The 49,056-nt window shown below is 68.9% G+C and carries 54 protein-coding genes and 4 tRNA genes; 35 read left to right on the top strand and 23 right to left on the bottom strand.

Annotated features, from left to right (window positions below):
* Nucleotides 1–334 precede the first annotated feature (334 nt).
* The 7 genes from GPY60_RS19525 (at nt 335) to GPY60_RS19495 (ending at nt 4,949) form a co-directional block, all read left to right on the top strand.
* A complete protein-coding gene (locus GPY60_RS19525) occupies nt 335–646 on the top strand; it encodes a DUF732 domain-containing protein (protein WP_156689339.1) in 312 nt (103 codons plus the stop codon).
* 97 nt (nt 647–743) lie between these two features.
* Nucleotides 744–968 carry a hypothetical protein gene (locus GPY60_RS19520; RefSeq protein ID WP_156689338.1) on the top strand — a complete coding sequence of 75 codons (225 nt, stop codon included), beginning with the start codon at nt 744–746 and terminating at the stop codon, nt 966–968.
* 249 nt (nt 969–1,217) lie between these two features.
* Nucleotides 1,218–1,451 carry a hypothetical protein gene (locus tag GPY60_RS19515; RefSeq protein ID WP_156689337.1) on the top strand — a complete coding sequence of 78 codons (234 nt, stop codon included), beginning with the start codon at nt 1,218–1,220 and terminating at the stop codon, nt 1,449–1,451.
* A gap of 57 nt (nt 1,452–1,508) precedes the next feature.
* Nucleotides 1,509–1,682, top strand: coding sequence for a hypothetical protein (locus GPY60_RS19510; RefSeq protein ID WP_156689336.1), 174 nt, complete (start codon nt 1,509–1,511; stop codon nt 1,680–1,682).
* Between the two features lie 79 nt (nt 1,683–1,761).
* Nucleotides 1,762–3,297 carry an adenylate/guanylate cyclase domain-containing protein gene (locus GPY60_RS19505; protein ID WP_156689335.1) on the top strand — a complete coding sequence of 512 codons (1,536 nt, stop codon included), beginning with the start codon at nt 1,762–1,764 and terminating at the stop codon, nt 3,295–3,297.
* A 236-nt stretch (nt 3,298–3,533) separates the two neighbouring features.
* Nucleotides 3,534–4,412: a DUF732 domain-containing protein gene (locus GPY60_RS27775; protein WP_197283744.1), complete on the top strand. Its 879-nt coding sequence runs from the start codon at nt 3,534–3,536 to the stop codon at nt 4,410–4,412.
* Between the two features lie 249 nt (nt 4,413–4,661).
* On the top strand, nt 4,662–4,949 hold the full coding sequence (locus tag GPY60_RS19495; RefSeq protein ID WP_156689334.1) for a hypothetical protein: 288 nt from the start codon (nt 4,662–4,664) through the stop codon (nt 4,947–4,949).
* Nucleotides 4,950–5,265: 316 nt separating this feature from the next.
* Here GPY60_RS19495 and GPY60_RS19490 read toward each other — a convergent pair whose 3' ends face one another.
* Nucleotides 5,266–6,450 (bottom strand): AlbA family DNA-binding domain-containing protein, encoded by a 1,185-nt coding sequence (locus tag GPY60_RS19490; protein WP_231639730.1) that lies wholly within the window; start codon nt 6,448–6,450, stop codon nt 5,266–5,268.
* A gap of 263 nt (nt 6,451–6,713) precedes the next feature.
* Nucleotides 6,714–8,627, bottom strand: a complete 1,914-nt coding sequence (locus tag GPY60_RS19485) for a PE family protein (protein WP_156689332.1) — start codon at nt 8,625–8,627, stop codon at nt 6,714–6,716.
* A gap of 690 nt (nt 8,628–9,317) precedes the next feature.
* Between GPY60_RS19485 and GPY60_RS27445 the strand changes: the two genes are divergently transcribed.
* Nucleotides 9,318–9,455, top strand: coding sequence for a PE domain-containing protein (locus GPY60_RS27445; RefSeq protein WP_156689331.1), 138 nt, complete (start codon nt 9,318–9,320; stop codon nt 9,453–9,455).
* Nucleotides 9,456–10,101: 646 nt separating this feature from the next.
* On the opposite strand, the gene GPY60_RS19475 is transcribed toward GPY60_RS27445, so the two are convergent.
* The 3 genes from GPY60_RS19475 to GPY60_RS19465 form a co-directional block, all read right to left on the bottom strand.
* Nucleotides 10,102–10,176, bottom strand: a tRNA-Val gene (locus tag GPY60_RS19475).
* A gap of 14 nt (nt 10,177–10,190) precedes the next feature.
* Nucleotides 10,191–10,264, bottom strand: a tRNA-Cys gene (locus GPY60_RS19470).
* A gap of 29 nt (nt 10,265–10,293) precedes the next feature.
* Nucleotides 10,294–10,366 (bottom strand) — tRNA-Gly (locus GPY60_RS19465).
* Between the two features lie 170 nt (nt 10,367–10,536).
* Between GPY60_RS19465 and GPY60_RS19460 the strand changes: the two genes are divergently transcribed.
* A tRNA-Val gene (locus tag GPY60_RS19460) sits at nt 10,537–10,608 on the top strand.
* Between the two features lie 35 nt (nt 10,609–10,643).
* Here the strand turns inward: GPY60_RS19460 and GPY60_RS19455 are convergent.
* Nucleotides 10,644–11,594, bottom strand: coding sequence for a hypothetical protein (locus tag GPY60_RS19455; protein WP_156689330.1), 951 nt, complete (start codon nt 11,592–11,594; stop codon nt 10,644–10,646).
* A 201-nt stretch (nt 11,595–11,795) separates the two neighbouring features.
* Nucleotides 11,796–12,116, bottom strand: a complete 321-nt coding sequence (locus tag GPY60_RS19450) for a DUF732 domain-containing protein (RefSeq protein WP_231639729.1) — start codon at nt 12,114–12,116, stop codon at nt 11,796–11,798.
* 329 nt (nt 12,117–12,445) lie between these two features.
* Here GPY60_RS19450 and GPY60_RS19445 point away from each other — a divergent pair, with 329 nt between their 5' ends.
* Together GPY60_RS19445 and GPY60_RS19440 are read left to right on the top strand one after the other, a co-directional pair.
* Nucleotides 12,446–12,739: a hypothetical protein gene (locus GPY60_RS19445; protein ID WP_156689329.1), complete on the top strand. Its 294-nt coding sequence runs from the start codon at nt 12,446–12,448 to the stop codon at nt 12,737–12,739.
* 48 nt (nt 12,740–12,787) lie between these two features.
* Nucleotides 12,788–13,615 (top strand): enoyl-CoA hydratase/isomerase family protein, encoded by an 828-nt coding sequence (locus GPY60_RS19440; RefSeq protein ID WP_156689328.1) that lies wholly within the window; start codon nt 12,788–12,790, stop codon nt 13,613–13,615.
* Here GPY60_RS19440 and GPY60_RS19435 read toward each other — a convergent pair.
* Together GPY60_RS19435 and GPY60_RS19430 are read right to left on the bottom strand one after the other, a co-directional pair.
* Nucleotides 13,610–14,395, bottom strand: a complete 786-nt coding sequence (locus tag GPY60_RS19435; RefSeq protein WP_156689327.1) for an MBL fold metallo-hydrolase — start codon at nt 14,393–14,395, stop codon at nt 13,610–13,612. The genes GPY60_RS19440 and GPY60_RS19435 overlap by 6 nt on opposite strands.
* 2 nt (nt 14,396–14,397) lie before the next feature.
* Entirely contained in the window at nt 14,398–15,924 is a 1,527-nt protein-coding gene (locus GPY60_RS19430; protein ID WP_156689326.1) for an AMP-binding protein, read from the bottom strand.
* A gap of 154 nt (nt 15,925–16,078) precedes the next feature.
* On the opposite strand from GPY60_RS19430, the gene GPY60_RS19425 reads away from it, so the two are divergent.
* From GPY60_RS19425 to GPY60_RS19410, 4 genes are all read left to right on the top strand, one after another.
* Nucleotides 16,079–16,669 (top strand): carboxymuconolactone decarboxylase family protein, encoded by a 591-nt coding sequence (locus GPY60_RS19425; RefSeq protein ID WP_156689325.1) that lies wholly within the window; start codon nt 16,079–16,081, stop codon nt 16,667–16,669.
* A gap of 62 nt (nt 16,670–16,731) precedes the next feature.
* The gene (locus GPY60_RS19420) at nt 16,732–17,529 is read left to right on the top strand and encodes an SDR family NAD(P)-dependent oxidoreductase (protein ID WP_197283743.1); all 798 of its coding nucleotides are present in this window, start codon (nt 16,732–16,734) and stop codon (nt 17,527–17,529) included.
* A gap of 18 nt (nt 17,530–17,547) precedes the next feature.
* Nucleotides 17,548–18,480 (top strand): catalase family peroxidase, encoded by a 933-nt coding sequence (locus tag GPY60_RS19415; RefSeq protein WP_370462767.1) that lies wholly within the window; start codon nt 17,548–17,550, stop codon nt 18,478–18,480.
* Nucleotides 18,481–18,541: 61 nt separating this feature from the next.
* Nucleotides 18,542–19,312 (top strand): sulfite exporter TauE/SafE family protein, encoded by a 771-nt coding sequence (locus tag GPY60_RS19410; protein WP_156689322.1) that lies wholly within the window; start codon nt 18,542–18,544, stop codon nt 19,310–19,312.
* A 1-nt stretch (nt 19,313) separates the two neighbouring features.
* Here GPY60_RS19410 and GPY60_RS19405 read toward each other — a convergent pair whose 3' ends face one another.
* Together GPY60_RS19405 and GPY60_RS19400 are read right to left on the bottom strand one after the other, a co-directional pair.
* A complete protein-coding gene (locus GPY60_RS19405) occupies nt 19,314–20,417 on the bottom strand; it encodes a glutamate--cysteine ligase (protein ID WP_156689321.1) in 1,104 nt (367 codons plus the stop codon).
* A 17-nt stretch (nt 20,418–20,434) separates the two neighbouring features.
* Nucleotides 20,435–20,872: an anti-sigma factor antagonist gene (locus GPY60_RS19400; protein ID WP_156689320.1), complete on the bottom strand. Its 438-nt coding sequence runs from the start codon at nt 20,870–20,872 to the stop codon at nt 20,435–20,437.
* A 149-nt stretch (nt 20,873–21,021) separates the two neighbouring features.
* Here GPY60_RS19400 and GPY60_RS19395 point away from each other — a divergent pair, with 149 nt between their 5' ends.
* The gene (locus tag GPY60_RS19395) at nt 21,022–21,651 is read left to right on the top strand and encodes a TetR/AcrR family transcriptional regulator (RefSeq protein ID WP_156689319.1); all 630 of its coding nucleotides are present in this window, start codon (nt 21,022–21,024) and stop codon (nt 21,649–21,651) included.
* A 16-nt stretch (nt 21,652–21,667) separates the two neighbouring features.
* On the opposite strand, the gene GPY60_RS19390 is transcribed toward GPY60_RS19395, so the two are convergent.
* Together GPY60_RS19390 and GPY60_RS19385 are read right to left on the bottom strand one after the other, a co-directional pair.
* The gene (locus tag GPY60_RS19390; RefSeq protein ID WP_156689318.1) at nt 21,668–22,333 is read right to left on the bottom strand and encodes a DedA family protein; all 666 of its coding nucleotides are present in this window, start codon (nt 22,331–22,333) and stop codon (nt 21,668–21,670) included.
* On the bottom strand, nt 22,330–23,169 hold the full coding sequence (locus tag GPY60_RS19385) for an SGNH/GDSL hydrolase family protein (protein WP_156689317.1): 840 nt from the start codon (nt 23,167–23,169) through the stop codon (nt 22,330–22,332). Before GPY60_RS19385 ends, GPY60_RS19390 begins: the two co-directional genes overlap by 4 nt.
* 60 nt (nt 23,170–23,229) lie before the next feature.
* Here GPY60_RS19385 and GPY60_RS19380 point away from each other — a divergent pair, with 60 nt between their 5' ends.
* From GPY60_RS19380 to GPY60_RS19370, 3 genes are all read left to right on the top strand, one after another.
* The gene (locus GPY60_RS19380) at nt 23,230–24,879 is read left to right on the top strand and encodes an acyl-CoA synthetase (RefSeq protein WP_156689316.1); all 1,650 of its coding nucleotides are present in this window, start codon (nt 23,230–23,232) and stop codon (nt 24,877–24,879) included.
* A 123-nt stretch (nt 24,880–25,002) separates the two neighbouring features.
* Nucleotides 25,003–26,061 carry a permease gene (locus GPY60_RS19375; protein WP_156689315.1) on the top strand — a complete coding sequence of 353 codons (1,059 nt, stop codon included), beginning with the start codon at nt 25,003–25,005 and terminating at the stop codon, nt 26,059–26,061.
* 4 nt (nt 26,062–26,065) lie between these two features.
* Complete coding sequence (locus GPY60_RS19370; protein ID WP_156689314.1) at nt 26,066–26,863, top strand: IclR family transcriptional regulator; 798 nt, start codon at nt 26,066–26,068, stop codon at nt 26,861–26,863.
* 6 nt (nt 26,864–26,869) lie between these two features.
* Here the strand turns inward: GPY60_RS19370 and GPY60_RS19365 are convergent, their stop codons facing one another.
* The 6 genes from GPY60_RS19365 to GPY60_RS19340 all read right to left on the bottom strand — a co-directional run bounded on the left by GPY60_RS19365 (nt 26,870) and on the right by GPY60_RS19340 (nt 31,224).
* Complete coding sequence (locus GPY60_RS19365; RefSeq protein ID WP_197283747.1) at nt 26,870–27,622, bottom strand: polysaccharide deacetylase family protein; 753 nt, start codon at nt 27,620–27,622, stop codon at nt 26,870–26,872.
* A gap of 90 nt (nt 27,623–27,712) precedes the next feature.
* Nucleotides 27,713–28,429, bottom strand: coding sequence for a class II aldolase/adducin family protein (locus tag GPY60_RS19360; protein ID WP_156689313.1), 717 nt, complete (start codon nt 28,427–28,429; stop codon nt 27,713–27,715).
* Nucleotides 28,426–29,214: a 3-(cis-5,6-dihydroxycyclohexa-1,3-dien-1-yl)propanoate dehydrogenase gene (gene hcaB / locus GPY60_RS19355; RefSeq protein ID WP_156689312.1), complete on the bottom strand. Its 789-nt coding sequence runs from the start codon at nt 29,212–29,214 to the stop codon at nt 28,426–28,428. The genes GPY60_RS19360 and hcaB overlap by 4 nt, the downstream gene beginning before the upstream one ends.
* Nucleotides 29,211–29,426, bottom strand: a complete 216-nt coding sequence (locus GPY60_RS19350; RefSeq protein WP_156689311.1) for a dihydrodiol dehydrogenase — start codon at nt 29,424–29,426, stop codon at nt 29,211–29,213. The genes hcaB and GPY60_RS19350 overlap by 4 nt, the downstream gene beginning before the upstream one ends.
* Nucleotides 29,423–29,941 carry a 3-phenylpropionate/cinnamic acid dioxygenase subunit beta gene (locus GPY60_RS19345; RefSeq protein ID WP_156689310.1) on the bottom strand — a complete coding sequence of 173 codons (519 nt, stop codon included), beginning with the start codon at nt 29,939–29,941 and terminating at the stop codon, nt 29,423–29,425. Before GPY60_RS19345 ends, GPY60_RS19350 begins: the two co-directional genes overlap by 4 nt.
* A complete protein-coding gene (locus GPY60_RS19340; protein ID WP_156689341.1) occupies nt 29,938–31,224 on the bottom strand; it encodes an aromatic ring-hydroxylating oxygenase subunit alpha in 1,287 nt (428 codons plus the stop codon). The genes GPY60_RS19345 and GPY60_RS19340 overlap by 4 nt, the downstream gene beginning before the upstream one ends.
* Nucleotides 31,225–31,372: 148 nt before the next feature.
* Here GPY60_RS19340 and pcaH point away from each other — a divergent pair, with 148 nt between their 5' ends.
* The 4 genes from pcaH to GPY60_RS19320 are packed head-to-tail and all read left to right on the top strand — an operon-like array spanning nt 31,373 to nt 34,695.
* A complete protein-coding gene (pcaH, locus tag GPY60_RS19335) occupies nt 31,373–32,107 on the top strand; it encodes a protocatechuate 3,4-dioxygenase subunit beta (protein ID WP_156689309.1) in 735 nt (244 codons plus the stop codon).
* The gene (locus GPY60_RS19330; protein WP_444850863.1) at nt 32,104–32,592 is read left to right on the top strand and encodes a protocatechuate 3,4-dioxygenase subunit alpha; all 489 of its coding nucleotides are present in this window, start codon (nt 32,104–32,106) and stop codon (nt 32,590–32,592) included. Before pcaH ends, GPY60_RS19330 begins: the two co-directional genes overlap by 4 nt.
* Entirely contained in the window at nt 32,589–33,857 is a 1,269-nt protein-coding gene (locus tag GPY60_RS19325) for a lyase family protein (protein WP_156689308.1), read from the top strand. Before GPY60_RS19330 ends, GPY60_RS19325 begins: the two co-directional genes overlap by 4 nt.
* 34 nt (nt 33,858–33,891) lie before the next feature.
* A complete protein-coding gene (locus tag GPY60_RS19320) occupies nt 33,892–34,695 on the top strand; it encodes an HPF/RaiA family ribosome-associated protein (RefSeq protein ID WP_156689307.1) in 804 nt (267 codons plus the stop codon).
* 82 nt (nt 34,696–34,777) lie between these two features.
* Here GPY60_RS19320 and GPY60_RS19315 read toward each other — a convergent pair whose 3' ends face one another.
* Entirely contained in the window at nt 34,778–36,616 is a 1,839-nt protein-coding gene (locus GPY60_RS19315) for an AMP-dependent synthetase/ligase (RefSeq protein WP_156689306.1), read from the bottom strand.
* Nucleotides 36,617–36,767: 151 nt separating this feature from the next.
* Between GPY60_RS19315 and GPY60_RS19310 the strand changes: the two genes are divergently transcribed.
* The gene (locus GPY60_RS19310; RefSeq protein ID WP_231639728.1) at nt 36,768–37,796 is read left to right on the top strand and encodes a GNAT family N-acetyltransferase; all 1,029 of its coding nucleotides are present in this window, start codon (nt 36,768–36,770) and stop codon (nt 37,794–37,796) included.
* 108 nt (nt 37,797–37,904) lie between these two features.
* Nucleotides 37,905–38,387: a flavodoxin family protein gene (locus GPY60_RS19305; protein WP_156689304.1), complete on the top strand. Its 483-nt coding sequence runs from the start codon at nt 37,905–37,907 to the stop codon at nt 38,385–38,387.
* A gap of 13 nt (nt 38,388–38,400) precedes the next feature.
* Here the strand turns inward: GPY60_RS19305 and GPY60_RS19300 are convergent, their stop codons facing one another.
* Nucleotides 38,401–38,670, bottom strand: a complete 270-nt coding sequence (locus GPY60_RS19300; RefSeq protein ID WP_156689303.1) for a hypothetical protein — start codon at nt 38,668–38,670, stop codon at nt 38,401–38,403.
* Between the two features lie 169 nt (nt 38,671–38,839).
* Between GPY60_RS19300 and GPY60_RS19295 the strand changes: the two genes are divergently transcribed.
* Both GPY60_RS19295 and GPY60_RS19290 read left to right on the top strand, forming a co-directional pair.
* Nucleotides 38,840–40,051, top strand: coding sequence for an alpha/beta hydrolase family protein (locus GPY60_RS19295; protein ID WP_156689302.1), 1,212 nt, complete (start codon nt 38,840–38,842; stop codon nt 40,049–40,051).
* Nucleotides 40,052–40,058: 7 nt separating this feature from the next.
* The gene (locus tag GPY60_RS19290; protein ID WP_156689301.1) at nt 40,059–41,477 is read left to right on the top strand and encodes a wax ester/triacylglycerol synthase family O-acyltransferase; all 1,419 of its coding nucleotides are present in this window, start codon (nt 40,059–40,061) and stop codon (nt 41,475–41,477) included.
* A gap of 19 nt (nt 41,478–41,496) precedes the next feature.
* Here the strand turns inward: GPY60_RS19290 and GPY60_RS19285 are convergent, their stop codons facing one another.
* Nucleotides 41,497–41,736: a hypothetical protein gene (locus GPY60_RS19285; RefSeq protein ID WP_156689300.1), complete on the bottom strand. Its 240-nt coding sequence runs from the start codon at nt 41,734–41,736 to the stop codon at nt 41,497–41,499.
* A gap of 202 nt (nt 41,737–41,938) precedes the next feature.
* On the opposite strand from GPY60_RS19285, the gene GPY60_RS19280 reads away from it, so the two are divergent.
* From GPY60_RS19280 to GPY60_RS19265, 4 genes are all read left to right on the top strand, one after another.
* Nucleotides 41,939–42,550: an SRPBCC family protein gene (locus GPY60_RS19280; protein WP_156689299.1), complete on the top strand. Its 612-nt coding sequence runs from the start codon at nt 41,939–41,941 to the stop codon at nt 42,548–42,550.
* Nucleotides 42,551–42,590: 40 nt separating this feature from the next.
* A complete protein-coding gene (locus GPY60_RS19275) occupies nt 42,591–43,775 on the top strand; it encodes a site-2 protease family protein (protein WP_156689298.1) in 1,185 nt (394 codons plus the stop codon).
* Nucleotides 43,772–44,566 carry a universal stress protein gene (locus tag GPY60_RS19270; protein ID WP_156689297.1) on the top strand — a complete coding sequence of 265 codons (795 nt, stop codon included), beginning with the start codon at nt 43,772–43,774 and terminating at the stop codon, nt 44,564–44,566. Before GPY60_RS19275 ends, GPY60_RS19270 begins: the two co-directional genes overlap by 4 nt.
* 104 nt (nt 44,567–44,670) lie before the next feature.
* Complete coding sequence (locus GPY60_RS19265; RefSeq protein ID WP_156689296.1) at nt 44,671–45,408, top strand: GAF and ANTAR domain-containing protein; 738 nt, start codon at nt 44,671–44,673, stop codon at nt 45,406–45,408.
* Here the strand turns inward: GPY60_RS19265 and GPY60_RS19260 are convergent.
* Complete coding sequence (locus GPY60_RS19260; protein ID WP_156689295.1) at nt 45,405–46,286, bottom strand: universal stress protein; 882 nt, start codon at nt 46,284–46,286, stop codon at nt 45,405–45,407. The two genes, GPY60_RS19265 and GPY60_RS19260, sit on opposite strands and share 4 nt — an antisense overlap.
* A gap of 178 nt (nt 46,287–46,464) precedes the next feature.
* Here GPY60_RS19260 and GPY60_RS19255 point away from each other — a divergent pair, with 178 nt between their 5' ends.
* From GPY60_RS19255 to GPY60_RS19240, 4 genes are read left to right on the top strand one after another with little or no spacing between them, the layout of a single operon-like run.
* Entirely contained in the window at nt 46,465–47,166 is a 702-nt protein-coding gene (locus GPY60_RS19255) for a helix-turn-helix transcriptional regulator (protein WP_156689294.1), read from the top strand.
* Nucleotides 47,163–47,585 carry a hypothetical protein gene (locus GPY60_RS19250; protein WP_156689293.1) on the top strand — a complete coding sequence of 141 codons (423 nt, stop codon included), beginning with the start codon at nt 47,163–47,165 and terminating at the stop codon, nt 47,583–47,585. Before GPY60_RS19255 ends, GPY60_RS19250 begins: the two co-directional genes overlap by 4 nt.
* A 3-nt stretch (nt 47,586–47,588) precedes the next feature.
* Nucleotides 47,589–47,936 (top strand): cupin domain-containing protein, encoded by a 348-nt coding sequence (locus GPY60_RS19245; RefSeq protein ID WP_156689292.1) that lies wholly within the window; start codon nt 47,589–47,591, stop codon nt 47,934–47,936.
* Nucleotides 47,937–48,878 carry an NAD(P)H-dependent flavin oxidoreductase gene (locus tag GPY60_RS19240; RefSeq protein ID WP_156689291.1) on the top strand — a complete coding sequence of 314 codons (942 nt, stop codon included), beginning with the start codon at nt 47,937–47,939 and terminating at the stop codon, nt 48,876–48,878.
* Nucleotides 48,879–49,056 lie beyond the last annotated feature (178 nt).

Raw genomic sequence — 49,056 nt, 5'->3', positions numbered from 1 at the left:
CGGCGGCACACCCTGCGCTACCAGCTCCCAAAACCGACGGCGCACCGATAACCCCTGAGGCTCACCCGTCATCAACACCCCTAACTACGAAGTGTTGCAATCACCCCTTGAGCCCAAGCGGCGTGTCATCGCAGGGATTTACGTGTCGTGGCGAGAATGAGCGCCCACCTGGATCGAACTCGGCCGAAACGAGAGATGAACGGCTGGTTGAACTTTGGAACCGGCGGTCAATTAGTCCCCACCGGGGGTAATACCCGTGCAAGGGTTCTCGAGGCGGTGCTTCGGGTGTCCCGTCTTGTCCCGAGTGTCATGTGACCCGTGAAAGTGGTGGGGGATGATGATCAAGAAGGTGTCTGGGTGCGTCATCGGCGCCGCGATGGCCCTGATGGTGGTGCCCGCGGCGGTGGCCGGCGCTGACAACAAGGACGCGGAATTCACCAATTACCTGGCGTCGAACGGGATCCATCTTGGTGACGCGTCCCAGACCGGCAACATGGGGCGCACGATGTGCCAAGACCTTTCCGCCGGATACACCCCGAGCGATGAGATCGACCAGCTGAAGATGCGAATGGACCAGGCTCAAGCCAGGCTGTTCGTGCTCGCAGCCACGGCGGAATACTGCCCGGACAAGCACAAGTCCTCATAACACCGTCAGCGCGGCCGCCGGCAATTTGTCGGCGGCGACGACGCTTCTGCGCGCAACATCCCGCGAAAACTCAAAATCGGCTTAGGGGGAGAAAGAAATGCGGAAACAAGCAATCATGGGTGCGGGGCTGGCGTTCGCCGCCCTGGCGTTCAGCGCGGGGGTCGCGCAAGCCGATCCGGACCCGAATGATCCCGGCAATGTGGCCAACTGGCCCTGCGGTGTGACGGTGGGACCGGTGACCACGACGACGGGAACGGTCATCGGAATTCGCGGCGGCAAGCCGTGCCCGCCGCCGGCGCCCGCACCGCCCCAGCAACCCTAGCGTCGCGCGCATGGGTTCGCCCGGGGGGTTCGGGTCGCCCTGAGTGCCCCGGACGTTAAGCGAGACAATTGCTTTCGTTGGCACCGAGGAGTCTTGCTACTGAGTTGAGCCGCGTGTTTTCGGGCGGCCGCCGGAATGCGGCTTTCCCGCGAAAACGCTAGTATTCGGCAACCTGAGTGCGCAGGATGCTCTCATCTCGGTAACGGGCGCAGCAGAGCGCCGTCGTCGGCAAGAGAAGGAATTCCAACGGTGAAGACGAAAGTACTGATTGCGGCGGTCGGCGTCGCGGCGGCAGCCATGTCGACCGAGGTGGCGTGGACCGCGCCGGCGGCGTCCGCGACCACCCCATATTGCGATTCGCTCGCGCCCCGCGACGCTCACGAGTGCAACTGCGGCTTCGACTTCGCCCCGGGAAGTCAGGAGCTGCACGATTGCATCTATGGCGCCCCTGCCGCGGCCAGCCCGAAGCCGGGTGCCAACTAGTCAGTGCCCGGCTGGGGCTGACGTGAACAACTGCCTGGCTGAATTCGTGTCTTTGGTATGAAATTCGCAATAGTCGCCGCGCTGGTGTTCGCACCGCTGGCGCCGTCGCCGGGGGACCAATGCCCGCTGGGTGCACCACCCACCACCGACGGGCAGGGCAAGCAAATGGTGTGCGTCCATCACCACGAGTTGAACCACACGAACATTTGGGAATATCCACCCGAGAACTAGCGAGGTCGTCATTCAGTGCGGGACGAATATTCCGCGCAGAAGGAGGATGAAAACACCGCCGGCCATTTAGTCTCCCGGCATGGAGCGCGTGTGGCAGTGGGCGTGGGATCGGTACCGATCGCGGTATTCGTGGGCGATGTATGTGATCCTGTCCGCCGAATTGATTGCGGTCTATGTCGTCTTGTGTTTTGTGGTCGTCGCCATGGAGGGGTCCGATCGTTACGTGGAGGCGGGCGCGCTGGCTGTCGGAGCGGTGCTCGTGACGACCTACGTGAACGTCCTTCCCGGAGTCGGCAAAAGTCGGCTTCTGGAGCGATGGGCCGCCGGGCAAGAGGTCGATCGGGCAAAGGTGCTCGAAGCCACGTATGCCTATGCCAGGGCACTGGGGATCCGGGCATTGGTGGCCGACGCTGTCTTCATCGCTGTGCTGTTCGGTCTGGTGGCTGCGGTTTGCGGGTCGACGGGCTCACGGTTGGGCCAGTACGCGGTCGTGGGCGCGGCCTTCGGACTTTCGGTGGTTCTGATCGGACAGCACAGCATCGCGGAAGCGGCGCTGCGGCCTGCCCGGGTGGCGCTTACCGGTACGACGGGGTTGGGCGAAAGCCTGCCCCGCTCTCGTCCGACGTTCGCCGCCTGGTCGAACCTGACGGTGCTGGCCGCTGCGTTCGCGTTTGCTGCCGCAGGTGCAATGCTGGCGTTGGCCTTCACGGGCGCCCGCGAGGCTCCCGTGGTCCTCGTGGTGGGGGTGGCGGCTGGGTTGGCGCTGTTCTTCGCGGTTCCCATCACTGTCGGAGCCTCGTTCGCACCTTCCATGCAACCCATTCGGGACCTGGCCGAAGGAACCAAGCGGGTTGCGGCGGGTGACTACAGCCAGGGTCTGCCGGTGGTACAGGACGACGACCTCGGTGCGCTGGCGGCGTCGTTCAACCGCATGCAGGCCGGCTTGGCGGAGCGGCGTCGCCTGCACGCCGCGTTCGGTACCTATGTCGACCCGGCGCTTGCGGCCCGGTTGCTCGCGCAGGGTGACGACGTGTTCAGCGGGGAGCGCCGCGAGGTGACGGTGATGTTCGTCGACGTCCGAGACTTCACTCCGTTCGCGGAGGCGAATTCGGCCGAGGACACCGTTTCGCGTCTGAACGCGCTGTTCGAAATCGTGGTGCCTGCCGTCGTCGACGCCGGTGGCCACGTCAACAAGTTCCTCGGCGACGGCGCGCTGGCCGTGTTTGGCGCCCCCAACGACCTCGCTGACCATGCCGATGCCGCGGTCACCGCCGCGGTGCTGATTCACCGCCTGGTTCCCGAGCGGTTCGGTGGGCAGCTTCGGATCGGCATCGGGCTCAACACCGGCGTCGTGATCGCCGGAACCATCGGCGGCGGCGGCAAACTGGAGTTCACCCTCATCGGTGACGCCGTCAACGTGGCGGCCCGCGTCGAGCAACTCACCAAGACAACAGGGGACACCATCCTTCTCACCCAGCAGTGCGTCGACGCGCTTGCGTCCCCGCCGGCCGGGCTCATCGACCGGGGATCCTATGTCCTGAAAGGGAAGTCGGCCTCCGTGCAGGTTTTCGGCCTCGACCAAGAAGCCGACGAACGAGTCGACATCACCAACTGATGGGGCGTGAATCGCTTCGAAGTGCGAAAACTCTGGTGCGCGATGGAAACTCCAGTCATGTCACCATCTCCAGTTGCAGCCGGCACGCCGCCTAACAGCCGGCATAACGCGATCGGACCGCCCGCGAGGAGTACAGGGGCGGCCCGGCAACCACAACTACACCTATGGACGTCCTGTCGTTACACGTGTTGAATTAGCTACTGAGCAGAAGGCCCCGAAGAAACGGAAATCCTGCCGTGCGCACCGGCATTGCCACCCTTGCAGGCGCTCTCGCCAGCGCCTCGACGGTGCTGACCGCCGCAGTTATTTGCGCCGGCGCGGCAGGCGCCGACCCAGGCCCAACCCAGCACGAACTGCAGGATTTCTTCGTGACGCAACTCGCGGCAGCCCAGATTCCCGCCGTCGACAACGTGCCCGCTCTCGTTGCCCGAGCCCATCAAATCTGTGCCGAACTCGATCACGGCGCCACGGTCTACGACGTGGTCGACGAAGAGATGAACGGTATGTTCGAGCACAATCCGGAATACCGCCAAGCGTCCGGACGGGTTCACAGAACCGCCGTCAGATTCATCGCCGTATCAATACAGGTCTACTGCCCAAGCCATATGACCGATCCGTACGTAACCAACGACTACGGCTTCTCCACGCCTGGTCCTCGGGCAGGGGTACGTCCCCAGACGTTGCCGATGGCTTTCGCTTCCGTCCGCTCCGCGGGAAGCAGGTCCGACGGTGACGCGCGGGGCGCAGTGCCCGCTTGGCTGACCGAAGCGATTCCGTCCGGAGATATCACCCAACCCGACCCGCCGCAGGTTCCACAGCCGCCGGCGGCACAGGTCGAGCCAACACCCCAGCAACTCGCGCCTGTGCCTCGACCCAATCGGCCGCCGCCTCCGCCGCAAAAACCGCCGCCAACACCGCAACAGCCGCCGCCTCCACCGCAGCAGGTGGAGCCTCCTGCTGTCGGTCCTCAGCCGGGGGGCGCTGCTGGCAGTAACGGCGGTGGGAGCACGGGTGGTGGGAGCACCGGCGGTGGTAGCACTGACGGCGGTGGCAACGGCGGCGGTCCGGGGGCGCGGCCGTCGCCGGCGCCGGGCTTTGTCAGCCTCGCACCCTGAGACAAGAACCGAGCGTGGGTGACCGGGGGAGCGCAACGACGCCGGCTAGGCGTGACCCCTTCGTTCAACCCTGCTGGACCCCCCCACCTGGCCTATGACTCCCCTAGGCCCCATCCGCACCTATTACGGCATGGACGGCGCCCCCCACGCAGACTGAACCGCACTCGACCCTGAAAGGCTCCTGATGGCCGCAGTTACGCACCCGACCCGCGGAAATTGAGTTCCGCGGGGCGCAAGCTGTGGGACGCGGTGACCAGCGCTTATGAGCTTGAGCCTCACGAGCTGCTGCTATTGGAGAACGCTGCACGCACAGCTGATTTGATCGCTGCTCTACAGGCCCGCATTAATGCCGATGGGCCGGTTTTCCCTATCGAAATGGGCGGTAAAACGCATCCTGCCGTCGCCGAAATCCGTCAGCAGCGGATCACCCTGGCGCGCCTGTTGGTGGCACTGCGCGTGCCGACTGGCGATGAGGACGACCGCCCAGCAGCAAGCCAGCGCCGTGGCATCCGCGGCGTTTACCAGTTGGGGGCGTGATGCGGCGCAGACCACCTGAAGGGGAATCGCTGCCGCCCGAGCTAGTCGACGCCCGGCGGTGGCCGCAGTGCGAGCGGTGGGACGGAACGACGAGCCCTGCTCGTGCTTGTGCGCGGGCCAGCGCCCGCGGTGGCTGACGGCGGGCAACGAGTGGCCTGGCGGTGACGTGCAGGAGTTCGCGGACTTCCTCGCCATGCAGAGGTGCCGAGGAAGTCGAGGCACTCAATGCCACCGACCAATTCGGCTCGAACCCAAAGCACCGCGTGGCATGCCAGCACGTCCGACCCGGCAATCATTTAGGACTTGACCGACGTGGTCATCGCTCGAATACCCAGGGAAAGTGGCCGGCGCTCCCGATAGACCGAAGCAACGGGCCTACAAGCTCACTCACCACCATCGGTGGGATGGTTTCCAGCTCCTTCAAAGTTGCGGTGGCCGCCTGTCCGTAACGCGATTCGGAGAAGGGTGGCGCGTCGGTGATGTCGAAGTAGTTTCTCAACTCAGCTGATCGAGCGCCGTGGAGGCCGTTTGCGGCAATTGCGAAACGCCACGACCCGCGGAAGCCGTAGGCGGATACTCGTGCGGCAAGCCGCGCCATCAGGTCGGCATGGCCGAGGAAAACCGCCTCCAATATCCGAGCATCTCCCGGATTCGGGTAAGCAACCGCTCGTTCCGATACCAGGGTGATGGTGCCGTCCTCGCGCAGTGTCACTTCTGCAGCATCCTGCGGACCACCAAATCGCTTGTCGTCAAACATATTCACCGTTGCGGCGACACCGCGGTCCCTTCTAGCCGCACCCGTCGGCGCGCCCAGAGACGGCACCGCGGCTTGGTGTGAACCGACCGCCGCGAGTCGTACGAGGTCCCTCACGTCGTCACGCCAACTGCCAGAGTCCGACAATTGCATCAGGAAATTGCCGCGAGCGCCTAGTGGCTTGGCTCGAATCAGTAGCGGTTCTGAGTGGAACTGGTATTGCCGTTTCAATAGGTCGAGCGTCTCCTGAGATTCGGCGACAATGTCTTGGTCGAGCCGCGCTTGCTGCTCATGTAGCCTCAATACTTCTTCGTGAGGAAGCGGGCGGTTCCTCTTGTCGCCGCGGCCGTAATAGCGCCCGTCGGCCATGTGCGGCGCTCGTGGTGATGGCGGGATCTCAACGACCAGATAGCCCAGCCCGGGAGTGCTGGATTCGACGACGTGCGTGTACACGGTGACCGCTTCGTGGACCGAGGAGGCGGCGATCGACTCGATCCGCTCGCCGAGGTTGGCTACATCAATCGGGTGCAGCTTAGGCGGCGAAGTGACCTCGTCGACCCCGATTACGATGACGCCGCCGTCGAGCGCGAACGCCGCGATGTCCTTCGCGATGTCTCTGTTCGCACGTGGTCCTGTGGCCAGTTCGCGCTTGATGTCGAGGTAGTGGGTTTCCTCCAGGAGTCCGTTGGCCGCTGCGTGTGCAATCTGCTCCTCTGTGCGCGGTGGCCAGGGTTCCGAGTTAGTCACCGTCCTGACACTAGACACATGGCGTGCCCGTCTCGACATTGCTCCGAGATCCTGGGTTCGATCCGTGTCCGAAAGCGGGTGTTCTCAAAGACATTTGGCAAGGCACACCGGGCTGCGGCAAACTTTCGAGCGCGGCTCACACGCTTTCAGGCAAGCTTCGATCGGCCCCACTGCCGACCTTGCGACGCGCCCTAACCTGTTAGATCGCCGGCCCGTTGACGGAAACTCGCCCTAGCTTTGGGCGACATAACTGTGCGGCGGCACTAATTCGAAACCTTGTCAAAGGTAACGGTAATTTGCTCCGTGCCACCTTGATTGAAGACAGAAGTAGGTGGACCTGGGTCTGTGACAACCCACGTCCAGGTGAGGTTCTCGACGAGGTTCATGACCGTGCCGTCACTCGACAAGGTCGCTCCCCATGGCAAGGTAAGCACTACATCGGAGATGTAGGGATCTTGGTATTGGGTCTGTATGACTGATTGAAGACCCTGGTTGATGGCTGGGCCCCATGTGCCCGAGTAGTTCAGGGGTTGGGTTGGGGTCAGAGTTCCTGCACCTGCGAAGTCGTACACAGCTCCGGTCTTGGTGATCGAATATTCGGCCCCATTTTGATAGGCAACGCCAGGGGCAGTGCCCACGAAGGAGCCTGTTGCTACTTCGTTGACTTCTTTCCAGGTTCCCACGATTGAGTCGGCGGAGATGCTGCCTCCGGTGTCGGTGCCGCTGCCGGTGCCGCCGGTCGCAGTGTTGACGAGCAACCCGCCATCACCGATTAGTGGATGCCCCAATAAGAGGTCTGCGGGCGCATTACATACACCCACTATGTAATTTGTCAGCGCAGGATCAGTTGCGTATCCGAAGTCCAATAGCTGCGTGGGCCAATTCGATAGATCTCCGACAAAGCCATCTATACCTTGAGTGATCGGATTATTTCCAACTTGGGATTGTATCGTCAGTTTATTGAGGCTTGAGAAATTCACTCCACTGGTCAGATCATCGAGGACCTTAGAGGGATTTAAAGCCGGTGGATAAGAGCCGAGGAAAGAAGGATTGTCGAGTTGAAGAGGAATATTGACGGGGTCACTGGTCCCCACCAAAAGGGAATTTAGCCAACCAGATTGAGTGTAGGTGCCCCCGATACCGTCGCCAGGGTCCAGCAGCAGATCACCCTTAAACGCGCCAAAATATCCGCTGTTTAAAGATAGGTCGCCAGACACGTTCCCGGTTGCCGTGTTCACCTGAATCGTTGCCGAAGCATCGCCGAGACTGAGGTCCTTGCTGAGTTCCGCACCAAACTGCACACTGGCAATCACACTTCCATTATTTACTGCCAGCGCCCCGCCGCTACCTAAAACGTGGCTACTCCCATAGAAACCTGCGGGGCTTGCCCCTGACGATATGTCGAAGCCCGGGATGCTCAAATTTGCGCTGTAACTCTGGTTAGCGGTGTCTGCATTGACCCCTATACCGAAGCCGCCCAAAGTGCGATAGTCCACGGTTGTTACCGACTTCCCGGCAGAATCCGATCCCGAGATCGTGGTGCTAGTTAAAAGAGGCGTGCCGGAAAGTCCGTTAATACTCGATGCCAACTGGCTGCCCAATGATCCTTGAACAACGTTTTGAACTTCATCAGCGAGTGGTGCAAGGTTTAGGACAACCCGGTCAACCGTCACGGTCTGCGTGCCGTCAGTGCCATAACCGTAACTCTTGGTGCTCGAAGTCGTCGTGGTAACTGCATCGATCACGCTCTTGGCGGTCGAAATCACCGTTGGGTTGATCAAAGCGGCATCGATAAGCGAAGAAAACACCCCAGGCGACGGTGAGCTCGCGGCTGGATTGCCCAGTAAAGATTGCGAGGGCGCTTGCACCGTGTTCACCAACATTTGCCCGGCATTGGCGATCTCGGTGCTCACATACTGCGCGGCCCCGCCACCGAGTAGGTTGACGAACGTGTCGTGAAAGGCACTCGCCTGGGCGCTAAGCGCCTGATATCGCTGCGCGTAGCCGGAAAACAGTGACGCAATCGCCTGCGACACCTCGTCTTCAGCCGCAGCCGCTACTGTCGTCGTCGATGGCGCTGCCGCGACATGGGCCGCCCGAATCACCGACCCAATCGCACTCAGATCCTCTGATGCCGATGCGAACACATCCGGCGAAGCGATCACAAAAGACGACATCGCTAGCTCCCATGGTCGGGGAATTGCGGGCCTCACATGAAACGCCAAAACAACTCACGTACTGTACGCGTGTCTGATAGCTCTTGCCTAGTGGTCGGAACGCAATTTCGCAAAATGGCTGGGCTTCCCCTGAGGAGAGCACGGCGGCCCGATCGATTAGTCCAGACGCGCGATCGGGGCGACTCGGTTGCCGACGCACCTGGGGGCGCCGAAGTGCAAATTTGTATAGATTAGGAAGCGTGAGACCGATCGTCACGGCCGCCGCGGCCGGCAAGCAACTGGCCCTCAAACTCGACCAGATTCCGTGGATTCACCGTCGGTTCTACAACGATGACGGCAGCTACAAGAGTGCCGTTGACAAGTGGTGCAGCGAACACCTTGGCGGCGTCCCAATCCTGGGAACATTGCTGCCCCCGAAGCGAACGCAGCCCCTGCCGCTGAAGCGAGGGCACGTCTCTCGGCGTGAACCGGGCCGCCCCCGACGAGAGCAGGGGTGCCCCGACAACCGTTAGCTGGACCTGCAGGTCGAGTTGGTTTCAGTCCTCTTTTGTAAGGGGTCCTGCGCTCTGGACGCCTTCGATGGGGAGCGCCTGGGCGACAGAAAGCCTTTGTTGTTGAAAAATGCGCTTTGCGGGCCCGTAGAGGCGGGTCATACTTTTCGCTGGGGGGTAGACACACGGAGGAACGGCAATGTCTTACCTGCTAGCGGTTCCGCAGTCCCTTTCTTCGGCGGCGTCCGAGCTGTCCGGCATCGGTTCGACGCTTACTGAGGCCAATCGTGCGGGGGCCGCCCGCCGACCGGCAACCTTCCCGACCCACCGCACTTGAAGCCGTCGCCGTCGTAACCATGGGACACTGCTCGGCCGTCTTTACGTAGTCGTACCCGCTTGTGGCAGACGGAACATCTAGCCGTCAGTGGAGGCGACTGTTCCCTGTCTTGCTTTTGGCGCTTACTTTGGCGCGACCCTTGGCTTTCTCGATCTTCCGCAGTTCCTTCTGAAATTCAGTCGACAGTTCCTGCTCACCGGGTTTCTGATACGAACCACTGCAAACCCACGTCCACTCTCGCGCCCTTTATGAGCCGGAAACCGGCCCTTGTGGTTCACTACCAGCCGTCGATTGCAACGTTGGCAAATCTCGATTCGCATAGGTTCCACCTCCAAACGCTGGAGAGATCCAGTTCCGCTGGTGTCCGGATCAGTGCTGCGGCTGCTACGTCATGGTCCCCGGATCGAACCGTAACCCGCACGCTCGCCCGATTGAACGCAGATGGGCGAGTAAACCTGATTGCCGCGGCGCCGGCCCCTTCGGTTTGGATATTTGGCAATGGGGTTGCTGGTGTGTCGCCGGAAATCGGCGCAGGTTCTGCCTGACTACCTCTTATATAGGTCACCAGCAGAAGAGTGTCAGGTCATATATAGGTCATTGGCCCTTATTTGGTGGGCTAAATATACGCTTTCGTCTGCATAAACTCTGGTGCGCGATACTGGGATTGAACCAGTGACCTCTTCCGTGTCAGGGAAGCGCTCTCCCGCTGAGCTAATCGCGCCGGGTCAAAACACATGGAGGTGGAGACGGGAATCGAACCCGTGTGCACGGCTTTGCAGGCCGTTGCCTCACCACTCGGCCACTCCACCGCTGGGGATTGATGCCACTTGCACCTTCGAGCGGATGACGGGATTCGAACCCGCGACCCTCACCTTGGCAAGGTGATGCGCTACCAACTGCGCTACATCCGCGCGCAACGGGCGAGATCGTCGCCCGGTGCGAAGCACGACGATAGTCCACCCGAGCGGGCACATACAAATTTTTCGGCAAGTTCGGGCTCCCGGCGGGAGTGACCCGTCGGGCGACGCAGGTGGCGGGTCAGGCGATGCCGGTATGGTGCTAATGTTCGACGTCGTTCGCCGGTCCCGTGGCTCAGTGGAAGAGCGTCCGCTTCACACGCGGAAGGTCGCTGGTTCGATCCCAGCCGGGACCACTCAGGTCATGTGCAGATGACGAATCTAGCCCCAGTTACGGCGCAGGTTGCGTGAACATGGCGAGGCGTTGCGCGATGGGCCGCATGACCTTCCGCGAATTGAAGTAAGCGACGTGTGAGACCGGAGTGTTCCCGAGAATGGGCGGCCCGACCGACACCGCCTGGTCGCAGTCGACCGCATCGGCGTAATGCGCGTTCAGCGTCCGCAGAGGATAGGCGACGATGTCGTCGGGGTCGTGGAAGTTCACCCACTGCGCCGCCCTGCGCGCAGCGGCGCTGCGCGTGCGACCGGGAAGTTTGATCGGAGCATCGAACTTCGGGTAGCGGACCATCCATAACGCGATGGGGCTGCCCAGGGTGTAGAACCAGGTCAGCGTCTCGCCACGCTGGAGCGGAGTCGACGACTTCTTCGCCTTCTTCCCCTTTTTGGGCGTGTTCTGCAGGTCGTAAAAATAATCCGAAGCGATGACGGTGCCGAGGCTGTGCGCGATGACGCACAACGGTGCGTCCGGGGCCCGTTCGGCCAGGGTGGCCAGCGCCTCATCCAGGCAGGCGTGGATGGCGTCGTAATTGGCGTCGCTGCCCTCGGCGATCTGGTAGGCGATGACGTCGCCCAGAAAGTAGGTGACAGCCCACCGCAGCGTCGGCCAGTGTGCCTTCGGCAGCCCGGGTATCCGGCCCACGAGGCCGGACACGACCACCGGCAGCATGGCGAGATACGAGCCGTTGTTGATGCGATGGACCAGGTGGTCCAGCCGCTGCGCCCAGCCGGCGAAACCCCGACCGAACGACGCGCGCACGATCTTGTCGAGACCTGGCTCCACGACCGGGATCCAGCACGCCGCCTCGATCTCGAGTTGCGCGGCTTCTGCGCCCCGGCAGGCGCGGGCGTATTCGGCCCGGAGCAGCTTGATCGCGTTGTCGGCGTAGTCGGGATCCTTGATCTCGACGCCGTGGACGAACAGAACGGCGATCGTGGGGGTCATGGCTGCCTAAGTCAGTGTCTGGTGCCCGCGTGGGGCTGGTCGTGGGAACCAGTCTTGCAGCTGCCAGTGCAGGGGCTAGCGGCCCGGGGCGGCCCGTCCTGCACAAATGACACGAACCGGCGCAAATCGCTTGATCAGCACAACGTTTCGCTTCGAATCGAGCGGCCGCTCAGACGCTCGAGGTCGCTGGGTCCCAGACGCTCAGCAGTGCGCCGCCCAGCACCGCTGGGTCGGGCAGTAGGTCGCATGCGCGATGGCGACCATGTTGTTGACGTCGCCCAGGGTGACGTTCCTCGGGTCCAGCGTGGCATGGATCTGCTGGGACAGCTGGTCGTAGTTCCAGCCCCACCCCAGGTCGTCGCAAATGAGGCGCCCCATCCCGGTCAGGGCGGCCTCGTGGTCCGGCGGCCAATTGAAGCCGGCCGCACGAAGCTGAGCGAGGTAGGCGTCGTCGGCGGCATCGGCGTCCGCATGAGGGGCGCCGGCCAGCAGGGCGACACCGACCATGAACGGAGCGGTCACGCGGGCAAGCCAGCGAGGTGAAGGCATCTGACGCGCTTCCTTTCTGACGGGTCGACGCCGATTCCGCGCGCGTCGAATAGCTACGCACCCTAGAGAAGACCCGGAAAATCCAGATGATGAACCGGTGAACAGTCAGATGGCGGGCCGCCGCCGCGAGCACGAACGTCGCAGCTCAAAGAAACGAAGTTGCGCGCGCCCGCCGAGGCTGCTGTCATCACAGGCATGTCTCCTGTGCAGTGGGTGTTCGTCGGGGTGGGACTCGCGTTAGAGGGCGTCATCGTCTGGGCCTGGCTGAAAAGCGCGCCGGACCAGGCGCGCCGGCGGTGACCGTGCCAGCCAACCAAGAGGGCATCGGCGTGCTCAAACTCGAGTGCCCGCAGTCCCATCCGGTCGGCAGGATCCTCAAGGAGGCGCCCCACCAGGCCGTCCAATTCGACCCGGGAGCGGCCGTCGGGCCACGCCGGTTCTGGCCGGACGAGGCCGACCAGCCGCGCTTCAGCACGAACTGCCGCTTCTGCGACAAACCCGTCGGCGAGGCTACGGCCACGCTGCAGGACAAGCTCGCCGCGCTCGTCGCCGACGCCTCCCAAACCATCGGCACCGCCTCGCTGGGCTACGCGTAGTCGCGCCTACCGAAAGCGCTACAGTAGCTCCGTTCTGAGAGGAGCCCCGTGGCGACAGCGAGCAGCACCCCGCGCCCTCCCGACGGCGACTGGCTGGGCACCCCTTATCTGAGGTTCGAGCGCCAGGGGCCGTTCGCGGTGTGCACCATCGACCGCCCGGAGGCCCGCAACGCGCTGACCCCCGCGATGTACTTCGGGATCCGCTACGCCGTCGGCCGCGTCAACGCGGATCCGGACCTCGCCGGACTGTTGATCACCGGCACGGGCGACGTCTTCGCACCGGGCGGCGACATGGGCGGCGGGGGAGAGGCCGACAACTGGATCACCTTCGGCTCCGCGCTCGGCATGGACGTCACCCCCTTCGACGCGGTGCGGACCTCGGGCAAGCCGATCGTGTCGGCGGTCAACGGCCTGTGCCAGGGCGGCGGCTTCCAGATCGCGCTGTGCAGCGACGTGTCCGTGGTCAGCGAGCGCGCGACCTTCCGCGTGCCCGAGTTGTTCCGCGGCTACGCCGACACCTACTACAGCCAGATGCTGCTCCGCCACATCGGCCCGGTCCGCACCCGCGACCTCATGTTCACCGGCCGGGTGCTGACGGCGTCCGAGGCGCTCGACTGGGGCCTGGTGACCCGGGTCGTGCCGCACGACGACCTGATCGGCGCGGCGAAAGACGTTCTGGCGCAATGCTGCCGGACCGCCCCGCGGGCGCGCGGCGTGATCAAGTCCGGCATCGACGACTACCTCGGCCTGTACAACCGCATCGGCATGACCGCCAGCCTCACCGACGCCGAGGCGCGGGAGGGCGTCCGGGCCTTCAAGGAGCGCCGCTCGCCGTCCTGGGTGCACCCGGAACTGCGCACCGAGGGCCGGCTATAGGTCCACCCACTCGCCGTGGGCGACCACCCGCAGCACGTCGCGGATGCCGGCCTGGTCGAACGCGTCGACGAACTCGTCGACGCCCTCGCTGAAGTGGGTCCAGCCGTCGACATGCGCGGGAATCACCACCCGGGCGCCCAGCACCTCGGCGGCCGCGGCCGCGCGGGCCGACGTCAAGGTCAGCGGGCGGCCGCGCTCCTTGGCCGGCACGCACGCGGCCCCGGCGAAGAGCACCGCGACGTCGATGGTGCCGACGCGGTCGGCGATGTCCCTGACCGCCGCCATCGAGGCGTTGTCCCCGCTGAGGTAGACGGTCGGCAGGTAGGGGCCCGACAGCACGAACCCGGTGACCTCGCAGTTGACATGGCCGCTCGCGTCCCGCTTGCCGTCGGCCGGGCCGTGCACGGCGGGAACCGCCTGCACGGCAAGGGCTCCCGAGCCACCGGGGAGGTCGCAGGACCCCCACGGCGCGAGGCCGACCGCCGGCGCGCCCAGTCGGCGGGCCGCACCGGGATGAGCGAGCACCAACGGCGAGGCCAGCGCCATCCGCCTGCCCTCGTCGTCCAGGTTGTCGGGGTGCTCGTCGTGACTGATCAGCACCGCGTCCACCGGCCCCAGGGCTTCGGCGGTCACCGCCGGGCCGACGGTCTTCGTCAGGTAGCCGTGCTCGCCGGGCGGATCGAAGGTCGGGTCCATGACGATCCGCCGGCCCGCGATGTCGATGACCGTTGTGGGACCGCCCAGAACACTGACCGCCAGTTCGCGGCGCCGCGCGTCCATGCTCAGATGCCCCTTTCCCGGTCCCGCCAATACGGTTCGCGCAGTTGCGCCTTGAGGATCTTCCCGCTCGCGTTTCGGGGGAGCGACGGCACGAACTCCACCGACCGCGGGCATTTGTATCCGGCCAGGTGTTCGCGGCAGAAGCCGATGACGTCGGCGGCGTCGACATCGGCGGTCGCCACGACGATCGCCTTCACCGACTCGCCCCAGAGGTCGTCGGGCACGCCGATGACGGCGGCGTCGGCGATCGCGGGGTGCTCGATCAGCACGCTCTCCACCTCGGGCCCGTAGACGTTCTCGCCGCCGGTGATGATCATGTCCCGCAGCCGGTCCTCGACGTAGACGTAGCCGTCGGCGTCCAGGCGGCCGATGTCACCGGTGCGCACCCAGTCGTCGGCGGTGATCGTCTCGGCCGTCGCCTCGGGCCGGTTGAGGTAGCCGCTCATGTTCTGGTTGCTGCGCACCCAGATCTCGCCGGGCTGCCCGACCGGCGCCTCGACGCCCGTCTCCGGGTCGACCACACGAATCTCGCAGCCCTGCACCGCTTTTCCGGCCGACAGCTGCAGACCGGGCCGATGGGGGTCGCGGTGATCGGCGTCGCTGAGTGCCGTCACCGCCCCGCACAGCTCCGTCTGGCCGTACACCTGAACGAAATTCGTCTCGGGCCAGGTGTCGAGCGCTTGGTGCAACATCGGCAGCGGCATCGGCGCGGCCCCGTACACGATGTAGCGCAGGCCGGAGATCACGTCGGGCCGCTCGGACTGCATGAACCGCGCGATCACGGGCGGCACGAAGAACGCGTGGGTCGCGCCGGCCCGCACGGCGTCGGTCAGCGTTCCGGCGTCGGCGTCCCGCGTCACGATGGTCGGCACCCCCGCCGCGATGCCGAACAGCGCGTATCCGATTCCGCCGACATGGAACAGCGGCATGCACACCAGGTTCGCGTCGCCCTCCTCGAACGGGAACGCCGGCGCGAGGTTGGCCGCGTGATTGGCCAGCGCGCGCTGGCTCAGCGTGACGCCTTTGGGGCGTCCGGTGGTGCCGGAGCTGTAGATGATCAGTGCCGTCTCGTTCTCGTCGACGTCGATCCCCTGCGCCGGAGAGGCTGCGGCGAGCAAGGATTCGTATTCGTCGTCGATGACGACGACCCTGTCCAGCCCGGGCAGCCCTTCGACCGCCGGGCGCAGCTCGGCGCCGACGAAGAGCAACCGGGGACGGCTGTCGTCGAGGACGTGGGCGAGCTCGTCGCCGGCCAGGCGCCAGTTGACGACGGTGGTCACGGCGCCGATCGACGCGGCGGCGAACAGGATCTCCAGGCAGGCCGGATGGTTCTTGTCCAGGAACGCCACGCATTGCCCGCGCTCCAGCCCGGCGGCGCGCAGCGCCCCGGCCGCGCGCCGGATCCTCGACGCCCAGTCGGCCCACGACCATTCCCGGTCGCCGTAGCGGATCGCGGGCGCGTGCGGCCGATCGCGCGCGTGGCGCTCGACGAGCCCGGCGAGCGTCTCGGTGGTACGGGTGTCCGGCATTGCCCCTCCGCTCGTCAAGCCCGTTATCGCCGACTCCGGTTCAGGCTAGCGGCCGTGCCGGGGGGGCGCGTGCGCCGACCGGTAGGAGCCTGCGCTTACCAATCGTCACAAATATGTCGTGGAGTAAGTCGCCGGTCCACGGCACGATCGGGCTATGTCACCTAGGACGCGGCTGCCGTTGTTGCCCCCGTCAAGCCTGAGCCCGGAGCAAAGGGAACTCTATGACGACATGGTGGAGGTGATCGAGAAGAACTTCGGCGAACTCATCGCGCGCCGTGAAGACGGCGCGTTGATCGGCCCGTTCAACGGCTGGCTGCACTTTCCGGACTTCGGCAGAGCCGCCTGGGCCTTCAACAAATCACTGTGGCAGCACGCCGTGTTGCCCGCCGCGATCCACCAGTTGGTAATACTGGTGACCGCGGCCAGGTTCGGCGCCCGATACGAGATCTACGGTCACGAGTACTTCGCCCGCCGCGCGGGCCTTGCCGACGACAAGATCGCGACGATCGTCGCCGGGGAGCGTCCGAGCGACCTCGACGACGACGAGCGCGTCGCCTATGACATGGCGGCGGCGCTGAACCGCGGCGCACCGCTGCCAGAGACGACCTACCGGGCGGCGCTCGGCGCATTCGGAGCGCCGGGCGTCGGCGAGATCGTCTTCCTGGTCGGATGCTTCTCGATGGTGGCCGTCACACTCAACGCGTTCGACGCCTCGGTGCCCGGGCGTGAGGAACACATCGATTAGTGCACACGCTCGACGCGGCCAGCCGGCCTAGACAGGGCGCGGTGCCCCGCACGTATGTCAGCATGACCGACATGGTTGACACCGACCGCGCCCGTTCCCGCTCCTTCGTCGTCACGGGCGCCGCATCCGGAATCGGGCTGGCCACCGCCGAACGACTGCTGGCCGAGGGTGGCACGGTCGTCGGCGCAGACCTGGCGCCCGCGCCCGATCTCGGCCCGAACTTCCGCTTCGTCGAGGCCGACGTCACCGACGAGGCCGCGATCGGCGCCGTGCTGGCCGCCGTGCCCGACCGTCTCGACGGCGTCTTCCACGCCGCCGGGGTCGCCGGGGGTGGCCCCGTCCACCTGCTCGACCGCCGCGAATGGGAACGGGTAATCGGCATCAACCTCACCGGCACCTTCCTGGTGGCTAAGGCGGCGCTGGCCCGCATGATCGAGCAGCCCCGCGTCGCCGGCGAGCGGGGCTCGATCGTGACCGTCGCCAGCATCGAGGGCCTTGAGGGCACGGCGGGTGGCAGCTCCTACAACGCGGCCAAGGGCGGCGTCGTCCTGCTCACCAAGAACATCGCGCTCGACTACGGCCCCAGCGGCATCCGCGCGAACTCGATCTGTCCGGGGTTCATCGATACGCCCATGGCGCGCAACGTGTTCGACATGCCGGGAATGGAGGAGCCGCTGGCATCGATCACCGCCGAGCACGCGCTGCAGCGGCTCGGGCGGGCCGACGAGGTGGCCGCGATGGCGGCGTTTTTGCTGTCGCCCGACGCCTCGTTCGTCAGCGGCCAGGCCATCGCGGTCGACGGCGGCTACACGGCGGGTCGCGATCACGGTGTCGTCAAACTCTTCGGCTTCCCGCAGTAGCCCTCTAGGATTCGCAAAATGGTCACTCCCGACGACGCGATCGAGGCGATACGGGGCACCGGCGGAGCGCAGCCGGGCAGTCGCGCGCTGCACGCCAAGGGCAACCTGTACCGGGGCCGGTTCACGGCCGGCCCCGTCGCGGCCTCGCTCTCGCGCGCCAAGCACCTGGACGGGTCGGCGGTCCCGGCGCTGTTCCGCTTCTCCAACGGGTCCGGCGACCCTGCCCAGCCCGACGGCGTGCCCGGCGTGCGGGGGCTGGCCGTGAAGCTCACCCTGCCCGACGGGTCCACCACCGACGTGTCGACGCAGACGGCGCGCCTGTTCGTGTCGAGCACTCCCGACGGGTTCATCGACCTGCTCAAGGCGATGCGGCCCGGGCCGGCCAAGCCGCTGCGCATGGGCACGTACCTGCTGACCCATCCGGGGCTGCTCGGCGCGCTGCCGGTCCTGCGCGACGCCAACAGGGTCCCGGCGAGCTACGCCACGGTCGCCTACCACGGGCTGCACGCCTTCCGCTGGGTCGCGGCCGACGGCAGCGCGCGATTCGTTCGGTATCACCTGCGCCCGGTCGCGGGCGAGGAGTTCCTGTCGGGATCGGACGCGAAACGCAAGGATCCCGACTTCCTGCACCACGAGCTCAACCACCGGCTGTCCCGCGGACCGGTGCGGTTCGACTTCGTCGTGCAGATCGCCGGGCCCGACGACTCGATCGTCGACCCGTCGGCCAGTTGGCGCAGCGGCGAGACCGTCAACGTCGGCAACTTCGAGGTCACCGGCCTCGACACGGAGCGCGAGCACGGCGGCGACATCGTCGTGTTCGACCCGATGCGGGTGACCGACGGCATCGAGCCGTCCGACGACCCCGTGCTGCGGTTCCGCACCAAGGCGTACTCGGCGTCGGTCAAGCTGCGCACCGGCGTCGACCGCGGGCCCGAGGCGCCCCCCGCCTGACCGGAGCCGCGGGGCAGCCGAATTCGGCTGCAGGCTAGGGTTTTCCCTAGTGCTTTCCCACATGTTGCTGATCGGCCTGGCCGGATTCGGCGCCGGCGCAATCAACGCCCTCGTGGGATCCGGCACCCTGATCACCTTCCCGACGCTGGTCGCCCTCGGCTACCCGCCCGTCACCGCCACGATGTCCAACGCCGTGGGCCTGGTCGCGGGCAGCGTCTCGGGAACCTGGGGCTACCGCGCGGAACTGTCCGGCCAGTGGGATCGGCTGCGCTGGCAGATCCCGGCCTCGCTGGCGGGCGCGGTGCTGGGCGCCTTCCTGCTGCTGCACCTGCCCGAGAAGGTGTTCGCCGAGATCGTGCCGGTGCTGTTGATCCTCGCGCTGGTGCTGGTCGTCGTCGGGCCGCGAATTCAGGCGTGGACGGCGCGGCGCGCCGAGGCGGCCGGGCGTTCGGCCGAGCACACCTCGCCGGCACGGATGGCGGCGCTGGTGCTGGGCACGTTCGCCGTCGGCGTCTACGGCGGCTACTTCACGGCGGCCCAGGGCATCCTGCTGGTTGGCGTGATGGGGGTGCTGCTGCCCGAGTCGGTGCAGCGCATGAACGCCGCCAAGAACCTGCTCACCCTGGTAGTGAATTGCGTTGCCGCCGTGGCGTATACGCTCGTCGCGTTCGACCGGATCAGCTGGCCGGCCGCCGGGGTGATCGCGGCCGGGTCACTGGTGGGAGGGGTAGTCGGCGCGCGGTATGGCCGGCGGCTGTCGCCGAACGCGCTGCGCGGCACCATCGTGGTGGTCGGCCTGATCGGGCTTTACCGCCTGCTGGCCGTGGCCTGAATCAGCTGAGCGTCGCCGCGGCGAACTCGGCGACGACGGCCAGCACGTCCCGCCGTTCCCGCCAGACTGCCAGCTGCCGCATCGCGCCGTTGCCCCGTTCGCCGACGCGGTCGAGTTCCGCTGTGACGCGGTCGTATTCGCCGAGCGCCTGGAGCGCCGGGCGCACCCGTCGCACCAGCGCCCCGAGTTGCTCGCGCGCCGGGACGGCGCCACGCCCGTGGACGAGGTCCAGGGCGTCGCCGGCGAGCCCGTCGTGGGCCGCCTTCCAGTACGCCGCCCGCAGGGCGCCGGGTGGTAGGCGCCCGAGCTGATCGCCCTCCCCGGGGGCGTCGAGCGCCGTCATGACGGCGGCCCGGACCAGGGTGGCCAGCAGGACGGTCTCGTCGACCGTCAGCGGCACGTCGGCCACGCGCACCTCGACGGTGGGGAAATTCGCCGAGGGCCGCACGTCCCAATAAATCATCTTGCGGTCGAGGATCACGCCGGTGTCGACGAACATCTGCACCGCCCGGTCGTAGTCGTCGGGGGAGGGGAAGAACGGCGGCGCCCCGGCGGCGGGCCAGCGGCGCCACAGCACGCTACGCCAGCTCGCGTAACCGCTCTCGGAGTTGCGGTACAGCGGCGAATTGGCCGACAGCGCAAGTAAAGACGGCAACCACGGGCGCAGCCAGTTGCTGACGTGGATCGCGGCCGCCCGGTCGGGCACCTGCACGTGCACGTGCACGTGGCACCCGCAGATGCCCTGCTCGTGGGCGACCATCCCGTATCGCTCGCCGATGCGCCGGTACCGCGGGGTGTCGGTGACGGGGAATTCGTGCGGGGTGGCGGGGGGCAGCCCCGAGGCGAGCAGCGTGACCCCGGCCGCCACGGCCGCCTCCGCCGCCGCGCGCCGGAGCCGGTTGAGCTCGTCGCGCAGCTGCTCGCCGGTGGACACCACGCTCGACGTGGTCTCCACCTGGCAGCTGCTGAGTTCGAGCTGCAACTCGACGTCGCGGCGCTCGGCCTCGGCGGCCACCGCGGCGTTGCGCGGGGCCGGTTCACCGGTATGCGGGTCGACGAGGAGGAATTCCTCCTCCGCACCGAAGGTGGGAAGGTCGCTCGTGATGGGCCTCGGCGGTCAGATCACCACGGAGACACCGCCCCCAGCGCCGAGTCGACGGTGGGGTAGATCGGCAGCACGCGGTTGAGCCCGCAGGCGTCGACGATGCGGGCCACGATCGCCTCGTGGCTCACCAGGCGCAGGTCGACGCCGCGATCGCGGCAGTGCCGCGCCGCGTCGGCCAGGACCGCGAACGCGCAGCAGCCCATGAAGTCCAGCCCGGTCACGTCGACGATGAAGGGCCCGGGCGGGACGACGACGGCGGCGGCCTCGCCGACCAGCTGGCGCCAGGTGTCCTCGTTGCAGGCGTCGATGTCGCCGCCCGCGGTGATCACCACGGCCGGGCCGGTGCGGCTGGTGGTCGCCCGCAGACCGCTGTGCGGTTCGCCCAGTTGGTACACAAGCCGCGTGCTGAGCATCAGGGGCGTGCTGGGCATGGGTTCGGCGATCACCGTGCTCATGAGGACTCCTACTCCACCGGCGAGAGATACGCCGGGATGGTGCCCGTCCTGTTGTCTGAAGACAGACTCGCGCAGTGCGAATCTCTTTTGTATAACGAGACAGGGTGGTCTGTCTACATGTCCTGACCTAAGAGTAACTTAAGGCTGTTATGACAACGCACGATGTCGCGCCGGCGGCGTCCGCTCGCGAGCGCATCCTGTGCGCCGCATATGAGCTGTTCAGCCACCGCGGGGTCCGCGCGGTGGGTACCGACGAGGTGATCGAGCGGGCCGGCGTGGCGAGGGCGACCTTGTACCGGCACTTCGCGACCAAGAACGACCTGGTGCTGGCCGTGCTGGAACGCCGGGAAGAGGTCTGGACGCACGGCCTGATCGAGGAACAGTCGCGGCGGCGCGGCGACACGCCCGAGGAGCAGTTGCTGGCGATCTTCGACGTCATGCACGACTGGTTCCACACGCGCGACGGCTTCGAGGGCTGCTCGTTCATCAACGTGCTGCTGGAGGTGGGGCCGGATCACCCGGTCGGGCAGGCCTGCGTCGCCCACATCGACAACGTCCGCGACATCGTGCGCCGACGCGCCACCGCGGCGGGACTGACCGACGTGGAGGACTTCGCCTCGTCGTGGCACATCCTGATGAAGGGCGCCATCATCCTGGCCGCCGTGGGCGACCTCGACGCCGCGCTGCGCGCCCGCCGCATGGCCGCCGCCCTCATCGAGGACCATCGGCCGAATTCCGCCTTCTATCCGGATGAGGACGCCGGCGAGGCCGTGGGCTAGTCGCGGCGTAGCCGGGTCAGGCCGCGTCGGCGGCGGTCGTCCCCGTCTTGCGGTAGTGCTCTTCCTCGAGTTCGGCGATCATCCGCGAGGTGCGTTCCCGCAGCGCGTAGGCGGCGATCAGGCCGAACACGATGGCGACCACGAGGGCGACCCAGGAGAACCGCTCCATCCAGCGTTCGGCGGCCATCCCGGCGAAGTAGACCAGCGCGGTGGTGCCGCCCGCCCAGCAGATGGCGCCCGACACGTTGGCCGCCAGGAACCGCGGGTAGTGCATCTTCAGCGCCCCGGCCAGGGGCCCCGCCAGGATCCGCAGCAGCGCGATGAAGCGGCCGAAGAAGACGGCGCGCACGCCCCACTTGTTGAACAGCTTCTCCGCGAGCGCGACGTGCCCGGGCCCGAAGTGCTTGGGGAACCGCCGGCCCAGCCGGTCGAACAGCGGCATCCCGAACCGGCGCCCGATCGCGTAGCCGATCGAGTCGCCGACGACCGCGCCGACCACGACCGCCGCGCCGACGCCGACCGGATTGACCGCCAGATCGTGGTGCGACGACATCAGCGCGGCGCTGACGAGGACGATCTCGCCCGGCAGGGGAACGCCCAGGCTCTCGACCCCGACGACCCCGCAGACCACCAGGTACACCGCGACCGGCGGGATCGTGTGCAGCAACGCCTCCACGTTCATGGGTCAAGGATGCCCGACCGGTGGCCGTTCTGCGCCGCATTGCCCTGGCCCGGCGGGCTGAGGCGTTCCAGCTGCGGGCGCTTGGGCTCGCGCCCGTCGGCCGACGACATGCCGCGCAGCCGTCGCCAGATCCACGGAAAGAAGGCGTCCTGCGTCCAGCGCAGGTGCCCGAACGCGGTGGCGTGCAGCGACAGCCGCGCCGGGTCGACGCTCGGTTCGGCCCAATCATGGTTGCTGCCGGGCAGATTCAGCGCCTCGGCCGCGGCGGCGGCGAACAGCACGTGCCCCCGCGACGAGGCGTGCACGCGGTCGATGTCCCAGGTGTCCAGCTCGCGCATCGACGCGGCGTGATACAGGTCGACGAGCCGGAACCCGTAGCGGTCGGACGCCGAACGGATCGCCCCGTTGATGCGCGCGAGCCGGCCCGACACCAGCCGCCCGAGTGGCAGGAACTGCGCGACGTTGGGGAACGTCGTCGTCACCACCGTCGCCCCCGCCCCGGCGAGCGCGGCGTACAACTCCTCCAGGTCCGTCAAGGCCGGCCCGAACGACCGCCCGGGCTGGATGACGTCGTTCATCCCGACGCACACGGTGATCAGGTCGGGCTCCATGGCCAGCGCGGGCGGCACCTGCTCGGTGAGCACGTCGGCGATGCGCTTGCCGCGGATCGCGAGGTTGGCGTAATGAAGCCCGGGGTGCAGCGCGTCGATCATCGCGGCGAGCCGGTCGGCGAACCCGAGCAGGCCGACGGTGTCGTCGCCGTCCCACAGCCCCTCGGTCTGGCTGTCACCCAGGGCGACGTATCGGCGATATTCGGTGTGAATAACCCCGCGCACGATGCCGAGAGTAGTGGTTACGCGCGTTACCGTGGCGCTGGCTCGACGGGAGGACCGGCAGTGCAATTCAACCTCGCCCAGGTGTTCGCCGCGGTCGCGGCGGCCAATCCGGACCGCGACTGCATCGTGTTCGGGGACCGGCGACTCACGTACGCGCGCACCGACGAACGCGCGCGCAGGTTCGCCCGCGCCCTGCACAAATGGGGGATGGGCGCTCATCGCGAGCGGTCCGGGCTGGCGCCCTACGAGTCCGGTCAGACCCATCTCGGGCTCTACATGGCGAACTGCAACGAGTATCTCGAGGCCATGCTCGGCGCGTACAAGGCGCGGGTGGCGCCGTTCAACGTCAACTACCGCTACGTCGCCGACGAGCTGGTGTACCTGCTGGACAACGCCCGCGCGGAGGCGGTGATGTACCACGCGCGGTTCGCGCCGACGCTCGGCGAGGCGCTGGGGCGGATGCCCGGTCCGATCCGGCTCATCCACGTCGACGACGGCTCCGGTCACGATCCGCTGCCCGGGGCCGTGCGCTACGAGGAGCTGCTGGCGGGGGAATCCGACGAGCCGCTCGACGTGGTTCCCTCGCCCGACGACCTCTACATCCTCTACACCGGCGGCACCACCGGGATGCCCAAGGCGGTGCTGTGGCGCCAGCACGACATCTATCTGAACGCCATGGGCGGCCGCAACTTCGGCACCGGCGAGGAGGCGACGAGCCTCGAGGAGATCGTCGAGCGCTCGCGCCCCGAGGGGCCGGGTTCGATGACGGTGGCCCCGCTGATGCATGGGGCCGCGCAATGGGCCGCGTTCATCAACCTGTGCGGCGGGCGGCCCTTCGTGATGCCGGCGACGACGACGCACTTCGACGCGGCCGAGGCGTGGGCGCTGGCCGCGCGCGAACGGGTGGTGTCGATGTCGATGGTGGGCGACGCCTTCGGGCGGCCGCTGCTCGACGCGCTGGAGGCCGGCGGGCCGTCGTTGCGCGAGCAGCTGTCCGGGTTCCTGATCCTGATCACCGGCGGGGCGGCCCTGAGCGCTCCGCTCAAGAACCGCTTCGTCGAACTCCTGCCGCAGCTGACGATCCTCGACGCGGGGGGCGCGTCGGAATCGGGCTCGCAGATGGGTCAGGTCTCGTCGCGTGCGCAGGACGCCTCGGGCCGGTTCGCCCCGAACCCGGGCGCGGTGGTGGTCAGCGCGGACATGACCCGGATCCTGTCGCCCGGTGACGACGAAATCGGTTGGCTGGCGCAGCAACGCCTGATACCGCTGGGATACCTCGGGGATCCGGAGAAGACGGCGCGCACGTTCCCGGTGATCGAGGGGATCCGGCATTCGGTGCCCGGCGATCGCGCCCGCTGGCATGCCGACGGCCAGATCGAACTGCTGGGTCGCGACTCGGTGACGATCAACTCCGGCGGGGAGAAGATCTTCGCCGAGGAGGTCGAGGCCGCCCTCCTCCGGCATCCGGCCGTGTACGACGCCGTCGTGACGAGCCGACCCAGCACGCGGTGGGGCAACGAGGTGGTGGCCGTCGTCCAGGTGGCGGACGGCGCGCGGCCGGACGCCGACGGCATTCTCGCCGAGGCCGCCCGCCACATCGCCCGCTACAAGCTCCCCAAGGCGATCGTCTTCCGCGATCGGGTGCAGCGTTCGCCGTCCGGCAAGGCCGACTACCGGTGGGCGAAAGAGCAAGCCGGGCAGGCGAACTGAGCGGGGGCATATAGGTGAGTCCACGAAGCGATATCGGATGCGCTATCGCCTTCGCGATCCAGGTCATGCCACCCGCACGGTGCCGCTGTGTTCGCGGCGGGCGGCGCGCGTTAGCGTTTTCCCGTGGCCGCGAGTGTCAGTTCGACCAGCGCATGGGGTCGGCGGGGCGGCGCGATCGGCGTCGGCGTCGCGCTGGCGGTGTTCGTGGCGGGCCTGGCGTGGGCGAAATGGTCGCCGTATGCGGCGAAGGCCTTCGCACTCCGGCGGCACCATCACTGGTCCGCGTCCAACATCTTGACCACCGGCGGCGTCCGCGCCGGGGACCGTCCGACCTGGCACGCGGCGACGACGTTCTTCCACGCGTACCTGTCATCGATCTGGCCCGCGCTCGTCGTCGCGCTGTTGATCAGCGCGTCGGCGCAGGCGTTGGTGCCGCGGACGTGGTTTCCGCGCTTGTTCAACCGGCGGCGGGTGCTGTCGAGCGCATTGGCCGGCGCGGTGGCCAGTACGCCGTCGATGATGTGCACGTGTTGTACGGCGCCGGTGGCTGTCACGCTGCGCCGCAACGGAGTTGACCGCGTCGCCGCCGTCGCGTATTGGCTCGGCAATCCGCTGCTCAACCCCGCGGTCCTGGTATTCCTGGTGTTGGTCGTTCCCTGGCAGTGGACGCTGACCAGGGTCGCGGTGGGCCTCACGGCGGTGATCGGCGCGGCCGCGGCGGTGGGACTGATGACCCGGGAGACGACGGCGTCGGCGCCCGACACCGCGGCGGGGCGTGACTCGCGCCCACCGGCGCGCAGTTTCGCGCAGGCACTGCTGCGGCTGTGCCTGATCCTGTTACCGGAATACGCGGTGCTCGTGCTCGGGCTCGGCGCGTTCCGCGGCTGGCTACTCGCCGCGACCCGGCTGCCCCACCACGGGGTGCTGATCGTCGTGGTGGCGGCGATCGTCGGCACGCTCCTTGTCATCCCGACGGCCGGCGAGATCCCTATCCTGCAAAGCCTCGCGTTGCTGGGCGCGTCGTCGGGGACGCTGGGCGCCCTGCTCGTCACGCTTCCCGCCGTCAGCGTCCCCGGTGCGGTCATGGTCGCGCGCGGCCTCGGGTGGAAGGCCACCGCGACCACCGCCGCCGTGGTGATCGTGGCGGGGTTGCTCGGCGCGACGGTGCTAAGCCTGGTGTGATCACATGCCGAAGAAGCAGGCGCCCGACGACCGCGACACCGAATCGCTTGCGCCGCAATACCCCATCGAGTCGGTCGACAACGCGCTCAAGCTCCTGCTGCTGCTGGGCGAACGGCCGCAGATCCGGTTGAGCGAGGCGACCCGATATCTGGGCGTGGCGTCGTCCACCGCTCACCGGCTGCTGGCCATGCTGACCTACCGCGGCTTCGCCCGGCAGGACCCGGTGTCGAAGGCGTATCTGCCCGGGCCGGCGCTCACCGGCGTGGCATTCGCGATCTTCAGCCGCATCGACATCCAGCGCTCCGCCGCGGCCGTGATGCGCGGCCTCAGCGAGCAACTGCGCGAGACGATTCACGTCGGGATGCTCGACGGCGCGAACGTTCGCTTCGTCGCCGCGGTGGAGGGCCCGGCGGCGGTGCGGGTGGCGTCCCGGTTGGGGCGGACCATGCCGGCCCACTGCACGTCGACGGGCAAGGTCATGCTGGCTCAGCTTCCGGAAGCCGAACTGCGCCAATTGTTTCCGCGCGAGACGCTGGAACGGATCACCACACATTCGATCGGCACCCGCACCGAGTTGGAGGCCGAGCTCGCCCGGATCCGCGAGCGCGGATACGCGGTCAACCGCGAAGAGAGCGAGGAGGGCGTCGCGTCGGTGGCCGTGCCGATACCCACCCGGGCGCCGGGCCTGCGGCTGGCGCTCAACGCCGCCGCGCCGCAGAACAGGATGGGCACGCAGCGTTATCACTCGGTGGCCGCCGCGCTCATCGGTGCGGCGAAAACCATTGGCGGCGAACTCGGTTGACGCGGCTCACCGGCGCGCGAACACGTCGTTGAGCGTCACGGTGCGCAGCCCGCGTTCCCGGATGATCTCTGTCAGCTGGCCGTAGACGCGGGTGACGGTCGGATGGTTGAGGTGGCCGATCACGATGTTCTGCGGGAGGAAGGACTGGTAGGCCAGCGCGACGATCTGGCCCTCGGAAAGCAGCGCGGAGTCGTGCAGGTCGCCCGACCACAGGGTGGGGTTCTGGTAGCCGAGGTCGGCGGCGACCCTGTCCACCACCGGGTTGTGCCGCCCGTATGGCGGCCGGAAGTACGGCGTGGCGTCCACCCCGTAGGTGCTGCGCAGGAACGCGTCGGTGCGGCGCAGTTCGTCGGCGACCTGAGCCGGCGACAGTCTCGTCAGGTCGGGATGCGTCCAGGTGTGGTTGGCCAGCTGAATCTGCCCCGATTCCACCAGGGGCCTGAGCAGGGCGAGGTTGTCCGTCCACGAGTGATAGCTGCCGGTGACGAAGTACGTGAGCCGGGTGCCGGTGTCCCTGGCGAATTGTGTGTAGAGGCGCACCACGTCGGTGTTGGCGCCGTCGTCGACCGTCCAGGCCAGCAGATCACCGTTGCCCGGCAGCCTTTTCACGACGGCCCCGCCGGGCAGCGCGACCCGCGATCCCGGGTTGATCGGGCCGGGCGCGGCGCCCAGCACGTCACCGCGCGCCATGGGTTGTCCCGCGGCGGCACACGCCAGCGCCCCCGCGGCCAGCGCGACCAGGAACCGCCGCCGGTCCAGTTCGCTCACGCGCGACAGGTTAGGTCGGCCGGCGGGAAGTTCCGTGACGTGGCGCGCGCCGGAGATGAAGCTGTGACTGAACGGAAACCGTCAGCCGAGCCGCGCCACCTCGTGGCGCCAGGCCGCCTCGACGTTGAGCCCGGGCCCAAGATCCGGCAGGTCGTCCCAGTCGGCGTCGTCGATCGCGTGCAGCGTGCCGCCGGCCCCGCGCACCCGCAGCGCCATGCGCGCCAGCTCGTTCAGGCTGATCGCCTGCAGCACGGCCCGCTGGACGCTGCCGGCGGCGCTGGTGATCCCGTGGCCGCGGCAGATCACCACCGGGGCGTCGCCCATCGCGGCCACCATGTGCTGCGCCAGCTCCGGGGTGCGGATCAGCACCGAGCGCGGGTAGACCGGCACGCCGCCGCGGGCGAGCCAGGCGCCGGGGATGTCGTAGGCCCCGTAGATCGGGCGGATCGTGATGCCGGCGAGGTCGGCGGCGACGACGGACGGCGGGTGCAGGTGCGCGACGGCGCGGTACCGCTCGTCGGAGAGCATGGTCTCGACGTGGATGGGCAGTTCGGCCGGTAGGCGGTACCCCTCGAGTTCCCCGTCGGCGCCGGGGCTGCCGTCGAACCCGATCAGGCGGATGTCGTCGGGCCGGGTGAACGCCAGCCCCGTGTCGGTGTCGCTGCGGCAGCGGACGAGCAGATGCTCCTCGCCGACGCGCAGGCTCAGGTGACCGAGGATGCCGTCGACCAAGCCGCGGGCCGCCGCCACCCGGCAACCCTGCGCCACCAGAAGCCGTTGCTGTTCAAGGGAAGTCATCGAGGCACACCCAATCCGAATCCGCCGTCGGGACGCACCGTCTCGCCGGTGATCCCGCGCGACCTCTCCGAGGCCAGGAACACGTAGCTCCACGCGTGGTCGCGCCCGTCGAGCGCAACCCCGAGGGGATTGCGCGCCGCCAGCTCGGCCGCCCGATCGGGGCGGTCGTCGAGCCGGACGCCGTCGAGGCCCAGGCTGGCCAGGCCGCGCAGGTCGGTGTTGAGCGTGCCGCCCGGGGCCACCCCGTTGACCCGAATGTTCGGCGCCAGTTCGTGAGCCAGCGACGCGACCAGGCCCCGGACCGCGAACTTCGACGACACGTACAGCACGCCGCCGCGTCCCGGATAGAACGACGACGCGGACTCGGTCAGCACGATCGACGACCCGGCCGTCAGCGCCGGGACCGCGGCCTTCACCGATTGCAGGTGGCTCAGCACGTTGGTGCGGAACATCTCGTCGAACGCCGCGGCCAGCCCGTCGGCGGCGAGATCGGTGATGCCCCGGTAGAAGTCGAACACGCCGACGCAGTTGACCAACGTGTCCAGCCCGCCGTAGGCGTCGACCGCGACGGCGACCGCCCGTTCGTTGGCCTCCCGGCCGGTCGCGTCCCCCTCGACCACCGGCAGCTCGGGCAACTCCTCGCGCAGGGCGTTGCACTTGTCCCGGTCACGTTCCAGCACGGCCACTTTCGCCCCCTCGCCGAGGAAGGCGTCGACGACGGCGCGGCCGATCCCCGAACCGGCGCCCACCACCAGCGCCCGCCTGCCGTCCAGCCACCCGGTCACCCTTCGGTCTCCTCGTCCGGCAGCAGCGGGCCGGAGTTGCCGACCATCGCCGCCAGCGTGCGGGGGTTCTGCCGGGTGAGGGCCTCGACCTCGAGGGGGTCCAGGGTGATCGACCGCCCGGTCCTCGGGGAACGGACCTCGAGCCGCGACCCGTTGCGGGTGTCTACCCGGCGCACCTCGACCTCGGCGAATTCATTGGCCAGCCGTATCACAGGAACACCGCCAGGTTCTGCATGCGCAGCACCGACTCGTCGGCAATGATGCTGCGGCGGGCCAACTTCCAGCGGCCGTCGCACCGGCGCAGCACGTCCTCGCGGCCGCAGGACACCAGGGCGGCCTCGTTGACGTCGCCGCGGCTGCGGAACAGCAGCTCTGCGGACTGGACGGTCAGGTGTGCCTCGTCGCCACCCGCGAACGTGCGCACGTTGGTGACGAAGTGACGCAGTCGCGACGGCGGGTCCTCGGTCCAGGCGTGTTCGGTGGCGAACCGCGCCACCCGCTGGCTCAGCGAGTGCTTGTCCTCGTCGAAGTGGGCCATCCCCGGTGACCCGTGCAGATCCGCCCCGCGCGCGGTGGTGACCCGGACCGGCATGACGTAGCGAACGTCGTCGGTCAGCGTGTCCAGCCACGCCTCGTAGTCCTGCGCGTCGAGCAGCCAGGCCTCGTCGACCAGGAACTGGTGGGCCTCCTGATGGCGAATGTCGTTAAAGGGCAAGGGTTTCGTCATGACAGGTAGTCCGCCCACAACCCGAGCAGCGCGCGCTGGTTGTACTCGTTGTACCCCACCTGCGCGCGCCCCGGCCCGTGGAACGACTCGGGGCCCAGCGCCTCGACCACCGGGCGGTCGTCGGACAGCAGGCCCATGCGGCTGTTCAGCAGCAGCCGCCGCGCCATCGAACCGCCTGCGGTGGTGGTCAGCGACACCCAGTTCTCCACGTCGTCCTGCTCGAACATGCCCGTCGAGCCGAAACACATCAGATACGCCTTGTACGAGTCTCGTTTGTACTGCGCGGGGGCGGCGGAGTCCACCCCGAACCACGAGCACACCTCGGTCTCGTTCTCGCTGATCGGCTGCCAGAGCCGGAGCGAGATGAACGGCAGCACCTGCTCGGAGTCGCCGCCGGGCAGCTTCGGCCAGTTGTGCACGAAGCTGAGGTTCGGGAAACACGTTGCGGCCGAGATCATGAAGCCGTCCTCGCCCACGACCTGCCGTTGCCGCGGCGTCCAGGCGTCCTTGATCCGGCCGATCATCTCGTCGGGGTAGCCCACGTAGCGCATGCGCTCCTCGAAGCCGCCCGGCGGCAGCTTGTAGGTGGTGCCGCCGCCGCGGCCCGCCCAGTAGGTGGCGCCGTCCTTGCGTTTCTGGGCCTTCGGCTCGCGGAACAGGCCGATGTCGACGATGGACGCGTGGGTGTGCGGGGTGTGGTACATGTCGCCGGCGAAGTTTTCGGCGCCGATCTTCCAGTTGGCCTTGATCCGCCAGCGCTGCGGCCCGCGCAGCTCCAGGCCGCCGGCGCTCTGCCTGGTGTAGAAGTCGAGGTAGAACCGGAAGTCGCCGAGGTAGTCCTCGAGCGGTTCGGCGTTCGGGTCCAGGCTGACGAACAGCAGGCCGTTGTAGCCGGCGAAACTGGGCGCCGGCAGCAGGGCGTGGCCGTCGCGGGCCAGCCCGTCGTCGCCGCCGTAGGCCTCCCGGTGAAACGGCAGCCCGGTGAGCCGGCCGTCGTTGCGGTAGGTCCAGCCGTGGTACGGGCAGCGGAAGTTGGACGCGTTGCCCAGCTCGGCGCGGCACAGCTGCATGCCGCGGTGCAGGCACATGTTGAACAGCGCCCGCACGACGCCGTTCGAGTCCCGGGTGATGACGAAGGAGTCGTCGAGCACGCGGCGCACCACGTAGTCGCCGTCGTGCGGGATCTCCGATTCGTGCGCCACGAACATCCACGCCCGCCGGAACAACCGCTCCTTCTCCAGCGCGAACAGTTCCGCGTCGTTGTAGATGTGGGCGGGAACCATCCCGCGGCGCACGTTGGCCAAGACGTCGCGATCCACGGGCCCCACTTATCTGCTGGACAGAAGGTTTCTCCGCTGAACAGAATCCCGCAGGCGCGTCGCCCCGTCAATCGCCGGGACTGCGCGCTCATCGGGGGTAGCGTCACGCCTCATGGACGGCGAGCGCCTCGCTTCCCAGGCGGACATCAGCGCGGAGATGGCCGCGATCGCCGCCGCCCCCGGAGAAGGTGACGCGTCCCGTCCGCGGCTCGACTACCCGCCGTACCGCAGCAGCGCCCTGCGCCATCCCAGGCATCCCCTGCTGCTGGTGGACCCGAGCGAGCTCGAACGCGGCGCGCCCTGTTTCGGTGGGCGGGGCGTCGACCCTGCCGACGCCGACCTGACCGCCGGCCACCCCGGCGAGCCGATCGGGGAACGCATCATCGTCACCGGGCGGGTGCTGGACCGGGCGGGCAGGCCGCTCGCGGGCCAGCTGGTCGAGGTCTGGCAGGCCAACGCCGCGGGCCGCTATCGCCACGAACGCGACCAGCATCCCGCGCCGCTCGACCCCAACTTCACGGGGGCGGGGCGCTGCCTGACGGGCCCGGACGGGTCGTACCGGTTCGTCACCGTCAAGCCGGGCCCCTACCCGTGGCGCAACCACCGCAACGCCTGGCGCCCTGCGCACATCCACTTCTCGGTGTTCGGCACGGCCTTCACGCAGCGCCTGGTCACCCAGATGTACTTCCCGGGCGACCCGCTGTTCGGCCTCGACCCGATCGTGCAGTCCGTCCTCGAGCCCGGCGCGCGCAACCGGCTGATCGCGCGCTACGACCACGACCTCACCGAGCCCGAATATGCCACCGGCTACCGGTGGGACATTGTGCTGCCCGGCGGTCCGCTGTGAGTGAAATCCTCTGCATCCCAGGGCAAACCGTCGGTCCCTTCTTCGCGCTGGGGCTCGCGTGCGACGGTGCGTTGACGCCGCCGGCCGATCCGCGGGCGGTCCGGTTGCACGGCACGGTCTACGACGGCGCCGGACATGGGATTCCCGACGCCCTGGTGGAACTGTGGCAGGGCGACGCGGTCACCGGATGGGGCAGGGCGGCGACCGACGCGTCCGGGCGCTACGCATTCACCACCGCGCCGCCCGGCGGCCCGTTCTTCGCCCTGACCGTCTTCGCGCGCGGCCTGCTGGACCGGCTGTTCACGCGCGCCTACCTGCCCGGCGGCGACCCGGACGCCGACCCGGTGCTGGCCGCCGTCGACCCCGCGCGGCGCTCCGTCCTGCTCTGTGTCGCCGAAAATGACCGCGCGGCATACCGTTTCGACATCCACCTGCAGGGTCCCCGCGAGACCGTGTTCCTGGCGTACACCGACGGCGCGCGATGACAAACCTGTTGTGGCCGGGCGACCACCGAGCGGGTCAGCTCATGACCGACCGGGCGTTGCTGCGGTCGATGGTGGCGGTGGAATCGGCGTGGCTGAACGCCCTGGCCGCCGCGGGCCTGGCGCCGCCCGACTGCGCCGGCGCCGACCTGTCGGGACTGCTGGCCGACGCCGACTCCGAGTCGGTGGCCGCCGGCGACGAGGGCGGCGGCAACCCCGTTCTCGGCCTGGTGGAACTGCTGCGGGGACGGGCCGGACCGGCCGTCGGCCCGTCGATCCACCGCGGCCTCACCAGTCAGGACGTGGTGGACACCGCCCTGATGCTGGGTGTGCGCGCCGTGGCCGAACAGTTGAGAAATATTATTTTCGAACAGCTTTCGGCGCTGATTAGGCACGCCGCCGCGCACCGGTCGACGCCGATGGTGGCCCGCACCCTCACCCAGCACGCCGCCCCCACCACCTTCGGCGCCAAGGCGGCCGGCTGGTTGGACGGGGTTGCCGACGCGGCCGAGCGGCTGGCCGCGCTGCCGACCCCGATCCAGATCGGCGGCGCGGCCGGAACGCTGGCCGGCGCCACCGAGCTGGCGACGCTCGGCGGCAATGGGGAGCGCGCCGATCAGCTGGTGCGCGCGGCCGCGACGGCTCTGGGACTGGACGCCCGGCCGCCGTGGCACACCACGCGGACGCCCGTCACCGCGGCCGCAAACGCCCTGGTCGGGTGCACCGACGCCTGGGGCCGCATCGCCTCGGACGTCGTCACCCTGGTCCGCCCCGAGATCGCCGAGCTGAGCGAACCGGCGGGCGACGACCACCGCGGCCGGTCGTCCTCGATGCCGCACAAACGAAACCCCGTGCTGTCCATCCTGATTCGGCGGGCCGCGATCGCGGCGCCGCCCCTCGCGGCGACGTTGCACACCGCCGCGGCGCTGGCCCACGACGAACGGCCCGACGGCGCCTGGCACGCCGAATGGGACACCCTGCGCACGCTGGCCCGGCGGACCGTCGTCGCGGGCTCGCAGTGCGCCGAACTGCTGGGGGGCCTGGTGGTCCACCCGGGCCGCATGGCCGAAAATCTCGCCACCACGGACGTCCTCGGCGAGCAGCGCGCGATCGCGGGACTGCTGGGCAAGCCGCCGTCGGCCACCTACCTCGGCGCCGTGGACCGGCTGGTGGAGGAGAGCGTCGACCGCGCGCGTGACGTCCTCGGGCGCCTGCGATCGGCGCGCGATGCGACGAACGACCCCGAGACTCGGGACTTCCGCCCCTAGTTCCGCCGGTGCCCGGGTGGTCGCATGTATGACCATGAGACAGCGACCCGAGCTTCCCGCGGTCCTCGATGTCCGGGTGACGACCCATGGGCAGCTGCCGGGTGCCGAGGACTACGCGCGCACCAAGATCGGTGAGCTCGGGCATCTCACCCACCAGCCCGTTCTCGACGCCCACGTGCGCCTGAGCCGGCACGGCGACCCGGCGGTGGCCCGACGCGTGATCGCGCAGGCGAACCTCGACGTCAACGGGCGGCTGGTCCGCGCGCAGGTCGAGGGTTACACGGCACGGGAAGCGATCGACCTGCTCGAGGCGCGGCTACGCCGCCGGCTGGAGCGCACCGCGCAACACTGGGAAGGCAGGCGCGGCGCCGCCCCCCACGTCGGGGAGCACGAATGGGCTCGGCAGTCCGAGCCCAACCACCGCCCGAACTACTTCCCCCGCCCGGAGGACGAACGGCGCATCATGCGGCACAAGTCCTACAGCCTGCCGACCTGCACGGTCGACCAGGCCGCGGCCGAGATGGAACTGCTCGACTACGACTTCCACCTCTTCACCGAGGAGGGCACGCGGCAGGACGGCGTGCTCTATCACGAGGGCCTCACGGAATTCCGCCTGGCACTGGTGGATCCGGAGTTCGTCGACAAGCTGGCGCCGTTCGAGATGCCGCTGACCATCAGTTCGCAGCCGGCTCCGCGGCTCACGGTCGACCAGGCGATCGAGCGGATCGAGCTGCTCGGCCTGCCGTTCCTGTTCTTCGTCGACACGGCCCGGGGTAGGGGCAGCGTGCTCTACCACCGTTACGACGGACACTACGGGCTGATCGCACCGGCGAGCTGAGCCCGAACCCAGAAGCCACCCGAATGCCGCGGCGGTCCCGGAAATCCCCCCTTCCGGGACCGCCGCTTTCAATTCGGCAGGTCTACTCGTACAAGGCCGAGAGACGGTCGGCGAACTTGTCGATGACCACCTTGCGCTTGAGCTTCATGCTCGGCGTCATGTCGCCCGACTCGACGGTGAACTCGCGGTCGGCGATCGCGAACTTCTTGATCTGCTCCCAGCGGTTCAGCTCGGTGTTGAGGGCATCGATGTAGCCGGCGATCAGCTCCTGGGTCCTGTCGTCACGCGCGACCTCGTCAAAGGGCTTGCCCGCCATGCCGTTCCGGGCGGCCCAGTCCATGATCGCCTCGGTGTCCAGGCTCACCAGCGCGACGCAATACGGCTTGCCCTCGCCGTAGACCACCAGCTCGCTGACGTACGGACACAGTCCCTTGAACTTCGCGTCGATCGCCGACGGGGCGACGTACTTGCCCTGCGATGTCTTGAACATGTCCTTCTTGCGGTCGGTGATCCGCAGGAACCCGTCGTCGTCGATCTGGCCGATGTCGCCGGTGTGAAACCAGCCGTCCGCGTCGAGCGCCTCGGCGGTGGCGTCCGGGAGTTCGTGATAGGCGGTCATCAGGCCGGGCCCGCGCAGCAGTATCTCGCCGTCGTCGGCGATCTTCACCTCGGTCGCCGGGAACGGCTGGCCGACGGTGCCGAAGCGATATGCGTTGGGGCGGTTGATGAACGAGGCGGCGGCCGTCTCGGTGAGACCGTAGCCCTCCAGCACGGCGATGCCCACCGCGTCGAACCACAGCGCCACGTCCCGGTCCAGGGCCGCCGCCGCGGATACGAAGAACCGCAGCCGGCCCCCGAACCGCCCGCGGATGGTCGAGAACACCAGGCGGTCGGCAACCTTGTACGCCAGCAGCGCCGCCGGCGACGGCTTCCGGCCGGCCTGCCGCGCCTCCGCCACGTTCCTGCCGACGCCGATCGCCCAGTCGAAGAGCGCCTTCTTGAGCCGCCCCTGGCCGGCGGCCATGTCCTCGATGCGGGCGTGCGCCTTCTCGAAGATGCGCGGGGCCGCGCCCATGAAGGTGGGCCGCAGGGCCGCCAGGTTGTCGATGATTCGCTCGACGCGGCCGTCGATGGCGGTGGTGAAGCCGATCTGCAGCGCCAGCGCCAGCATCACCTTGCCGAAGGCGTGGGACAGCGGCAGCCAGAGGAAGTTCAGGTCGTCGGGGCCCAGGACGTGGATGGCGTCGATGGCCGCGGCGGTGTAGGTCCAGGCGCCGTGGTTCAGCCGCACGCCCTTGGGCCGCCCGGTGGTGCCGGAGGTGTAGATGAGGCTCGCCAGCCGGTCCGGTCCGATGGCGGCGACCCGTTCGTCGACCGCGCCGGGGGAGTCGGCGAGCAGTTGCTTGCCCATCTGCTCGAGGTCGGCCAGCGCGATCACCCAGTCGCCGTCGCCGTTGCCGTCGATCAGCACGACCTTGGTGACCTCGGGCAGTTCGGCGCGGTCGTCCACCAGCTTGTCGAGCTGAGTGCGGTTCTCCGCGAACACGATCCGGCTTCCCGAGTTGGCGACGATGTAGGCGACGTCGGCGGCGTTGGTGGTCGGGTAGACCGTTGTGGTGGCCGCCCCCGCGCACATGATCGCGAAGTCGGCGAGCACCCACTCGTAGCGGGTGGCCGACGCGAGCGCGACGCGGTCCTCTCCGGCGATGCCCAGGGCGATCAGCCCGGCGGCCAGGTTGCGGACGCGGTCGCCGACCTGCTGCCAGGTCACGCTCTCCCAGCTGTGGTCCTGCGGGTACCGGAAGGCCTCGGCGTGCGGGGTGGCGGCGACGCGGTCGAGGACCATGTGGGCCACCGACGGCGCACGGTTGTCGATCTTGCTGACGTCGGGCCTCTCCGTTGAGGCCGGTGCTGCGTTCATGGTGGGAATCCGTTGCTGCCGAGCCGGACACCGGCGGTGGCCGGTGACCCCCCATGCTCACGCGGCCGGGACACGGTGGGATAGAGACGAAAGTCACGCCGCGGACGGCAAACGTCCCAGTTGTGGCCTCGGGTCGCGTACCGTACGTCGGGTGGTGCCTCACCCGGCGGGGCGAGATGATCGCCGTCACAACACCGTTCGCGTCGACGAGCTGGCGGCGCTGCCGGTGTTCGCCGACATCCCCGCAGAGGACCTGGCGCCCCTGGCCGCCGACTTAACGCCGCTGCGGGCGTCCGCCGGTGACGTCCTGATGCGCCAGGGCGAACGCGCGGAGACGTTCGTGATCATCGCCTCCGGCCGGGTCGACATCCTGCACACCGCCCCGGACGGTCAGGTGGCCGTCACGGAGTTGGCGCCCGGCACGATCGTCGGCGAGATCGCGCTGCTGCGGCGCGCGCCCAGGACGGCGACGGTGGTCGCCAAGGAGGCCGTCCGCGGATACACCGGAAACCACGCGGCTTTCGACGGCATGCTCGCCCTGCCGGTGGTGGCCGACCGGATGGTCCGCACCGCCCGGCAGCGGTTGGCCGCGTACGTCGAGCCCATTGAGATGTCCACCCGGGACGGCGCCCGGCTGCTGCTGCGCCCGGTCCTGCCCGGGGACGCCGAGCGGTTCAGCGGCAACGGGTCGTTCTCCCGCGAGACGCTGTACCGGCGCTACCAGGGGGGCGTCCCCTCCGAGGCGCGGCTGGTCTACCTGTTCCAGGTGGACTACGTCGACCATTTCGTCTGGGTGGTACTGGCCGCCCCCGACGGTTCCGACGGGCCGGTCGTGGCCGAAGCGCGGTTCATCCGCGACGCCGACGACCCCGCGTCGGCGGAGGTGGCGCTCACCGTCGCCGACGCCTACCAGGGCCGGGGGATCGGGACGCTGCTGCTCGGAGCGCTCGCGGTCGCGGCGCGCGTGGACGGCGTCAAGCGGTTCCACGGGCGGGTGCTGGCCGACAACCCGCCCGCCCGCGCGCTGGGCGACAAGGTGAGCGCCCGGTGGGAACACGAGGAGCCCGGCGTGGTGACGGCGACGGGGGCGATCCCCGAGTTCGACGAGCTGCCGCTCGACCCCGCGCAGCGCCGCCGGATCGAACGGGTGGCCCGGCAGGTGATCCACGCGTTCGACTGAAGTGCCCCTGAAGTGACCCCCGAAGTGACCCCTGAAGTGACAAATGCCCCGGACTTCGGTGGCTTTGCGCCCTAACCGCGCACTCGGGCGTCGACGCAGCATGGCGGCATGAAGTCGCTCATCGTCTGCGTGTCCTCGTCCCACGGCAGCACCCACCGCGTCGCCGACCGGATGGCGGGGGTGCTCGGCGCCGAGGTGGTCGAGCCGGAATCCGTGGACCCGGCATCGCTCGGCGAGTACGACCTCGTCGGCTTCGGCTCCGGCATCTACTACATGGCGTTCGACGCGCGGATACGCAAGCTGATCGGCCGCCTGCCCGCCGTGCACGGCGTCCGCGCGTTCACCTTCTTCACCAGCGGGGCGCGCCAGATCCCGTTCGTGGACTACACCAAGCCGATCCGAAACGACCTCTCCGCGAAGGGCTTCGACGTGCTGGGCACCTTCTCCTGCCGCGGCTTCGACACCGTGGGACCGTTCGGGTTCATCGGCGGGATCAACCGCGGGCGGCCCAACGACCACGATCTCGACCGGGCCGCGGCATTCGCCGAACGGCTGCGCAAGCGGATCGGGCCGCCGGCGACGGCGTCTTGAGGGGCGCCCGCCGTCACTCCTCGTGCTTGCTGGTCGCCCGGGCTGCGCTTCGCACGATGCTGCGGAAGGACTCGAGCCTGGTGGCGACCAAGTCATCGGCCAGATCCAGGGCTGCGTCCACCACCGTCTTGCGCCGGGACTCCTCGGGAAGCACCGGGCTGATCTGGTCGACGAACTTGCGGACGGCCTCGATGGCCTGCGTGTGGCCGGTCTCGACCGATTCGAGCACGTCGTCGGAAAGTTCGGCCCAGCGTGGCTGGGATTTTTCCGGTGTCTTCGCCATGTGAGATTCCTCCGGTTCGATCGCGTATGTCGATGGTCCGACGTTACGTCCGGCCATCGACCGGCACGAGTGGCCAAAGTCCTTGGTATGTCGGTCGATGACCTTCGCGGCGGACGACTGGGACATAAGTCCCTAACCGGGCGCGTTTGGGTGCTGTTACCTTCCCCCAATGGCAGTACCTGGTCCCCCCCGAGTCCCCGGGCTGGGCGATGCCGTCAAGCCGTTCGCGCACACCGGCGTGTACCTGGCGCAGTCGTGGCGGGACTACCTCGACCCCGAGCCGGGCGGCCTCCCGATCGCGCGGCCGACGCTCGCCCTGGCCGCGCAGGCCTTCCGCGACGAGATCGTCCTCCTGGGCCTGCGGGCGCGCCGCCCGCTCAGCCGCCCCGAGCTGTTCGAGCGCATCACCGGCGAGGTGGTCGCGGCGCTGGAGTTCTACGGCAAACGGGGCTGGCTCGACCATCCCAAGCGGTTCTTCGGAGCGCCGCCCCCGCTGACCGACGTCACGGTCCGAAAAGTGAAGGGCCGCAAGGCCACCCTGCACCGCATCTCCTACGACAGCGGATACCTGCCGCGGCCCGGTGAACCCGGCGCTGGGCGGTGGCTGGGATACACGGCCAACAACCGCGAATACGCCCTGCTGCTCCGCCACCCGGAGCCGCGGCCCTGGCTGGTCTGCGTGCACGGGACGGAGATGGGCCGGGCCGGGCTCGACCTCGCCCTGTTCCGCGCCTGGCGGCTGCACGAGGTCTTCGGCCTCAACGTCGTCCTGCCGGTGCTGCCGATGCACGGTCCCCGCGCCCGCGGCCTGCCCAAGGGTGCGGTGTTTCCCGGCGAGGACGTCCTCGACGACGTGCACGCCACCGCGCAGTCGGTATGGGACATCCGGCGGCTGCTGTCGTGGATACGGCGCGAAGAGCCGGAGTCGCAGATCGGGCTGAACGGACTGTCGCTGGGCGGCTACATCGCCGCGCTGGTCGCCAGCCTCGAGCGCGACCTCGTCTGCGCGATCCTGGGCGTCCCCGTCGCCGACCTGGTCGGGCTGCTGGGCCGGCACGCCGGCCTGCACCCCGACGACCCCCGCCACCAGACGATGAAACTGGCCGAACCGATCGGCAGGATGACCTCGCCGCTGTCGCTGTCGCCGCTGGTTCCGCCGGCCGGCCGCTTCATCTACGCCGGCGTCGCCGATCAGGTGGTGCACCCGCGCGAACAAGTGGTTCGCCTCTGGGAACACTGGGGCAAGCCCGAAATCGTCTGGTACCCGGGCGGTCACACCGGCTTCTTCCGCTCCCGGCCGGTGCAGCGGTTCGTCGAGGCCGCGCTCGAGCAGTCCGGGCTCCTGGAGGGCGCCTCGACGCGGCGCGACCGCCCGGCATAGCAGCGCCATGAGACCCCTGGACCCGCTGGACGCGGCGATGATGACCGCCGAGGTGGTGTCCAGCCCGATGCACGTCGGCGCCGTGCTGATCCTGTCGCCGCCGAAGGGCGCCGGCAAGCACTACGTCGACAAGCTGCACGCCGAGGCGCTCGCGGCCGACGACCCGGTCGATCCCCGCCTGCGTCGCTACGCCCACCGCGGGGTGGACACCGGTGGCATGTGGGTCTGGCGGGAGCTGGACACGCTCGACATGAGCCGGCATTGCCTGCGCCGCAACGCGTCCGCCGACGGCTTCTGGCGGCTGATCGGCGAACTCGACGCGCAGCGCCTCGACCGGTCGGGTCCGATGTGGACGTCGTATCTGATCGACGGCTTCGACGGGGACCGATTCGCCTTCTACATCAAGGTGCACCACACCGTCATCGACGGAGTGGCGGGCTTGAAGATGATCACCGACGCGCTCAGCGACGACCCGGGCCGCCGGTCCATGCCGCCCTTCTACGCCGACCGCCGCCACGAGTCCGGGCGCGAGGCGGCGTCGATTTCCCCGGCGACCGTCCCGACGACCGGCCTGGTGTCCGGCCTGGTCTCGCCGCTGCGCTCGCTGGTCGGCGCCGCCGCGTCGAGCGTCGGACTGGTCGGGCGCGTGGTCAGCGGCGAGTTCTCGACGGTGCTGGACTCGCTCGTCGGGCACACCACCGTGCTGCCGTTCGGCGCCCCTCACACCCGCTTCAACGGCCGGCTGGGCCCCGATCGCGTCGTCGCCGCCGGGAGCTGGGCCAGGGAGCGCATCTCCGCCGTCCAGTCGGCCGCCGGCGTGACCGGCAACGACGTCGTGACCGCGACGATCGCCGGTGCGTTGCGCCGCTGGCTGCGCGATCGCGGGGAGCTGCCCGGGCAGTCACTGGTGGCGGCCTGCCCGATCACGGTGCGCGCCCGGGGTGACGACGCGTCCGACGACGGGCACGGCAACCAGTTCGGGTTGTGGCTGTGCCCGTTGGGCACCCACGTGGACGACCCGGCCGCACGGCTGGACCTTATCCACCGGTCGATGTCGGAGGGAAAGAACTGGGTGGCCAAGCGCGGATCGGCGGCCTCGCTGCTGACGAACGCCGGCAGCATCGCCGCCACCGTGGTGCTGCCGTTGCTGCCCTTCACGCAGCGGATGCGCACCGGGTACAACCTGCCGATCTCGCACGTTCCCGGGCCGCCGGCCGAAATGTATTGGAACGGCGCGCATGTCGACGAGATGTACCCGGTGTCGACGGTCTACGACGGCCAGGCCCTGAACGTGACGACCTGCTCGTACGCCGGCCGCGTCGGGTTCGGCTACGCCGCGGGCGCCGACGCGGTGCCCGACATCGACGACCTGATACCGCTGACCGAACAGTCACTGTCCGAACTGGAGTCGGCGGTCGGCGTCTGATTCCGCCGCCGGGGCCGGATCACCGCCGCGCCGGCTGCGAGGCCCGCCCGACGTGGGCCATGATGCAGTCGAGCACGATGCGGGAGAGGTCCCCGTCGTCGGCGACACGGGACAGGCCACGCCGCCGCAGAAAGGTGTCGAGGCGCCGATCGGGCGACCAGTCGGCGTAGATGGTGTCGACGTATCGCGACCGCAGGAATTCCGAAGCCAGGTCGTCAACGTCGGAGTCGCTCAACAACAACGGTGGGTTAACACCCATCACCCGTCATGCTCCTTTGTTCAGCCGCAACCGCCGCACGCAAAGTTACGTCAGACTCCGCCATTATCACGTCACGCGCGGATTGCGGATAGGGTCCAAAGTCATCAAGCCCCGTCGGCGGGCTCGGCGTGGGACCATCGAGGACCAGCGAGGGGACCATCGACCCTGGCGGACCGGAGGGTGCGCCGCCGACACTGGCGCCATGGCCAACGTGACGAGACGGATCGCCGAGACCGCGGCGATCGCGGCGGTGCTCTACGCGACGCGGCGGTACTACCGGAACTGGGGCACCACGAAGGCGGAGTGCCGGATGCCGCTGCCCGGGGACGCACTGGTGGCCGATCCCGCCATCCAGACGACCGAGGCGGAGTACATCGACGCGCCGGTCTCGGCGGTCTGGCCCTGGTTGGTGCAGTTGGCCCAGGGACACCGCGAAGCCGACGGGATTCACCCGGAATGGCAGCACCTCGCGCTGGGTGACGCGGTGCGCCTGGCGTCGCCGGCGTGGCTGGGCCAGTCGGGCGAGGTGACCATGACCGTCGCCGAGATCGTGCCCGAGAAGTGCCTCGTGCTGCGCGCCACCCGGCCGGACCAGCACTGGGATGCGGTGTGGTCCTTCCATATTCAGCCACACTGGGAAGACCGCGTCCGGTTGCTGACCCGCGCCAGGGTCGCCCTGCGCCACCCGGGGGAGGTGTTCGCCATGGAGCTCGTCCGGCCGGGCATCTCGCTGGGCACGCGGACCCTCTTGCTCCGCGTCAAGCACCGGGCCGAGCGCGCGACCGCGACGCAGCCGGTACGCGAAATCGGGTAGCCCAAAGACTCTGTTTCTCAACGCAATTGGAGGTATGCAGGTGCGCGATGCGATCCCGCTCGGGCGGGTCGCCGGCTTTCCGGTGAGTGTGCACTGGAGCGTGCTGGTCATCCTGTGGCTGTTCACGTGGAGCCTGGCCAGCACACTGCCCAGCGTCGTACGGGGCTATTCGCCCGCGGCTTACTGGATCGCCGGTGCGTGTGGCGCGCTGGTCCTGCTGGCCTCGCTGCTGGCGCACGAGCTTGCGCACGCCGTCGTCGCCCGCCGCTCCGGCGTGGACGTCGGCAGCGTCACGCTGTGGTTGTTCGGGGGCGTGACGCGTTTGGGCGGCGAACCCGCGACGCCCAAAGCCGCCTTCCGGATCGCGATCGCGGGCCCGGCCACCAGCCTCGCGCTCGCGGCCGCGTTCGGCGCGCTCGTCGCGGGGCTGCAGACGGTGGGGGCCGCGCCGATCGTGGTCGGGGTCGCGTCCTGGCTGGCCGTCATCAACCTGCTGCTCGGCCTCTTCAACTTGCTGCCCGGCGCGCCCCTGGACGGTGGCCGGGTGTTGCGGGCCTACCTGTGGCGCCGCCACGGCGACAGCGCGCGCGCCAGTATCGGCGCCGCCCACGCGGGACGCGTGCTGGCCTTCGTCCTCATCGCGTTGGGCCTGGCCGAGTTCCTGGCGGGCGGGCTCGTCGGCGGCGTGTGGCTGGCGTTCATCGGCTGGTTCATTTTCGCCGCCAGTCGCGAGGAGGAAATCCGAGTCACCACCCGGCAGGTATTCGCGGGTGTCCGCGTCGCCGACGCGATGACGGCCGGGCCGCACACCGCGCCCTCGTGGATCAGCGTCGAGGAGTTCATCCACCAATACGTGCTCGGCGACCGGCATTCCGCCTACCCCGTGGCCGGCCCCGACGGGTCGATCGTCGGACTGGTCACCCTCACGCAGCTGCGCGACGTCGCGCCCGCCCGGCGGGAGTCCACCCGGGTGGGTGACATCGCGCTGCCGCTCAGCGCCGTGCCGACGGCCGGGCCGCAGGAGCCGCTGACCGCGCTGCTGGAACGGGTTTCGCCATACGGCCCGCGCAGCCGCGCCCTGATTTTCGACGGTGGCCGACTGGTCGGCATCGTCACGCCGACCGACCTCGCGCGGATGATCGACGTGTACCGGCTCGCCCATCCGTACCGCGACGGCGCTGCGGGTCGCCCGGCGGAGTCCGCGTACACGAAGGAGTCCCGATGACCAAACCGGTGATGGTGGGTATCGATGGCTCGCAGGCGGCCATCTCGGCGGCGCTCTGGGCCGTCGACGAGTCGATCAGCCGGGGCGTGCCGATGCGGCTGGTCTCGGTGATCAAGCCCACCCATCCGTCCAGCGACGACTATGCCCGCGATCTCGAGCACGCCGAAAGCTGTTTGCGGGCAGCGCAACTGGCGATCGAATCCAGCCGCAAGCCGGTCAGCGTCGAGACCGACATCCCGCGCGGCCCGGCGAGCGCGCTGCTCGTGGAGGCGTCCCGCGACGCGGAGATGTTCTGCGTCGGCTCCGTCGGCATCGGGCGCTACGCCCGCGCGATCCTGGGTTCGACGGCGGCGGAACTCGCGGAGAAGGCGCACTGTCCGGTCGCGGTGCTGCGCACCGAGCGGGACCAGCCTCCACCCGACATCAACTGGATCGTGGTGCGGATGTCCGACGAGCCGGACAACGACACCGTCATCCGGTACGCCTCGTGGGAGGCGAAGCTGCGCCGGGCGCCGATGCTGGTCCTCGGGACGGCCCCGGAGGACCTCGGCGAGCACGCCGACGGTGCGTTCGAACGGCGCGTCGACGAATGGCGGCGGCGGCATCCCGAGGTGCGCGTCTACCCGATCACCACCCGGGCCGGCATCGCGAGCTTCCTGGCGGACAACGACGAACGGGTTCAGCTCGCGGTGATCGGCGCCGCCGAGGCCGGCGAGCTGGCGCGGCTCGTCGGCCCGTCCGGGCACCCGCTGTTCCGCCATGCCGAGTGCTCGGTGCTGGTCGTCCGCTAACCACGTGACGTTGCTTTGGATCGCCGGGATCGAGTGTGCACTGCAGATGAAGAGGTGACGTTTGGCACTTCCGCGGCCCGGAACGGCGCGGAAATGATCGTCGGGTGCGGAAACGGACGTCCGAAATCTGGGCAGCCATTGGGCTGCTCGCCCAGCGCGAGGGGTCGGCCTTGTCGCCGCGACACGCGTGCCTGGCGTGCGTGGACGCGGTCGGCGTCGACGGCGCGAGCCTGATGCTCACCGGGAGCGACGCGTCGCTGGAGGCGGCGTACGTCTCGGACGCCCGCGCCAGCGAGGCCGAATACCTGCAGGCGACGCTGCGCGAGGGCCCGGGAACCGACGCGCTGGAGTCGGGCAGGCCGATCCTCGTCGGCGACCTGGCCGCACCGATGAGCGCGCAGCGCTGGCCGGCGTTCGCCCCGGAGGCCGCCCGGCTCGGTGTCAGCGGCATGCACAGCCTGCCGCTGGCCCTGGGCGCCATCCAGGTCGGGGTGCTCGACCTCTACAGCGAAGCCCCGGGGCATCTGAATCAGGAAGAGCTGATGGACGCCCTGATCTACGCCGACACCGCGCTGCTGCTGGTGCTCGACGCGAAGAGCGGCATCGCGACGTCCCCGGAGGGGGAGCACGCCAACGGCATCGGTCCCGTGCTGTGGCACGCGCAGGTCCACCAGGCGGCCGGGATGCTCTCGTCGCAGCTGGGCGTCTCGCCGCTCGACGCGCTGGTGCGGTTGCGCGCGTACGCGTACGCCCGCGACAGGCCGCTGATCGACGTGGCCCGGTCCGTCGTGGGGGGCCGGCTCCGGTTGAGCCCCGACCCCGGCAAACCCGTCCGCCCCTAGGGCTGGCGCGCGACGATCACCGGCACCCGGGCCATCTGCGCCACCGTCTCGCCCACCGAGCCCACCAGCATTCCGGCGAACCCGCCCCGGCCGCGGCTGCCCACCACCACCAGCTGAGCCTGCGCGGATTGTCCGACGAGTTCGCGCGCCGGCTGCGCCTGGGCGACCGTGCGGGTGATCTGCACGTCGGGGTAGCGCTCCTGCCACCCGGCCAGCCGCTCGGCCAACACCTCCTCGGCCATGGATTGCGTTGCTGCCCAATCGATGTCGGGTAGCTCCGACGAAAGGTCGGTCCAGGAATGCAGGGCAATCAGGCCGACCCGCCGGCGCGCCGCCTCGTCGAACGCGATGGCCGTCGCCTCCTCCGATGCCGGTGAGCCGTCGACGCCGACCAGGACGGGCGCCTGGCTGCGCCCCGGGGCGGCGTCCTGGTCGTGGATGATCGCGACCGGGCAATGCGCGTGACGCAACAGGCCCGACGTCACCGACCCGAGCAGCCGGCCGGGCCAGCGCCCGCTGCCCTGCGCGCCCATGACGATCATCTCGGCGTCCTTGGACAGGTCGATCAGCGTCGAAGCCGCTGAGGCCGTGCAGATTTCGGTGCTGACGGCGGCGGGGCCGCCGTGCTGCGCCGCCTCCTCGACGAGCTTGACCGCTTCGTCGACCAGCCGCCGGCCGTGGTCCTGCTGCCAGCGCAGCACCCCCGCGGGCACCGGTGATTTCAGCCACGTCGAGACCTCCGGCGACACCGCATGCACGACGGTCACCGGGACGTTTCGCAGCTCGGCTTCCAGCGCGGCCCACTGCACCGCCACCCGGGCGGCCGGTGAGTCGTCGATGCCGACGACGATGCCCAAAGCTGTCTTGCGCGAAGACATAACGTGTCCTTTGGCTCGTTGGCGCGAACCAAGCCGGCCCGGCCGCTCGGACACGACCGTATCTGCGGCGGCGGGCACGCGGTCAGAGCCATTTGTCACCAGTGCCACAGGCATGGGTCCCCTCGAACGGGGCTTTTTACAAGAAATCTTGGGTAAAGTCTTACCGGACCGTCCGCCGATGAACAGGAGCGTGAGCACCCCGATGTCCCAGGCCACGCCGACCGGCGAACCCGCGAGTCGCCGCCGGGAGGTGCTGCGGGTGCTGCGCGGTGCGGCCCATCCGATGAGCATCATCGCGATCGCCGACGTGCTCAACGTGCATCCCAACACCGTCCGCTTCCACCTCGACAGCCTGCTTGCCGAAGGCCAGGTGGAGCAGGTGGAGAAGAGCCGCAACGGCCCGGGGCGGCCGGCGTTGATGTTTGCCGCGGTGCGGCAGATGGACCGCGGCGGGACGCGGCACTACCGGTTGCTCGCCGAGATCCTCACCGCCGCGTTCGCCGCCGAGCGCAATCCGCGCGCCAAGGCGCTGGCCGCCGGAAAAGCCTGGGGCCGCCGGCTCGACGCCACCATGCCGCCCCCGCCCGGGGAGGCCCCGAGCGTCGACGAGACGATCGACCACCTTGTCGGCGCGCTCGACGAGCTCGGATTCGCCCCGGAGCGCCGGGAGGCCGACGGTCGCCAGCAGATCGGACTGCGGCACTGCCCGTTCCTCGAACTCGCCGAAAACCGGACGAGCGTCATCTGCCCGGTGCATCTGGGGCTCATGCAAGGGGCCATGGAGACATGGGACGCGCAGGTCACCGTCGACGCCCTGGAACCCTTCGCCGAGCCGGACCTGTGCCTGGCGCACCTGGCGCCTCGGGCGTCGGCCTCTTGAGCACCTGGCCGGCGGTCGCCGTCGCCATCGTCTTCGTGTGGCTCGGCATGGTGTTGGCCATCTCCTTCCTCGAGGCGCCGCTGAAGTTCCGCGCGCCCAATGTGACGCTGCAGATCGGCCTGGGCATCGGGCGGCTCGTGTTCCGCGCGCTCAACACCGTGGAGGCCTGCTTCGCCGTCGCGCTCGTGGCGATCGTCGCGGCCGTGCCCACGCCCGCACGGGTCACCGTCGCGTCGTCGATTGCCGTTGCCGCGCTGGCCATTCAGCTGATCGGGGTTCGCCCCGCCCTGACACGCCGCTCCGACCGCGTGCTCGCCGGGGACGAGGGCCCCCGCTCGCACGCCCACTACGTCTACATCGGACTGGAGGCCGTCAAGATCGTGGCATTGCTCGCGGCCGGAATACTGCTGTTGACTTGAGCGATGGAATCCATCTCGCTGACCGGCATGGCGTCGGAGAAGCTGGCCGAGGCGCGGCAGACCCACAGCGGGCGTGCGGCCCACACCATCCATGGCGGCCACACCCACCAGCTCCGGCAGACCGTGCTCGCCCTGCTCGCCGGCCACGACCTCTCCGAACACGACAGCCCGGGTGAGGCGACGCTGCAGGTGCTGCAGGGACGCGTGCGCCTGACGGCGGGCGACGACGCCTGGGACGGCACGACCGGCGACTTCGTCGCGATCCCGGCGCAGCGGCACGCCCTGCACGCGGTCGAGGACTCGGTGGTGATGCTGACCGTGCTGAAGACCATTCCCGGGGCGGCTCAGTAGGTGCTGTCGACGCCCTGGTCACGGGGTTTCGGCCTACGGGTCCCCGTGGTGAACGCGCCGATGGGCGGCGTCGCGGGGGGCCGGCTGGCCGCGGCCGTGACCGCCGCCGGCGGCCTCGGCATGGTGGGCATGGGCAGCACCGCCACGCGGCAGACTTTGACCGACGAGTTGCGGCACGTGCGCGGACGATTCGGCATCGGCCTGGTCGACTGGGTGATGCGCGGCGAGCCCGGCCTGCTCGAGGAGGCGCTGGCCGCCCGGCCCGCCCTGCTGTCGGTCAGCTTCGGCACCGACTGGTCGTGGGTCGCGCGGGCGCGCAAGGCCGGAATCCCCACGGCCACACAGGTTTACGACGCGGACGGAGCCCGACTGGCGGCCGACGCCGGGGTCGACATCCTCGTCGCCCGCGGCTGCGAGGGCGGCGGGCACGGCGAGGCCGGGTTGGGCACGCTGCCGCTGCTCGACACCGTGCTGGACGCCGTGGCGGTGCCGGTGCTCGCGGGCGGCGGCATCGCCTCGGCGCGCAGCCTGGCCGCCGTGCTGGCCGCCGGCGCGAGCGGGGCGTGGGTCGGCACCCGGCTGGCGGCCTGCCCCGAGGCGCTGACCGGCGAGGGCGCCCGCCGCGCGCTGATCGCGGCCCGGTCCACCGACACCGCCGTCACCCGGGCCTTCGACGTCGCCAGCGGGCTCGCGTGGCCGGCGCGGTTCCCGTCGCGCGTGCTGGCCAACGACTTCGTCGCGCGCTGGGGCGGCAGGGAGGATTCGCTCGACGTGGCGGCGCGGGACGAGCTCGCCGCGGCGGTCGCGGCCGACGATCCGCGGATCGCGCCGGTCGACGCGGGCCAGGGTGTCGGCATGGTCGGCGACGACGCGCCGGTGGGCGAGGTCGTCGACCGCATGTGCCGCGGGGCGGCCGAACTGCTCGGCCGCTGGGGCTCTTAACGCCGCTTGGGTGTCAGCCTCACGAAACGTCAACCGCTGCGACCTTCCTCGGGGCGGATTCATACGGTCAGTGCAACATCCGTTGTTTTGAGGAGTTGCCATGCCGAGTGGTTATCCGTTTTCGAGGGCGGTGCGGCGAGAGTTTTTGGATCTGGTGTGCCAAGGCATGCCGGTGATT

Origin of the sequence: Mycobacterium sp. Marseille-P9652 (assembly GCF_902652685.1) — a bacterium.
In the GTDB taxonomy this organism is placed as follows: Bacteria; Actinomycetota; Actinomycetes; order Mycobacteriales; family Mycobacteriaceae; genus Mycobacterium.
The sequence above is the reverse complement of the archived record's forward strand: the minus strand, read 5'-3'. Positions and strand labels throughout refer to the sequence as shown.

Bases quoted from the DNA above. Each gene is read 5' to 3' on its own strand.
- GPY60_RS19520 (WP_156689338.1), top strand. From the start codon at position 744: ATGCGGAAACAAGCAATCATGGGTGCGGGGCTGGCGTTCGCCGCCCTG.
- GPY60_RS27445 (WP_156689331.1), top strand. From the start codon at position 9,318: ATGTCTTACCTGCTAGCGGTTCCGCAGTCCCTTTCTTCGGCGGCGTCC.
- pcaH (WP_156689309.1), top strand. From the start codon at position 31,373: ATGGACGGCGAGCGCCTCGCTTCCCAGGCGGACATCAGCGCGGAGATG.
- GPY60_RS19505 (WP_156689335.1), top strand. From the start codon at position 1,762: ATGGAGCGCGTGTGGCAGTGGGCGTGGGATCGGTACCGATCGCGGTAT.
- GPY60_RS19435 (WP_156689327.1), bottom strand. From the start codon at position 14,395: ATGGACGCGCGGCGCCGCGAACTGGCGGTCAGTGTTCTGGGCGGTCCC.
- GPY60_RS19525 (WP_156689339.1), top strand. From the start codon at position 335: ATGATGATCAAGAAGGTGTCTGGGTGCGTCATCGGCGCCGCGATGGCC.
- GPY60_RS19370 (WP_156689314.1), top strand. From the start codon at position 26,066: ATGCCGAAGAAGCAGGCGCCCGACGACCGCGACACCGAATCGCTTGCG.
- GPY60_RS19255 (WP_156689294.1), top strand. From the start codon at position 46,465: ATGAACAGGAGCGTGAGCACCCCGATGTCCCAGGCCACGCCGACCGGC.
- GPY60_RS19345 (WP_156689310.1), bottom strand. From the start codon at position 29,941: ATGACGAAACCCTTGCCCTTTAACGACATTCGCCATCAGGAGGCCCAC.
- GPY60_RS19280 (WP_156689299.1), top strand. From the start codon at position 41,939: ATGGCCAACGTGACGAGACGGATCGCCGAGACCGCGGCGATCGCGGCG.
- GPY60_RS19260 (WP_156689295.1), bottom strand. From the start codon at position 46,286: ATGTCTTCGCGCAAGACAGCTTTGGGCATCGTCGTCGGCATCGACGAC.
- GPY60_RS19315 (WP_156689306.1), bottom strand. From the start codon at position 36,616: ATGAACGCAGCACCGGCCTCAACGGAGAGGCCCGACGTCAGCAAGATC.
- GPY60_RS19510 (WP_156689336.1), top strand. From the start codon at position 1,509: ATGAAATTCGCAATAGTCGCCGCGCTGGTGTTCGCACCGCTGGCGCCG.
- GPY60_RS19300 (WP_156689303.1), bottom strand. From the start codon at position 38,670: ATGGCGAAGACACCGGAAAAATCCCAGCCACGCTGGGCCGAACTTTCC.
- GPY60_RS19285 (WP_156689300.1), bottom strand. From the start codon at position 41,736: ATGGGTGTTAACCCACCGTTGTTGTTGAGCGACTCCGACGTTGACGAC.
- GPY60_RS19325 (WP_156689308.1), top strand. From the start codon at position 32,589: ATGACAAACCTGTTGTGGCCGGGCGACCACCGAGCGGGTCAGCTCATG.
- GPY60_RS19295 (WP_156689302.1), top strand. From the start codon at position 38,840: ATGGCAGTACCTGGTCCCCCCCGAGTCCCCGGGCTGGGCGATGCCGTC.
- GPY60_RS19425 (WP_156689325.1), top strand. From the start codon at position 16,079: ATGTCACCTAGGACGCGGCTGCCGTTGTTGCCCCCGTCAAGCCTGAGC.
- GPY60_RS19270 (WP_156689297.1), top strand. From the start codon at position 43,772: ATGACCAAACCGGTGATGGTGGGTATCGATGGCTCGCAGGCGGCCATC.
- GPY60_RS19415 (WP_370462767.1), top strand. From the start codon at position 17,548: ATGGTCACTCCCGACGACGCGATCGAGGCGATACGGGGCACCGGCGGA.
- GPY60_RS19290 (WP_156689301.1), top strand. From the start codon at position 40,059: ATGAGACCCCTGGACCCGCTGGACGCGGCGATGATGACCGCCGAGGTG.
- GPY60_RS19420 (WP_197283743.1), top strand. From the start codon at position 16,732: ATGACCGACATGGTTGACACCGACCGCGCCCGTTCCCGCTCCTTCGTC.
- GPY60_RS19360 (WP_156689313.1), bottom strand. From the start codon at position 28,429: ATGACTTCCCTTGAACAGCAACGGCTTCTGGTGGCGCAGGGTTGCCGG.
- GPY60_RS19320 (WP_156689307.1), top strand. From the start codon at position 33,892: ATGAGACAGCGACCCGAGCTTCCCGCGGTCCTCGATGTCCGGGTGACG.
- GPY60_RS19305 (WP_156689304.1), top strand. From the start codon at position 37,905: ATGAAGTCGCTCATCGTCTGCGTGTCCTCGTCCCACGGCAGCACCCAC.
- GPY60_RS19340 (WP_156689341.1), bottom strand. From the start codon at position 31,224: ATGGTTCCCGCCCACATCTACAACGACGCGGAACTGTTCGCGCTGGAG.
- GPY60_RS19390 (WP_156689318.1), bottom strand. From the start codon at position 22,333: ATGAACGTGGAGGCGTTGCTGCACACGATCCCGCCGGTCGCGGTGTAC.
- GPY60_RS19400 (WP_156689320.1), bottom strand. From the start codon at position 20,872: ATGAGCACGGTGATCGCCGAACCCATGCCCAGCACGCCCCTGATGCTC.
- GPY60_RS19485 (WP_156689332.1), bottom strand. From the start codon at position 8,627: ATGTCGTCTTTTGTGATCGCTTCGCCGGATGTGTTCGCATCGGCATCA.
- GPY60_RS19455 (WP_156689330.1), bottom strand. From the start codon at position 11,594: ATGACCCCCACGATCGCCGTTCTGTTCGTCCACGGCGTCGAGATCAAG.
- GPY60_RS19395 (WP_156689319.1), top strand. From the start codon at position 21,022: ATGACAACGCACGATGTCGCGCCGGCGGCGTCCGCTCGCGAGCGCATC.
- GPY60_RS19410 (WP_156689322.1), top strand. From the start codon at position 18,542: ATGTTGCTGATCGGCCTGGCCGGATTCGGCGCCGGCGCAATCAACGCC.
- GPY60_RS19430 (WP_156689326.1), bottom strand. From the start codon at position 15,924: ATGCCGGACACCCGTACCACCGAGACGCTCGCCGGGCTCGTCGAGCGC.
- GPY60_RS19245 (WP_156689292.1), top strand. From the start codon at position 47,589: ATGGAATCCATCTCGCTGACCGGCATGGCGTCGGAGAAGCTGGCCGAG.